The following is a 56,134-nucleotide window of genomic DNA, read 5'->3' on the forward strand; positions in this document are numbered from 1 at the left end:
CTTGCAGGCATGAAAGACAGCAAGATCATCGTCGCCATCAACAAAGACGAAGAGGCCCCCATCTTCCAAGTCGCAGACTACGGCCTCGTCGCAGACCTCTTCGAAGCAGTCCCAGAACTCACAGAAAAGCTGGGCTAAACCGCCACTGCGATAGAGATAGAAAAGGCCCGCCGGTTTGGCGGGCCTTTTTCGTTTGGATCACGCGGCCCACCGCACGGATACAAGCGGCATCAGGGCATCGGCGACCTCATCGTGCACCGCAACACCGGGCAGGCCTGAGGCGGCGGGGGCCTCCATCGGATCAAAGATCATGCCGCGTGTCCCGACCTGTAAGGCGGCCTCGCTAGGCTCAACGGTCACAACATTGCCGAAGCTGCCCGCGACCTGCTCGATCATCTCTGCGCTGATAAACAAGGGTTCCTGCCCCAATCCCGCCGCGTCCATTCCACCACGCAGGTGCAACAGAATGCTGTGCTCGGGCAGTTGATTGGCCAATAGCTTCATCCGCGCGACCCATGCGGTTTTCAACTCATCCTCGACCATCTGATAGCGATCCGGTGCCAAGACGCGCAGACGGCTGAGCATATGGCGGGTAAAGCTGAATTCGGTGAAATCAACGTCGTGAAACACCGCTTTCATCGTGGCTGAGGCACGGATAAATCGATCATTGCGCCGCGGATGCACCGAGTAGAATCGGTTGCTCATATTCTGGGCCCCCATCGCCTGTACAATCACGACTTCGGCTTTTTGGCACAGATCAAGAAGCGTCGGGTCATGCAAAAATGCATCAATCCCCGCGCCCGGACAGCCAAGGTTGATCACCTGCTGCGCGATTCGCTCTTCCAGACGCTTTGGATAGGGAATTTCGACGAACTTGCCGTATGTTTCCGTGCCACCGATCACGGCGCAATATTGTTTCGCTGGCCGTCGTTTTGGTCCCCGTAACAGCAGTTTCGACGCACCATACCGACATGGAAAGTAATCAAGTGCACCCGCACCTGTTCTCTGAAACATGGTCTCACCCACTCTATTTCGATTCACCCAAGGCCAGAGTGGGGCGGGGAGCCTTATCAAAATGCTAAACCGCAATTTTTATGAAATTGCGTCGTAGGGTTCTATCTTGCACCAAAGTCGGCATCGGACCTAAGGTCACCCCACACGAGGGTAAGGAAGAACCATGGATATCAAATCAATCGGTGTGATCGGCGCAGGTCAGATGGGGAACGGCATCGCCCATGTGATGGCCTTGGCCGGATATGACGTGATGTTGAACGATATCTCACAGGATAGCCTGAACAACGCTGTGGCCCTGATCGGCAAGAACCTTGAGCGCCAAGTCTCGCGCGACAAGATCACCGCCGAGGCCAAGGCGGACGCCCTTGCCCGCATCAAGACAACCCTGCAACTGCCCGAGCTGGGTCAAACCGATCTGATCATTGAAGCCGCGACCGAGCGTGAAACCGTCAAGGCCGCGATCTTTGAAGACCTACTGCCGCATCTGAAACCGACGACGATCCTGACCTCGAACACCTCGTCGATTTCCATCACCCGTCTGGCCAGCCGCACCGACCGGCCCGAGAAATTTATGGGCTTTCATTTCATGAACCCCGTGCCGGTGATGCAACTGGTCGAACTGATCCGCGGGATTGCGACGGATGAAGAAACCTTTGCCGCCTGTCACAAGGTGGTGGCGAACCTTGGGAAAACCGCGGCCAGCGCCGAGGATTTTCCGGCCTTTATCGTGAACCGGATCCTGATGCCGATGATCAACGAGGCGGTGTACACCCTGTATGAGGGCGTCGGGAATGTCGAAAGCATCGACCGGTCCATGCGCCTTGGCGCGAACCATCCGATGGGTCCGCTAGAGCTTGCCGATTTTATCGGGTTGGACACCTGTTTGGCGATCATGAACGTGCTGCACGACGGTCTGGCGGATACGAAATACCGCCCCTGCCCCTTGCTGACCAAGTATGTCGAGGCCGGTTGGCTGGGCCGCAAAACCCAGCGGGGCTTCTATGATTATCGCGGCGAAACGCCGGTCCCAACCCGCTAAAGCGACAGGGTCTTTTCCCGCAGCCACGCCATAAACCCTCGCGAATTCGTGGACCAGCTTTCGATCTCGTCGCGCCCGATTACGGGGCCGACGATCGGGGCCTGTGGTTTATGGCGGGCATGCACGACCTCATGGATCAACAGCCCCTGACGCAGGGTCGCGGACAGCTTGTTCGCGATCAAATACGCGCGGGAATTCTGACCGGGAAATCGGACCGGCACCACCACCGCGCCCGAACGTTGGATCATCTTGGCGGTGAACGGGTTCCACTCGGCCTCTTCGGCGGGGCCGAAAAACGTCTCGCTATTGGCGACTGCGCCCGACGGGAAAATAACCACGACACCGCCGCCCTTTAGGTGCGACATCGCGCGTTTGCGCATCTCTAGGTTCCGTTCGCGCGCATCCGCCTCATGCGGAAAGGGGACGGGAATAACGAACGGGTCAACCTCATCCGCGCCAGTCAGGATCGCGCGGGTCAGGATTTTGTAATCCGTACGGACACGCCCCACCAGTTCGGCCAGAACCATGCCATCGACCAAGCCGTGCGGATGATTGGCCACAATAACAACGGGGCCGGTTTTCGGAATTTGCGCGATTTGCTCATCCGGCGTTGTCAGAGGGATGTCCAGCAATTCAAGCGCACGGCCCCAGAACGCCTGTCCCAGTGTCCGCTCACCCCGTTCATATTCTCGGATCAGACGCAGCAAGGTGATCTTGCCGGTCAGCCATTCCATCGTACGGATGATCGTCGCCTGAACCGGATTCTCAAACGTGTTGGCGTAGGACAGGCGACGCTTGTCATAGGGCTCGACCTCTGTCTGGTCGATCGGGGCGTTGTCCGCAGTCTTGGCCAAAACGTCTCTCATCCGGTCCGAGTGATCGGATCAATATTCTTCGCCGAAACGGTCCGCGACAAGCACCCGAAGGGCATTCGCCAACTGATCCGCATCATTTCCCGATGTCGTGACCTCAATCTGGGTGCCTTTTGATGCAGCCAGCATCAATAAACCCATGATTGAATCACCTGACGCACTCATCCCGTCTCTGGCGACCTCGGCGCGGGCATCAAACGATTCGACCGTTTCCACGAATTTGGCCGAGGCCCGCGCGTGCAGGCCCTTTTCGTTGATGATGTCCAAAACCATGTCTGCCATGTGCTTAACCCGGATGCCCGTCGAAACTGTTGATATATTTGCGCCCCGCAACCAGCGCCTGTTGCACCGCGTCATCGACGCTCAGGCCGCGCGATTTGGCCAGCTTGATCAGCATGGGCAAATTCGCACCGTACAGGATTTTGCGATTATCTTGATCACAGGCCCTCAGCGACAGGTTCGAGGGCGAGCCGCCAAACATATCGGTGACAACAACCACGCCGTCGCCCTGATCCACGTCATCGGCGGCCTGCGCGATTTCGGTCTGTTTCACCGACCTGTCATGATCGGCCTCTATAGTGATGGCACGAATACCCGTCTGGCGGCCCACAACGTGTTCCACCGCAGATAGATATTCTCTGGCGAGACCGCCATGCGCTACGATCACAATGCCGATCACGCAGTTTTCCCCATTTGGTTGGCCCCGCTTTGCGACGCCTGCCGTTCTAATTCCCGATGCCTTTTAGACACCCGCCAACCGGCATCTGCAAGCGCAACACACAGTTTTTCCGCAACAGTGACGGAACGGTGTTGCCCGCCGGTGCACCCAAAGGCGATTGAAAGGTGCGATTTACCCTCATCAAGGTAGGCAGGTAACAGCAGCAGCGTCAAATCCAGAACTTTATCAAAGAACGGATCGAATCGCGGGTCCTCGCCCACATAGGTGGCTACGCGCGCGTCCTGCCCGTTCAGGCGGCGCAAATCGGGCTGCCAATAGGGGTTACGCAGGAACCGGCAATCAAACACCATGTCCGCCCCTCGCGGCACCCCGCGCTTGTAGGAAAAGGAATGCACCGACACAGCGAGCTGTGGCCCCTCTTCACGGGAATAAAGGCGTTTCACCTCGGCCTTGAGGTCGTGAATGGTCAGATCGCTGGTATCGATCAGGCAATCGGCCAGTGGTTTCACCGTGCCAAGGATATCCAGTTCGCGCGCAATGCCGTCTGACGGGCTCTCCGCCGGTGCCAGAGGGTGGCGGCGGCGGGTTTCGGAATACCGGCGCACCAGGACGTCGCTGGCACAATCCAGATACAGAACCTCGACCGCCAGATCGGCCCGCGCGCGCAGTTGCGCGATCAGATCGAACATTGCAACGGCGCTGAACTCGCGGTTCCGCGTATCAAGGCCAAGCGCCATGGGCGGGCCACTGATCCCTTCGGCAAACAAGCGTGGGACCAGAGAGAACGGCAGGTTATCGATCGTCTCGTACCCCAGATCCTCAAACGTATGCAGGGCGGTTGAGCGCCCCGCGCCCGACGGTCCCGTCACGAGGACAAGACGATATGGCGCGGTCCGGTCACTCATGCAAATCGCCCCTGTTTGACGCGCTGCAAAATCGCCGCGGCAAAGGCAGGCGTGTCGACATGGCGTTGAAGAGGTACGGAAATATCCAAGATCGTCGTCTCACAGGGATCGGGCAAACGCTCGACCTCAGGTTGGTTCAGATCGACGACCAGATCAACCGCGACTTTGGGCAACGTGGTCGCATGCAACAGACCCACGCCACGCGCCTCAATCACGCCACGGATCGTCGGAGGACAGGTAGCCCACAGCGTGCCATCGCGCACGGTCAGAGTGGTCCGATCATCGGCGACCAGAACCGCGCCATAGGCCATCAATTGCAGCGCAAGCGAGGACTTCCCCGCCCCCGCATCCCCGAGGATTAGAACACCGCGCCCAGCGACCGCGACACAGCTTGCATGGAGGGTCTCACTCGGGGCCATGATGTCCGGCATCGCCCCGTCCCGCGCTTAGATCGGCAGACCGACGACAAACCGCGCGCCCAGCGGATCGGACGTCACATCGGCGTCGGTGGGACGGATGTTTTCGGCCCAGATCACGCCGCCATGCGCCTCAACGATCTGCTTCGAGATCGCCAGACCAAGGCCCGAGTGATTGCCGAACTGCCCCACGGGACGTTCGGAATAGAAGCGGTTGAAAATCTTGTTCAGCGCCTGTTCGGGAATGCCCGGACCGGTGTCTTCGACCACGACCAGAACGCGGTTATCGCGGCGCCGCGCCCAAATGCGCACCGCATCGCCGTCCTCACAAAAGGATACCGCGTTGGTGATCAGGTTCACGAACACCTGTGCCAAACGCGCCTCAAGCCCATGAATTTGAATGGGATCGGCGGGCAGGTCAGAGATGAAATCGACACCTTTCGACCGCGCCTCATTGCCCAGATATTCCGACAGGTTCGACACCAGCTTGATCAGATCAAAGGATTCTTCTTCTTCCTTGACCAGTTCGCTGTCCAGACGCGAGGCGTTCGAGATGTCGCTGACCAGACGGTCCAGACGACGCACGTCATGTTCGATCACATCCAGCAGTTTCTTGCGCTGTTCATCGGTTTTCGCCAGATGCAGCGTTCCCACAGCCGAGCGCAGCGACGCCAGCGGGTTCTTGATTTCATGCGCGACATCGGCGGCGAATTGTTCGTTCGCGTCGATCCGGTCGTAAAGGGCCGTCACCATCCCGCGCAGTGCCCCCGACAGGCGGCCAATCTCATCCGGGCGGCCCGATAGATCGGGAATGCGAACGCGGCTGGGGCTGAGTTTGCGTGCGTTCTTTTCGCGCCCCACCTCGGCGGCGGTGGCCAAATCGGAGAGCGGGTTCGCAATCGTGCTTGCCAGAACCAAAGACAGGCCCACCGACACCAGAATGGCGACCACGAACATCTGATAGACCTGTTCACGTTCGGCGCGGATGATCTCATCAACCTCACCTGCGGCCGAAATCAAACCGACCGCACCGGCGAAGGTCCCGTTCACTTCGACCGGCGTGACGACCGTAAAGACGTTCTTGCCATTGCCATCCGCACCCGAGCGCAGGATCGTCCCCTCACGCGCAACAACGTTGGCCAGTTCCTTGACGTTCGCCACGGTTCCGGCGGTGTTCCCGTCCGTTTGGCGGCGCGCGCTTGTGCTTAGGACGCCCTCAACCACGGTGTTCAAGAAATCGGTGATAATCGTCGAACGCTCGGCCCCATTTTCGGGCAGGATCACGCGCGGAACCAGACCTTCGGACGTCGCGACCAGTTCACCGTTTGCCGAGAACAGAACCACCTGCAAACCTTGAGGCAAATCCAGACCGCTCATCGTCTGGCTGGCGTCGTCGGCCTGATCGGCGGACAGGGTGGGCGCGCCCGTCGCGGACAGGCGGGCCTCAAACACATCGGCGATCAATTCAGCCTGACTGACAAAGGCAGAGGCGCGTTGCCGCAGCATGCTGTCCCGCCCCGGATCAAGGTACAGAACCCCCGCCAACAGAACAAAAAGCCCGACCAGATTGAAGGTGATGATCTTGCGGGCCAACGGCGAGCGGTTCAGGGAAATCCAGCCCCGTTTCTTGCGTTGATCAAGCAACGCGCGGTCGGCCTGTGCGGGAACGACCCAGTCGTCCCCCAATACCACAACGCCACCACGTTCCTGTCCGGTGTCCCGCATATGTTTATCCTGCTTCGAGCCCAACGCGTCGCGGCTTATTCTTCGTTATAGCGATAGCCGATCCCATAGAGGGTCTCGATCGCCGAAAAATCACCGTCGGCCTGACGCATCTTTTTGCGCAGACGTTTGATGTGACTGTCGATGGTGCGGTCGTCGACATAGACCTGATCGTCATAGGCCACATCCATCAACTGATCGCGGCTTTTGACAAAGCCGGGACGTTGGGCAAGTGCCTGTAGCAAAAGGAATTCTGTCACGGTCAGGGACACATCCTTGCCCTTCCACGTCACGCTGTGGCGCAGGGGATCCATGACCAGATCACCACGTTCAAGGACCTTGGTCTCTTCGGTGACCGGACCGACATCGCCCGAGATCACCTCTTGGCGGCGCAACAGCGCGCGGATGCGTTCGACCAGCAGACGTTGGGAGAACGGTTTTTTGACGTAGTCATCCGCGCCCATCCGCAGGCCCAGAACCTCATCAATCTCGTCATCCTTGGAGGTCAGGAAAATCACCGGCATCGAGGTTTTCTGGCGCAACCGCTGCAACAGATCCATGCCGTCCATGCGCGGCATCTTGATGTCCAGTACGGCCATATCGGGCAGGCGCTTGTTAAAAGCGTCCAGCGCAGATTGGCCGTCATTATATGTTTCGACTTCGAAGCCCTCTGCCTCAAGCGTCATAGAGACCGAGGTCAAAATATTCCGATCGTCATCGACAAGTGCGATCCGTGACATGGGAGAAATCCCTTTATACTGCTCAATGCCCAATTTTTGCCTCATTGTCCCGACTTTCACCAAACGAATCAACCGATAACTGCGAATCACCTGTCGCATCTGACGGCAATTCCGTCGAATTTTGGTTACCAGGTCACAAATTCGATCCTGCGACGGACTCCGGTTGCGCTAAACCACGGCAGGTTAGCGCAAACGTACTGCTAGGGTCCTATTTCTTCTTTCGGTCCGCATGATAATAGGCAGCACCCGCCCTCCGGCGGGTAGCGGCGTTAGAGGTGCCGCTAGCCTAAATCCATAATCGGCCGCATAAGGCGGACGGCGACAGGAGCAAACAATATGACAACTGGACGGGTAAACCCCTCGCAGCGCTTGGAAGATCAGGGAATCGCAGGGCTGGGCCAGGTCTATTATAACCTCATGGAGCCCGCCTTGGTTGAGGCGGCCCTGAAACGCGAAGAAGGCACTTTGGGTCAGGGGGGCACGTTCCTCGTTTCCACCGGTGAGCACACCGGTCGTTCGCCCAAGGACAAGTTTGTTGTTCGCACCTCCTCTGTCGAAGACAGCATCTGGTGGGAAAACAACAAACCGATGGAGCCCGCCGCGTTTGACCAGCTGTATGACGACATGCTGGAGCACATGAAGGGCCGTGATTATTTCGTTCAGGACCTGTTTGGCGGCGCTGACCCCGAACACCGTCTGGACGTGCGTATGGTGACCGAACTGGCATGGCATGGTCTGTTCATCCGTCACCTGCTGCGCCGTCCCTCGCGCGAAGAGCTGGACACGTTTGCCCCCGAGTTCACCATCATCAACTGCCCCAGCTTCAAGGCCGACCCTGAAAAACACGGCTGTCGTTCGGGCACGGTGATCGCGCTGAACTTTGATAAAAAGGTCATCCTGATCGGCGGCACCGAATACGCAGGTGAGAACAAGAAATCGGTCTTTACCCTGCTGAACTACATCCTGCCGGGCAAAGGCGTGATGGCGATGCACTGCTCGGCCAACCACGCAATCGGCAACCCCGTCGATACGGCTGTGTTCTTTGGCCTGTCGGGCACCGGTAAAACCACCCTGTCCGCCGATCCCGAGCGCGTTCTGATCGGTGATGACGAGCACGGTTGGTCGGATCGTGGCACCTTCAACTTCGAAGGTGGCTGCTATGCCAAAACCATCAACCTGTCCGCCGAGGCCGAGCCGGAAATCTATGCCACCACGCAGAAATTCGGCACCGTCATCGAGAACATGGTGTTCGACCCCGAGACCAAAGAACTGGACTTCGAGGACGACAGCCTGACCGCAAACATGCGTTGCGCCTACCCGCTGGACTATATCTCCAACGCGTCGGACACCTCGCTGGGTGGTCACCCGAAAAACATCATCATGCTGACCTGTGACGCGTTTGGCGTTCTGCCTCCGATCGCGCGTCTGACGCCGGCGCAGGCGATGTATCACTTCCTGTCGGGCTTTACCTCCAAGGTCGCTGGCACCGAAAAAGGCGTGACCGAGCCCGAGCCCACCTTCAGCACCTGCTTTGGCGCACCGTTCATGCCGCGTCGCCCCGAGGCCTATGGCAACCTGCTGCGCGAAAAGATCGCCAAGCACGGCGCGACCTGCTGGCTGGTGAACACCGGTTGGACCGGTGGCGCATATGGCACCGGCTCGCGTATGCCGATCAAGGCAACCCGCGCGCTGCTGCACGCGGCTCTGGACGGTTCGCTGAACAGCGCGACCTTCCGCAAGGATCCGAACTTTGGCTTTGACGTACCGGTCAAGGTCGACGGCGTTGCCGAGGTTCTGCTGGACCCGCGCCGCACGTGGGACGATCAGGCCGCCTATGACGTTCAGGCCAAGAAACTGGTCGAAATGTTCGCTGATAACTTTGCGCAATACGTGCCGTTTATCGACGAAGACGTCAAAGCCGCCGCAATCGGCTAAGTTTTATCCACTCACGAACATGGATCAGGCGGCCCTAGTGGCCGCCTTTTTCGTTACCCCATGATCCCCTTGCGCAGCAGGTTCACCCCCGCAATCAGCAACACAATCAGGGTCAGCTTGCGAAACAAGATAAGGTTGATCCGGTCCTGAATGCGAAAGCCGACCCACAGCCCCGCAAAGGCCGGCGCGATCATCACAACGGCAAGCGGCAGGGTCGCCGCGTTCAGCACACCCGACCCGAAATGCGACGCGGTCAGGATCACGCCGCCGATCAGGAATACCACCCCCTGCACCAAAATCATCTCGCGCTTTTCGGTGTTATAGGTCAGCAGGTAGGCCACCAACGGCGGACCCCACACGCCCGACACGCCACCAAAGAACCCCGCCACCGCGCCAATGATCACCTCATGCCGGTTGCGGTTTTCGGACGGGCGCACCAAGGGACGACCTGTCAGTTGGCTGAGGACAAACACCACGATGCCGCCGCCGATGATCAGGTACATCAGCCAATAGGGCAGATCGGGCACCAACGGCGCCGAGACCGCGATCATCACCATCATCGCCCCGATAAACCGCCAGTATTTGCGCACCATCTGCACCGCAACATCCGGCCCAAGGCGCAGCGCCTGCGCCAGATTGGTCAGAACCGTTGCCAGAATCAGTGTCGCCAGCGCGGTCGGCGCGGGCAAAAACGTCGACAAGCCGGAAATCATGATCATAGGCATAGCGAATCCCACTACCCCTTTGACCAGCCCCGCAACAAAGGTCACCATCACTGCAAGCCCGAAAAGCGCGGGGGATAGTCCGAAAGTCTCATGAATCATGGGTGGTCCGCCTTTTTCCCGAGCTATATCGCACTTTTACGGTGCTGCACCGCAATAAATAGCCGCGACAGATTGCTTCAATTGGCATGTTTCATTTGAATTATTGTTGCGCTGCACCTGCAAAGAGACTACATCCGTGTGAACCGCAGAAAAGGAGCCACCGATGCCCCACGATGGACAGGATATGCCCCGCGCTATGACCGAAAACGCTGTACTGACCGATCTTGTTGCGCTGACTGCTGCCGCTGTTGCGCCGACCGAAACCGTACTGAACACCGCAATCGAACGCCTGCGCGCGATCGTCACCGTCGATGGCCGCGTCTCGGGCGGCAAGGTCGAGGAAAACCAGCACGCCGCACACGGTCTGGCATGGCTGGCGACCTATGTTGAATCGCTGCGCCAGATGAACAAATGGGCCGCGAAACTGTCCGGTGAAGGCAAGTTCGGCGAGATCGAACAGCTGCTGCTGCAAATCGCGTTCGGCGAATATCTGGCCCAGATCCGTGGCGGCATCATGATGAGCCAGAACGAGATCGTGCGCCTGTCCGACATCGGTCTGGACGCCGCCGATCAGGCCGTTCTGGACACGCCCGAGATCAACACCCTGATCGCAAGCGGCAACACCCAAGCCGCCCGTGGCCGTCTGGTTGACCTGATGCAGGACAACTCGTTCGCGACCGTCGGGGCCAGCGGTCTGGACGAAGAGCTTGAGATGATCCGCGAACAGTTCCGCCGCTTTGCCGACGAACGCGTGGTTCCTCATGCCCACGAATGGCACCTCAAAGACGAACTGATCCCGATGGAAATCATCGAGGAACTGGCCGAAATGGGCGTGTTCGGCCTGACCATCCCCGAGGAATTCGGCGGCTTTGGCCTGAGCAAGGCGTCGATGGTTGTTGTGTCCGAAGAACTGTCGCGCGGTTACATTGGCGTTGGCAGTCTTGGCACCCGCTCCGAGATCGCCGCCGAACTGATCCTGTGCGGCGGCACGGACGAGCAGAAGAACAACTGGCTGCCGAAACTGGCCAGCGCGGAAATCCTGCCCACCGCCGTCTTTACCGAGCCGAACACCGGTTCCGACCTCGGCAGCCTGCGCACCCGCGCGGTTAAAACCGAGGACGGCGATTATGAGATCACTGGCAACAAAACGTGGATCACCCACGCCGCCCGCACCCACGTGATGACCCTGTTGGCGCGCACCGACCCGAACACCGACAACTACAAGGGTCTGTCGATGTTCCTCGCCGAGAAAACCCCCGGCACGGATGAGGACCCGTTCCCCACGCCGAACATGACCGGTGGCGAGATTGAGGTTCTGGGCTATCGCGGCATGAAGGAATACGAGCTGGGCTTTGACGGGTTCAAGGTCAAAGGCGAGAACCTGCTGGGTGGCGAAGAGGGTCAGGGCTTTAAACAGCTGATGCAGACCTTTGAAAGCGCCCGCATCCAGACCGCCGCACGCGCCATCGGCGTTGCGCAAAGCGCGCTGGAAACCGGCATGCAATATGCCATCGACCGCAAGCAATTCGGTCAGTCCCTGATCAACTTCCCCCGTGTGGCGGGCAAGTTGGCGATGATGGCGGTGGAAATCATGATCGCGCGTCAGCTGACCTATTTCAGCGCGTGGGAAAAAGACAACGACCGTCGCTGTGACGTTGAGGCGGGTATGGCCAAACTGTTGGGCGCCCGTGTCGCATGGGCCAGCGCCGATAACGCGCTGCAAATTCACGGTGGCAACGGCTTTGCATTGGAATATCAGATCAGCCGCATCCTGTGTGACGCGCGTATCCTGAACATCTTTGAAGGTGCTGCCGAAATTCAGGCACAGGTCATCGCGCGCCGCCTGCTGGGCTAGGCGTCACTCATATCGCGCCAAGGCGTCGATCAGACGCTGGCGCGCTTCTGGTAACGGCTTGTCCCCCAATGCGGGGGCAAGCCGATTTTCGATGAAATAGCCCGTCATGCTCAGGCCATCGCGGATGTCCTTGGCCGTCACCGCCCCCTGCCCCAACAGACATTGCGGCAAGGGCAGCAATCGCGGCGCCCAGTCGCCCGCGGCATCACGGCTAACGGCGCGCCCCGATTTCGGGGACACATAGGCCAGATCATCCCGCGACCCCGTCACCGCGCATTTGTTCAGCTCAAGCCCAAAGCCAAGCTGGTCCAGCAACTCAACCTCCCACCGGAGATAGGCCAACGGCCATGCGTCCCCGTGGGTCAACAGATCGAACAGGGTCTCGGTCTGGGCATAAAATGCGGGGTACGGTTCGCGTTCGGGCAGGGCAAAGGACAACAACGACGTCAGCGCGTTCAGCCCCGCAAGACCAAGGCGATCGTTCAGGATATCCGCACGCTGGCGGATCGGTTCCACGGTGAAACTGCCGATATGATCTTCAAGCCGCGCGCGCCACGTAACGGACACTTGTCCCCCTGGTTGCAGGATCGGCGCGAACCGACGCGATGCGCCTCCGCGCACGACACCCATGTGCCGCCCATGCGCGGGCGTGAACAGATCAACAATGGCCGAGGTTTCGCCATGGCGGCGTGCGCTTAGAATTATGCCCTCATCGCGCCATTCCACCGCTGTCGCCCCCTATGCCAAACCGTCCTGATCCAACAAATGCCGCCCCTGCCGGTCCTCGACCTCAATCACCCAGAGGTCCGGATCATTGGCGCGCTGGCGGGTGATGGTCTGATCGACGTCGCCCTCGGGGCCACTGATGACACAGTCCCATACGCGATCCCCGCTCATCAGATCAAACCGGCGTTCATAGAGGGCCGCCTGCCCGTCCAGCGTGGATTGCTTGACCAGAACACTACCGGCAACGTCATCCCCGCGCGCCACGACAAAGGCCGGAATATCCACCAACCGCAACCGCGCCAGATAGGCCTGAACCCAGAATTCTGCGGCCAGTCGGGCCATCGGACCCCCTAGTTCCCGTCGCGGAAATCCAGCCCCATTTCGGAATAGCGCTCAGACTCCTCAAGCCAGTTCGGACGCACTTTGACCTGCAAAAACAGGTGCACTTTGCGATCCAGAAATGTCTCAAGCTCTTCGCGCGCGGCCTTGGACACGGCCTTGATCGTCTCACCCTTGTTGCCCAGAACGATGCCCTTATGCCCATCTCTGGCGACATAAATGATCTGATCAATGCGGGCCGAGCCGTCTTTGCGCTCTTCCCATTTCTCGGTCTCGACGGTCAACTGATAGGGCAGTTCCTGATGCAAACGCAGGGTCAGCTTTTCGCGCGTCATCTCGGCCGCGATCATACGCATCGGCAGATCGGCGATCTGATCCTCGGGATAGAGCCACGGCCCCTCGGGCAGACGCTCGGCCAGCCATTCCCGCAGGTCATCCACGCCATAGCCACGTTCGGCCGAGATCATAAAGGTCTGCGCGAACGGATAGGCCTCGTTCAGCTTGGCCGACAGATCCAACAGAACCTCGGCCTTGACGCGGTCGATCTTGTTGATGGCCAAGGCGACCGTCTGGTTCGGCGTCACCCGTTCGTTCAGCGCGTCGATGATCGCGTTGACCCCGTCGGTGATGCCGCGATGGGCCTCGATCAACAGAACCACGATATCGGCGTCGGCGGCCCCACCCCATGCGGCGGCGACCATCGCGCGGTCCAGACGGCGGCGCGGACGGAACAGACCGGGCGTGTCGACAAACACGATCTGGGAATCCCCTTCCAACGCCACGCCACGGATGCGGGCGCGGGTCGTTTGCACCTTATGCGTCACGATGGACACTTTGGCACCGACCATGCGGTTGGTCAGGGTGGATTTGCCGGCGTTCGGCTCACCAATCAGGGCGACAAAGCCCGCGCGAGTGTCAGCCATCCTTGGCCTCCAGTTTGCTCAGCAGGACCTCGGCGGCGGCCTGTTCGGCCTTGCGCTTGGATCCGGCGGTGGCTTGGGCGGACTGGCCGCTGTCCAAGGTCACCTCAATTGTGAAATTCGGGGCATGATCGGGACCCGAACGCGATACCTCGCCATAGCGGGGCGGTTTTTGTTTGCGGGCCTGCGCCCATTCCTGCAGCACGGTCTTGGGGTCGCGCGCGTCATCCTCGACATTGTGGACCCGTTCGCCCCACAAACGCAAAACCAATTCCTTGGCCGTTTCAAACCCTGCGTCCAGATAGACGGCGGCAATCACCGCCTCCATCGCGTCGCCAAGCAACGCCTGTTTGCGCCGCCCGCCCGACATCATTTCCGAACGACCCAGTTTCAGCACCGCGCCAAGATCAATCTCGCGCGCGACTTCGGCACAGGTTTCCTTGCGCACGAGGGCGTTGAACCGCGGGGCAAGCTGCCCTTCGCTTGCCGTTTTATCGGCGGCGAACAAGGCGTCGGCCATCGACAGGCCAAGAACGCGGTCACCGAGAAATTCCAGACGTTGGTTATCAGGACGGCTTGGCCCCGAAATCGACGGATGCGTCAGGGCACGGATCAGCAATTCCGGCTGGGCGAAATCATGGCCCAACCGGTCAGAGAATGCTTTGAGTTCCGCAGATAGTTTCACTCGACCGCCTTAAAGAAACGATCGCTGCGCCACGTCCAAAAGAAGAACAAGGACCGGCCAGCAGACGAGAACATGATGCGGTCCGCACGACCGATCAGATATTCGCCGGGCAACATGCCAACCCCACCAGCCAGTTGCGAAACACGGCTATCTTGGCTGTTGTCGCGGTTGTCACCCATAAAGAAATAATGGCCTTCGGGCACGGTAAACAGGTCCGTGTTGTCCGTGAACTGACGCTCACGTATGTCCAGGACGCTGTAGCTGACGCCGTTGGGCAGGGTTTCGACATAGCGGTCCTTGACGCAATCGCCACCGTCGCCAACCGGAGCCTTGCACTCGGGCTCACGGCCCACGGGACCTTGCTTCGCGTAGGTCTCAATGAACTGCCCATCCGGCACTTGGGGCACGGGGGTGCCATTCAGGATGATCTGGCCATTCACGATTTGGATCGTGTCACCCGGCAGGCCGATCAGGCGTTTGATATAATCGGTGCCATTGGTCGGGTGACGGAATACGACGACATCCCCGCGCTCGGGCTCGGACGCGAACAGGCGACCCTCAATCGGGCACATGGAGAACGGGCAGGAATATTGCGAATAGCCATAGGCCATTTTGTTGACGAACAGGAAATCGCCAATCAACAGCGTGTCTTTCATCGACCCCGACGGGATCCAGAAGGGCTGAAAGAACAGGGTGCGGAACACACCCGCAATCAACAAGGCATAGACAATTGTCTTGATGGTTTCGACGATACCGCCGTCGTTATTTGCTTTCGCCGCCATAATCTTTCCTGCCACTAAAGGTGTTTGTTTCTTGGGCATCCGGCCCCGCAGAGTCAAGCCAAAGGCCGCGCCTCAATCACGACAAAGGCCTGAGCCCACGGATGATCGTCGGTCAATGTGACATGGATGATCGCCTCATGACCATCGGGGGTCATTTTCGCCAGCCGTTCTTTGGCCCAGCCGGTCACATGCATCACGGGCTGGCCGGTCTCTAGGTTGGCGACAGCCATGTCTTTCCACGAGATGCCCATGGCCAAACCGGTGCCAAGCGCCTTGGAACACGCCTCTTTCGCGGCCCAGCGTTTGGCATAGGTCCCCGCCTGATCGCGGCGGCGGTTCGCCTTGGCCTGTTCGACCTCGGTGAAAACGCGGTTTTTAAACCGGTCGCCATGCCGGTCCAGCACCCGCTGAATCCGTTCGATATTCGCCAGATCGCTGCCGATACCAAGGATCATACGCGCGCGTCATCCATCAGGCGGCGCATTTCGCCAATCGCCGTGGGAAGGCCTGTGAAAATCGCCTCACCGATCAGGAAATGCCCGATGTTCAGCTCCATCACCTGCGGAATTGCGGCGATGGGGGCGACGGTGTCGTAGGTCAGACCATGACCGGCGTGCACCTCTAGGCCCAACTCATGCGCATAGGCGGCCATTTCGGTCAGGCGGACCAGTTCGGCGTCGCGCTCGTCAAACTTACCCTCGGCGTGCAGATCGCAATAGGCGCCGGTGTGCAATTCGATCACGGCGGCCCCGATGCGCGCCGCGGCCTCGATCTGGGCCTGATCGGCGGCGATAAAGATCGACACGCGGCAACCCGCCTCGCGCAGGGGCGCGATGAAATGGGCCAGACTGTTTTCTTCGCGGGCAACCTCAAGCCCGCCCTCGGTTGTGCGTTCTTCGCGTTTTTCGGGGACGATACAGACCGCATGCGGTTTATGGCGCAGGGCAATCGCCTGCATCTCGGCCGTCGCAGCCATCTCAAAGTTCAGAGGCAGGGTCAGTTCCGCCATCAGACCCTCAATATCGGCGTCCGAGATGTGGCGGCGATCCTCACGCAGGTGGGCGGTGATGCCGTCGGCACCGGATTGCTCGGCAATCTTGGCGGCGCGGATCGGGTCGGGATAGGCACTGCCCCGCGCGTTGCGCACAGTCGCCACGTGATCAATGTTCACGCCCAAACGCAGCTTGCCCAGAGGGGTGTTCGCGGTCTCTGACATCTTCGCACTCTTTCCTTGCGCGGGCACGCGGCCCTAGGGTTTCTTGGTCGGCTTGCCTTCTGCGGCGGCGGCGCGGCGGGCCAGAAACTTTTTGCGCAGGCGCGCCGCGCGGTGTTTCTGATAGGCCGAGACCACCGGCAGGCTGAGGTAATAGCACGCCAGACCGGCAACGATCCCCGGCAAAATACCCCCAACAAGATAGGGAAGGAACACCTCGTCAAAGAACCGCGACAGATTTTCCCAATGCGCGTCGGCATCCGTGAAGAGGGCAAAGAAGTTCCGCCACAGATCATTCGCCGCGCTGGTGAATTTCTCGATCAGCGACGCCTCGACATCCCCATGCGGGCGCGATCCCAAAATGAAATGCCCGACCTTGAGGGACACAACCCCAATCGGCAGGTAGGTCAGCGGATTGCCAAAAAATGTCCCCGCCAGAGCGGCCCAGACATTGCCCTTGACCGCGCGGGCGACCAAGGCCGCCAAAAGGAAATGCGCGCCGTAAAACGGGGTGAACGCGGTAAACACGCCCGCAAAGATGCCGCGCGAAATACGATGGGGACTGTCGGGCAAACGCCGTACACGGTGACGCAGGTAATGGAACGCGCGGCTCCAGCCGCCCTTGGGATAGATGAAATCCGCCGCACGCTTTAACAGAGATCGTTTTTCGCGGCGTTTAAAGACCAAGGTCTGCGTCCTCTGGCATTACGGTTGGCGTGTCACATCGCGAAAGCGGTCAATCGCGGCCACATCGGTATCGGCCTCAAGCGCGGTCATCACCATATGCAGGTGTTCAACGTCGCGCATGTCGATATCGATCAACAGCCGGAAGAAATCGGACTTTCGATCAGCGAAATGCATGTCTGAGATATTGGCCTTCTGCTCACCGATCAAGGTGCAGATCCGCCCCAAAACCCCTGCATCGTTCCGGATCGTCACATTGACGGTCACATTATAGATGGCGGGGTGTTTGCCCGAGTGCCAGTGCACGTCGATCCAGCGGTCCGTCTCGTCCTCAAGCTCGGCCAAGGCGGGGCAATCAATGGCGTGCACCATGACCCCGCGACCAGGATAGGTGATGCCGACGATACGCTCGCCCGGAACCGGCTGACAGCATTGGGCGCGGTTGGCCTGCTTGTCGCTGTCGAGACCGACGACAGCACGTTCGGCGGTGATTTCATCCCCTTGGGACGTGGCCAGATCGGGATAAAGCGCCTCAACCACCTGCGCGGCGCGCAGCTCGGCACTGCCCAAACGGGCAAGGACCTCGGTCCCGCTGGACAGGCCAAGGGTTTTGGCCGCCGTGCGCAGGGCCTTATCGGTGGCCTTTTTGCCGACGTGCTCAAACGCCACACGGGCCAATTCGCGGCCTAGCTTGATGAACCGTTCGCGGTCCTCTTCGCGCAGGGACCGGCGGATCGCGGCCTTGGCGCGGCCCGTGACAACGATGTCCAGCCACGTGGGCTGCGGGCGCTGACCCTCGGCGGTGATGATCTCGATCGACTGGCCGTTTTTCAGACGCGTCCACAGGGGCACTCGGATGCCGTCGACCTTGGCGCCCACACAGCTGTCGCCGATGCGGGTGTGGATCGAATAGGCATAGTCCAACGGCGTCGCACCCTTGGGCAACTTGATCACATCGCCCTTGGGGGTAAAGCAGAACACCTGATCCGAATACATCTCAAGCTTGACGTGCTCGAGGAATTCATCGTGATCCTCGGCGTTTGCAAAGCTCTCGTTCAGGGTCGCCAGCCATTTCGCCGGATCAACCGCGAACGGGTTTTCCGCGCGCACACCATCGCGATAGGACCAGTGCGCGGCGACGCCCGCCTCGGCGACCTCATGCATTTGGCGGGTGCGGATCTGCACCTCAACCCGCTTACCATCGCGCCCCGACACCGTGGTGTGGATCGAGCGATAGCCGTTGGTTTTGGGCTGGCTGATATAGTCTTTGAACCGGCCAGGTACAGCGCGCCACCGGCTGTGGATCGCCCCCAGCACGCGGTAGCAATCGCTCTCGTTCTTGGTGATAACGCGAAAACCGTAGATATCGGACAGACGGGAAAAGCCCTGCTGCTTTTCACGCATCTTACGCCAGATGCCATAGGGCTTTTTCGCGCGGCCAAAGACGTCGGCGTCGATTTCCGCCTCTTCAAGCTCGTGGCGAATGTCCTGCGTGATCTTGCCGACCACATCGCCCGTCTCTTTTTGCAGGTTGATGAACCGACGGATAATCGAATTGCGCCCCTCGGGGTTCAATACGCGGAACGCCAGATCCTCAAGCTCTTCGCGCATCCACTGCATCCCCATGCGACCGGCAAGGGGGGCGTAGATATCCATGGTCTCGCGGGCCTTTTGGGCCTGCTTTTCGGCGCGCATGGATTTGATCGTGCGCATATTGTGCAGACGGTCGGCCAGCTTGACCAAGATCACCCGCAGGTCCTTGGACATCGCCATGAACAGCTTGCGAAAGTTCTCGGCCTGTTTGGTCTCGGTCGAGGACAGCTGAAGGTTGGTCAGCTTGGTCACCCCATCGACCAGTTCCGCGACGTCCTTGCCGAACAGATCCACCAATTCCCCATAGGTGGATTTGGTGTCCTCGATCGTGTCGTGCAGCAACGCGGTGATGATCGTCGCATCATCCAGACGCATCTCGGTCAGGATGGCGGCAACCGCAACGGGATGGGTGAAATAAGGCTCCCCAGACTGACGGAACTGACCATCGTGCATCCGCTCGCCATAATCATAGGCAAGACGGATCAGGTCTTCGTTTGTCTTGGGGTTATAATTGCGGACCAGAGAGATCAGGTCTTCGACATCGATCTTCGGCATCCGGTCCGCATCCAGTAACGGGGGCGCCCGTGCGGCACCCCGCGTGGTTCAATTACTTCTGACCCTGTGCTTCCATCAGGGCGCGCAGCATCTTCTCTTCGGACATATCATCGTCCGCAGGCTTGTCTGCCTCGCCACCCATCAACAGGGCCATGGCGTCCTCTTCGGGCTCGTCAACCTCGATCTGGGTCTGGTTGCTCTCGATCATGCGCTCACGCAGATCAGCCGCCGATTGGGTTTCATCCGCAATCTCGCGCAGGGCAACAACGGGGTTTTTGTCGTTGTCACGATCCACGGTCAGTTCGGCACCCGACGACACCTCACGCGCCCGATGGGCAGCAAGCATCACCAGTTCGAACCGGTTCGGAACCTTGTCAACGCAATCTTCGACCGTCACGCGGGCCATTGTGCACTCCAATCCAACAGGGAAGTAGAAACCGCTTTCTATGCCTTCTGATTTATATTGACAAGGCCGGAATCCAACCCGAACCGCCTAAATCGCCTGTATTTCAGCCTTTTGAGCGTCGGGTAGACCGTCAAGCATCTGCTGAACAGAGCGCCCGAGAATCGGATGAACCCAGTCAGGCGCAACATCCGCCATCGGAACCAGAACGAAACCGCGCTCGTGCAACCGAGGGTGCGGCAGAATCAATTGATCCGGCGCCTCCTCCAACTGTCGCCTAGGCGACAGTTCCATCCAGTTTTTCAGGACAATTTCGTCGGGTAAAATGCGGCTTGCGACAGCCAGCAGATCCAGATCCAACGTTCTGGCGCCCCATCGCGACACTCTTTCCCGTCCAAAACGGGCCTCAATTTCGTGCAAGTGACGCAAAACTGCATCGGGTTCGCCCTGAAAGGCTAAGGTCGCGGCAGCATTGACAAAATCCGGTCCTGCACCTTTCGGGAAACAGGGCGTCTGGTAAAAACGGCTTACTTTCAACAACTTGAATGGCGCGCGATCTAACTCATCCACGGCCGCTTGCACCGTTTGACGCGGACCGCCATAGGTCGAGGTCACATTAGAGCCAATTGCCACAATTAGGTGATCGTCAAATTGTTGACACGACGAGGGTTGCGACACCTTCTTACATCCCTTAATCCGAATACTTGTTCCGCAATATATATATTAAGCTTTTTGCGCCACCACTCACTCTGTAGCGGAACTATTTGTAGGAAGGATTTTCAATGTTCTACCGGGACGAACGTCTGGCATTGTTTATCGACGGCTCGAATTTGTATGCTGCTGCCAAGGCGTTAGGGTTCGACGTAGACTATAAACTGCTCCGCCAAGAGTTCATGCGTCGCGGTAAACTGTTGCGCGCCTTCTACTACACCGCGCTTCTGGAGAACGACGAATATTCGCCCATTCGACCGCTTGTCGACTGGTTGCACTACAACGGCTTTACCATGGTGACCAAGCCCGCCAAGGAATACACCGACGCGCAGGGCCGCCGCAAAGTCAAAGGAAATATGGACATCGAGCTGACCGTCGATGCGATGGAGCTAGCTCCGCATCTGGATCACATCGTGCTGTTCTCGGGCGACGGCGACTTCCGCCCGCTGGTCGAAAGCCTTCAGCGCAAGGGCGTGCGCGTCTCGGTCGTCTCAACCATCCGCAGTCAACCGCCGATGATCGCGGATGAGTTGCGCCGTCAGGCCGACAACTTCATCGAACTGTATGAACTCAAGGACGTGGTAGGCCGCCCGCCGCGTGAACCGCGTCCGGACGACAGTGACGACTAATTTAGAACCAAATGGTTAAAAATGGGCCTGCAGTTTTATTTGGAAACTGCGGGTCTTTTTATTTCGAATAATATGCGTTCCCAATTCTGTTGATGCCGCGAATTCTTTTGCGACCCAATTCCGGCCATCGCGACATTTCTCCCGAGGCCCCGGCCAGCACTGGCCAAACCGCGCGCCAAGGCCTATTTAGCAGCTAGACGACCATTCAAACGGATTCAGGCGCTGCGATGACCAAACCCGCATTGACATTACTGCTTGCCGCCCCACGCGGCTTCTGTGCGGGCGTCGACCGCGCCATCAAAATCGTAGAGATGGCCTTGGAAAAATGGGGGGCACCGGTCTATGTGCGCCACGAGATCGTCCACAACAAATTCGTCGTCGACGGCCTGCGCGACAAGGGCGCGGTGTTTGTCGAGGAACTGACCGAATGCCCCGACGACCGACCGGTGATCTTCTCGGCCCACGGCGTCCCGAAATCGGTCCCGGCCGAGGCCGAAAGCCGCCAGATGATCTATGTCGACGCCACCTGCCCCTTGGTCAGCAAGGTTCATATCGAGGCCGAGCGTCACAATGAGAACGGCCTGCAAATCGTGATGATCGGCCACAAGGGTCATCCTGAAACCATCGGCACAATGGGCCAACTGCCCGCCAATCGCGTGCTGCTGGTCGAGACGGTGAACGACGTCCAAGCGCTGGATGTGGCCGACCCTGACCGCCTTGCGTTTGTGACCCAAACGACCCTTTCGGTTGATGACACCAAGGACATCGTCGCAGCCCTGCAAACACGGTTTCCCAACATCGTCGGCCCGCATAAGGAAGACATCTGTTACGCAACAACCAACCGCCAGCACGCGGTCAAGGCCATCGCGCCGAAATGCGATGCCCTTTTGGTCGTGGGTGCGCCCAATTCGTCCAATTCCAAACGTCTGGTCGAGGTCGCGGCGAACAACGGCTGTGCCTACGCGCAACTGGTGCAACGGGCGACCGACATCGACTGGCGCGCTCTAGATGGCATCAAAACCATCGGCCTCACCGCCGGTGCATCCGCCCCCGATGTCCTGATCAACGAGGTCATCACCGCCTTTGCCGACCGGTTCGATCTAACCGTGGAACAGGTCGAAACAGCACAGGAAAACGTTGAGTTCAAGGTGCCGCGCGTTCTGCGGGAACCCGCATGATCCGCCGCATTCCGACAACGCCGTTCCTCCTCGGCCTCGCGGGACTGATCCCGTTTGTCTGGGGCGCTCTGACGCTTTATTGGGATGACGCGGCGGCCCTCGGCAATCACCTTTTCGGTGCGCGTTTCATCGGCCCCTTCATCCAAATCTATTACGGCTCGATTATCCTGTCGTTCATGTCCGGCGTCATCTGGGGCTTTGCCGCACGGGGCACCGGCCCTGTGGCAACCATGGGCTATGTCCTCTCCGTGATCCCCGCGCTCTGGGTCTTTTTCATGGTCGGCGGTGGCCCAATCAGCGCGATGACCTACCTCGCCTTCGGCTTTGCGGGCCTCCTTGGCATTGACTGGCTGATGTGGAAAAACGACCTGACCCCGCCGTGGTGGATGTCGCTGCGCATTCTGCTGACCTCCATCGTCCTTGCGTCCCTCATCGCCGGAATTCTCTAATGCCCGACCTTCACGCCTATACCGATGGCGCCTGCTCTGGAAACCCCGGCCCCGGCGGATGGGGTGTGCTACTGCGCGCCACCCAAGGCGATGAAATCCTGAAGGAAAAGGAACTCAGCGGCGGCGAACCCAACACCACAAACAACCAGATGGAACTGATGGCGGCCATCTCGGCGCTTGAGAGCCTGACCCGCCCCAGCCAGATCACCATCGTCACCGATAGCACCTATGTGAAAAACGGCGTGACCCAATGGATTCACGGCTGGAAGCGCAACGGCTGGAAAACCGCCGCGAAAAAGCCGGTGAAAAACGCCGACCTCTGGCAACGCCTAGACGCCGCGCAATCACGCCATTCGGTCACTTGGGAATGGGTCAAAGGCCACGCCGGACACCCCGAAAACGAACGCGCCGACGAACTGGCGCGCGCGGGCATGGCCCCTTTCAAATCCTGATTTCATCTTGGCATAAATACTCATGCCGCAGGCGCGGTTTCCCCGAAACCGCCCCTAGCCCAGCACGTCGGGCAATTCCATCCCGCGCAGGATCTCGCCCGCCGGCATCGCCTTTTTCCCCGACCGTTGGGCGCTCAGGACCTCAATTGCGCCGTCGCCACAGGCCACGGTGAACCCACCCAACACTTGCCCGGGTGTGCCCGAACCATCGACCACGCGCGAGGCCAATAGCTTGACCCGTTCACCCTCGATCTCGCACCACGCGCCAGGAAAGGGCGACAGGCCGCGTATCAATCGATCCACCTCGGCTGCTGGCTTACTCCAATCAATCCGCGCCTCGGCCTTGTCGATCTTGGCGGCATAGGTCACGCCATCCTCCGGCTGAATCTCGGGCGACAGATCCTCCAGTTGGGCCAAGGCATCCACAATCGCCGCTGCGCCCAGCGCGGACAGACGGTCGTGCAAGGCACCGGTGGTTTCCTCGTCCCCGATGCGCACCGCATGGCGCAGCAACACGGGACCCGTGTCCAGGCCGGCCTCCATCTGCATGATGCAGACACCGGTTTGTGCGTCCCCCGCCATGATCGCGCGATGGATCGGCGCCGCCCCGCGCCAGCGCGGCAGCAACGACGCGTGAATGTTCAGACAACCGCGCGCGGGCGCGTCCAAAATCGCTTGGGGCAGGATCAGACCATAGGCCACGACCACGGCCACATCCGCGTTCAACGCGGCAAAGGCCTCGCGCTCGGCCGCGTCTTTAAAGTTCAACGGATGGCGCACCGGCAGGCCCAGTTCTTCGGCACGGGCGTGGACGGGCGTCGGGCGCTCTTTCTTGCCACGACCGGCAGGACGGGGCGGTTGGGAATAGACACAGGCAATGTCATGGCCCGCCGCAACCAAGGCGTCCAGAACCGGAACCGAAAAATCGGGCGTGCCCATGAACACAACGCGCATCAGGTGATCCCCAGCTTGGCCGCCCGTTTCAACAGACGCTCGCGTTTCAGACGGGACAGGTTGTCGAAATACATCTTACCGTTCAAATGGTCGATCTGATGCTGAACCGAGGTGGCCCAGAGATTGACGAAATCCTGTTCGACCACTTCGCCCGCCTCATTAATAAACCGCACCGTCACCGCGCGGGGACGTTCGATCACCGCCGACAGGCCGGGTAGGTTCGGGCTGGCCTCTTCGTGCTCGCGCAGCTTGGCCGAGGCGTGCAGGATCTCGGGATTCGCCATGCGCACGGCCTGTCCCCGTTCGTCCGAGCAATCGACGACCGCCAGACGCTGCATCACGCCGATCTGTGGACCGGCAAGACCATAGCCCGGCATCGCGTCCATGGTTTCGACCATATCGTCCCAGATCGCGCGGATCTCATCCGTGATCGCCTCAACCGGTGCGGCGACGGTTTTCAGCCGCTTGTCCGGATAGGGAACAAAGGGGCGGACCGTCACGAGCGCGCCCGTTCGCGTTTCAGTTTCTGCATTTTGCGCGTGATCATCTGACGTTTCAGCGGTTTCAGATAATCAATGAACAGCTTGCCGTCCAAATGGTCGATCTCGTGCTGAACACAGGTGGCCCAGAGGCCCTTGAAATGCTCGGACTGCTGCGCGCCATCGCGGTCCAGCCACGTGACCTCAACCTCGGCGGGGCGGTCGACCTCGGCGTATTGCTCGGGGATCGAAAGACAGCCCTCTTCGTAGGTGCTCAGGTCTTCGGACGCCCATGTGATTTCGGGGTTGATCAGGACCAGCGGACGAGGCTCTTCGCCCTCTTCCTTGACGCAATCCATGACGATGATCCGCTCCATCACACCGATTTGAGGCGCGGCAAGCCCGATACCGGGTGCGTCATACATCGTTTCCAGCATATCGTCGGCCAGCTTGCGCAGACGATCGTTCACGTCTGTCACGGGCTCGGCCACCTTTTTCAGGCGGGGATCGGGATGGATCAGGATCGGTAAAATGCTCATGGCTATGCATTTAGGACAAGGGCGCGCGCGACGCAATCCGCTTGCGCATAGGGTCTGAGCGGCTAGTCTGCCCGAAAAAAGGAGACCACCATGAATTTCGACGAGGTCATTAATCGCTTTGGCACCCATTCGGTAAAATGGGACATGATGGAGCGCCTTTTTGGCGTCCCTGCCGAGGATGGCCTGTCGATGTGGGTGGCCGACATGGATTTCCGTCCGCCCGCCTGTGTGAGCGACGCGCTGCAGGGCATGGTTGATCACGGGGTGTTTGGCTATTTCGGCGATGATACGGCGTATAAGGACGCCATCGTCTGGTGGATGCAAACGCGCCACAACTGGACGGTCGATCCGAACTGGATTTTCACGACACATGGCTTGGTAAACGGCACCGGCATGTGCGTGGATGCCTATACCAATCCGGGCGACGGGGTGATTTTGACGACGCCGGTTTATCACGCCTTTGCCCGCGTGATCAAAGCTGCCGGTCGCCAGGTCGTGGAATGCGAACTGGCCCTTCAGGACGGGATGTACGCGTTGGATATCGACGCGTGGGACACCCAGATGACGGGCAACGAACGGATGTTCATCCTGTGCTCGCCCCACAACCCCGGTGGTCGTGTGTGGACACAGGACGAGTTGAAACAGATCGCGGATTTCTGTGTGCGTCACGACCTGATCTTGGTCAGCGACGAAATCCACCACGATCTGGTGTTTGCGGGGACAACGCATGTCCCGATGACCCTTGCCGCGCCCGAAATCATGGATCGTCTGGTGATGATGACCGCGACGACCAAGACCTTCAACATCGCGGGCAGCCATATCGGCAACGTCATCATCCCCGATGACAAGCTGCGCGCGGCATTCGGCGCACGGATGGGCGCACTGGGTCTGTCGCCGAATTCGTTCGGGCTGTTCATGGCCACGGCGGCCTATTCGCCGGGTGGCGCGGAATGGCTGGACGCGCTGATCCCTTATCTGGATCGCAACCGTCAGACATTCGATGCGGGAATTGCCGAAATCCCCGGCCTGCGGTCAATGCCGCTACAGGCGACCTATCTGTCGTGGGTGGATTTCACCGACACCGGCATGGCACCGGCCGAATTCAAGAAACGCGTGGAACAAGGCGCGCGCATCGCGGCAAACCACGGGGATTCGTTTGGCAAGGGCGGCGAGGATTTCCTGCGGTTCAACATCGCCATGCCCCACAGCCAGATCGAACAGGCCGTTCAGCGCCTGCAAGAGGCGTTCAGCGATCTGCAATAACGGCGGGCCCTACTGTTTCGGCAATAGGGCGACCGGCTCATCCGAACGACGTTCAAAATCGACTGGCGGGCGGTCGTTGGCCATTGTGCTGCGTTTGAATTCAAATACGACCTCATGCCCCTCTTGGGATGAGGCGACGATCAACGCCTGATACAGGTGCTTGCCGCCGTCATAGAGATCGACCAAGCCACGCAGGTTCGGCGCGGCCTCGGCATCCATCGCGAATCCGCTGTCCCATGAGCGCAGAATGGCAAAGCTTTCCTCGCCTACGCGGACGCGCAAACGGCTCTTCTTTTTCTGGGCCAGCTTGTGTGCGCGTTCCAATCCCTCGCGCACCTCTTTGGGCAAGTATTCAGACATGGCGTGCTCCTCTTGGCGTGTATTCCAAGCGCAAATCTTGGGCCAAGTCACCCGCCCAATTGAAAACGAACACTTTTTTGCGCCGTGCGTGACCGCATAGATACTGCGCGGGATTTTAGAATTCGAAAACCGGCACCTTGGCATTAGGTCTGTTGGCAACCAAAGGAGAGCACGATGGGCCAACTGATCGATGGAAAGTGGGACACCGCATGGTACGACACCAAGTCGACCGGTGGTAAATTCAAACGGACAACTGCGGGATTTCGCAACTGGATCACCCCTGACGGTGAACCGGGTTCAAGCGGGACGGGCGGCTTTCCCGCCGAAAGCGGCCGCTATCATCTCTATGTTTCCTATGCTTGTCCGTGGGCGCACCGCACCCTGATTTTCCGCGCGCTCAAGGGGCTAGAGGACCACATCACCGTGTCCGTCGTGCACCCCGACATGTTGGACGACGGGTGGACGTTCGAGACCGATTTCGCGGGCACAACCGGCGATGATCTGTTCGGCAAACCGTTCCTGCGCGACATCTACACACAGGCGCAACCGGACGTATCGGGCCGCGTCACCGTGCCGATCCTGTGGGACAAAAAGACCGGCCAGATCGTGTCGAATGAATCCTCGGAGATCATCCGCATGTTCAACTCGGCCTTTAACGACCTGACGGGCAATGACACGGACTATTATCCCGAAGACCTGCGCGAACAGATCGATGCGATCAACGCCCGCGTCTATGACGAGGTGAACAACGGCGTCTACAAATCGGGCTTTGCTACCACGCAAGAGGCCTATGATGAGGCGGTCGTGACCCTGTTCGATGCGCTGGATTGGCTAGAGGGCATCCTGTCCGAAAACCGCTATCTGACTGGTGATCGTTTGACCGAGGCTGATTGGCGCCTGTTCACCACGCTAGTGCGGTTCGACTTGGTCTATCACCTGCATTTCAAATGTAACCGCAAGCGGATCATCGACTATCCGAACCTATGGGCGTACACGCGCGAATTGTACCAAGTGGCAGGCGTTGCGAACACTGTTCACTTTGATCATATCGTGCGCCACTACCACTATAGCCACGACACGATTAACCCCAACCGGATCATCCCGATCAATCCGGTTCTGGATTGGGACGAACCGCACGGACGTGATTGAGGGCGCGCGCCATCCGGCTTGTCACACGGGCGACAGGTGATACTGTCGCCCCAGATTGATCCGGAGGTTTGTTATGCGGTCTGCTCTTGCGTTGGTGTTTTCCCTTTCCCTGTCCCTACCCGCCGCGGCGGCCACATGCGGCGGCTCGTTCAGCGGGTTTGTTAAGGACCTAAAGCAAGAGGCGATCACCAAGGGCCATGCCAAAGGCACGGTCGACAAGTTTTTTGCCAGTGTCGCGCAGGACAACGCGACCCTGCGCGCGGACCGCTCCCAAGGTGTGTTTCAGCTGGATTTCATCACCTTTTCGCGCCGCGTTATCAGCCAGAACCGCATCGACAACGGTCGCCGCAACGCCCAGAAATGGGATGCGGTGTTTGACCGGATCGAACGGGAATACGGCGTATCGCGCGGGGTTCTGTTGGCGTTCTGGGCACTGGAGACCGATTACGGCGCGGTTCAGGGTGACTTTAACACGCTGAATTCACTGGTGACTTTGTCCCATGATTGTCGCCGCCCAGAATTGTTCCGACCACAGGTTTTCGCCGCGCTAGAGCTCTACGAAAAGGGCGATTTCGATCCTGCGCGCACAACGGGTGCCTGGGCTGGTGAAATCGGCATGGTTCAAATGCTGCCCGGTGACATCCTTGAAAACGGGGTCGACGGCGACGGTGATGGCCATATCAGCCTCAAGACCTCACCCGCTGATGCGCTGGTGTCCGGTGCGAATATGCTGCGCGAACTCGGCTGGCGCGCGAACGAACCGTGGCTGCAGGAAATCGCGGTTCCGGCCGATCTGGACTGGTCTGAAACGGGACTGGATCACCAGAAAACCGTCGGTGAATGGGCCAAACTGGGCGTCAAGCCGCGCGCGGGAAGCCTTGGGAAGTCGAACCTGAAGGCCTCTGTCCTGTTGCCGATGGGGCGCAACGGTCCCGCGTTTCTGGCCTATCCGAATTTCGACGTCTATTTCGAGTGGAACAAAAGCTTTGTCTACGTGACCACCGCCGCCTATTTCGCGACCCGCCTTGAGGGCGGTCCGGTCTACACGGCGGGCAATCCGACACCGGGCCTGAGCGGCGATCAGATGAAGGCGCTGCAATCCAAACTACAGGCACGCGGTCATGACGTCGGTGGGGTCGACGGCATCCTTGGCGCCAAAACCCGAGAGGCCGTTCAAAAAGAACAGCTGCGTCTCGGCCTGCCCGCCGACGCGTGGCCGACCACCGAATTGCTGTCCAAACTGTGAGCCATCCCACCGGCGCATCCATGGCCGATCTCTTGGCCGTCGTTCCGGATATCCTGAACGCACCCAAGTCGGATGCGCCGATTTCGACCCTTTGCTATCGTGAGACCTTTGGCGCACGGACCTTTGTGGATGAGTTGTTGCTCAACGAAATGAACGGCGTTCACATGGATCGTTGGCAAGAACACGCGTGGTTGCGCCGTGACGATGGTACGCCCGATCCGCGAATTCAGGTGTCGATCCTGCCGCGCCGGACCTTTGACGCCGTGGTCGGTCGGCATGATGCCAGCGATCTGCACCCCGGTGACACGATCATTGCCGATATGAACATGACCGAGGCGAACCTGCCCACCGGTGCCTTGATCGGGGCGGGGACGGCGGTGTTGCGCGTCAGTGACGTGTTCAACGACGGCTGCGTGAAATGGCGCGCGCGATATGGCGATACGACCAAGGATTGGATCAATCTACCCGATCACATTCCCCTGCGCCTACGCGGTGTTCTTTGTGAGATCGTTCAAAGCGGCGCGGTCAAAATCACCGACCGGTTGGTCAAGCTGCCCGCCTAGGCGACCAACTGCTCTGCCTTCTTCAAGTCGACAGACACAAGCTGGCTAACCCCTTGTTCCTGCATGGTTACACCGAACAGGCGGTCCATGCGGCTCATCGTAACGGCGTGGTGCGTGATGATCAGGAACCGCGTATCGGCGCGCCGCGTCATCTCATCCAGCAGGTCACAAAACCGCGTCACGTTCGCATCGTCCAAGGGCGCATCGACCTCGTCCAGAACACAGATCGGCGCGGGGTTGGCCAAGAACACCGCAAAGATCAGGGCCAGCGCCGTCAGGGTCTGTTCCCCCCCCGACAGCAGGCTGAGCGTGGCCAGCTTTTTGCCCGGCGGTTGGCACATGATTTCCAAACCGGCCTCCAGCGGGTCGTCGGACTCCACCAGGACCAGCTTGGCCTCACCCCCGCCGAACAGGTGCGTGAACAGCAGGGAAAAGTTGCTGTTCACCTGTTCAAATGCGGTCAGCAGGCGCTCCCGCCCTTCGCGGTTCAGGCTGGCGATACCGGTGCGCAGGGCCTTGATCGCCTCCTCAAGGTCCTCTTTTTCCGACACCAATGAATCATGTTCAGTCTGAACCTCTTTCGCGTCTTCTTCGGCGCGCAGGTTGACCGCGCCGAGGGCGTCGCGCTGTCGTTTCAGGCGGTTCACATCGTTTTCAATCGTGTCGGACGGCGGCATGTCGTCGGGCGTCACACCCAACTGTTCCAACAGGGCCTCAGGTTTGGTCTCAAGGTCCTCGGCAATCCGTTCCGCAGCTGCTGCAACGGTTTCACGGGCCGCCTCGACGCGCGCCTCGGCGCGCGCGCGGGCCTCACGGGCCTCGGACGCATTGCGTTCCAGATCACGCTCAGACTGTTCAATGGTGCGCAGGTGCGTTTCCGCCTCGGCCAGTTTATCTGCGGCCGCACGGCGACGGGTTTCGGCTGTCTCAATCGCCTCGGCCAGTTCTTCGCGTTTTTCGGCGATCTCGGCAGGGCGCTCCATCGCGTCGCGCAATTCTTCTTGGGATTGCTCGCGGCGTTCTGACAGCTCACCAATCCGCTTGCCTGCCGTGTCCAACCGGTGGCGCCAACCGCTCAGTTCCTTGATCACTTCTTGGCGGCGGCGGGTGCGGGCATCGCCCTCACGGCGCAACTCATCATGGGCCGAGCGTTTCGCCATCATGGTCATGCGCGCGGCCTCAACCGTCATGCGCACATCCTCTACCCGCGCGCGGGCCCCTTCGAGGTCATCAAGGTCTTCAATCGCCTCTCGCGCCTCGGAAAGACGTTCGCGGGCCAACATCGCCTCGTCCTCATGACGTTTGACGGCCAAATCCGCGCTCTCCAACTTGCTTGCCGCGATGGATTTCTCGGCCTCGGCGCGGGACAGGGCGCGACCCGCATCGGCCACCAAACGATCCGCGTCCCGCCGCGCCTGACGGGCAAGGCGATCGGCCTCGGTCAAATCGGCTAGACGCTGTTTCAGCATCTCATGCGCTTTGGCGGCCCCTTGGGCGCGCGCGTTCGCCTGTTCCAGATCCTGTTTCAGCTCCCCCAAGCGGTTCAACTGTTGCAGGCGCAGGGCGGCGGCGGACGGCGCATCCTCGGCCCCCGTGCGATACCCGTCCCAGCGCCACAAATCCCCGTCCAGCGAGACCAACCGCTGACCTGGTTTCAACTGGGACTGCAGGGCGTTGCCATCGGCGGCGGACACCACGCCGATCTGATTCATACGGCGGTTCATCAACACCGTGCCAGACACATGATCGGACAGGGGTTCCGCCCCTGCGGGCAGGTCATAGCTTTCGTTATAACGCGCCAGATTGACCCAACCGGACGCCTCGACGCCATCGACCTCGGGCGCGCGCAGATCATCACCCAGCGCCGCGCCCAGCGCCTTTTCATACCCCGGATGGACGTGCAGATCGTCCAGAACCTGACCGTCTTCAACCGTGTCACGTTCAACCAGACGGGCAAGCGCGCCCGCCTCGGCGCGCAGGGCGCTGGCCTCTCCTTCGGCCTCGGAATGTTCGGCGCGGGCGTCTGATTCACGCTGTTGCGCCTCGGCGCGGGCATCATCGGCGGCGGCCAATGCCTCTTCGGCGGACTCGGCGGTGGCCGATGCGGTCTCCAGCTCTTCCTGAGCGACCTCAAGCGTCTCCGCCGCCTCTTCCAACGCCTCACGCGCGGCCGCCACAGCGTTGCGGGCGACCTCGGCCTCGGCGTCATGTTTGGCCACGGTTTTCGCCGCGTCCTCCATCATCCGGTTCGCAGATTGGTGCCGCGCGGCCAGACGGGCCACATCCTCGGTCAGTTGCGACAGAGCGGATTCGCGGTCTTGCAACACGGCGGCAGCATCCTGTGCGGCCTCCAACGCGGCCTCAAGCGAGTCGTCGAACCCGTCGCCCGCCTTGGACAGCTGATCCTGCTCCCACTCCAGACGTTCGATCGTTTCACCCGCATCGCGGTTCAGGCCGGATTCTCGGTCGATATCGAGGCCCAGTTGTTCGATCCGTGCATTCAGCGTCTGGATTGCCGCGCGCGCCTGTTCCTCTTGGTCGGACAGGGCGTCACGCTCGACGATCAGGCGTTGCAGGATCGCGGCGGCAATCGCTTCTTCTTCACGCAAGGGGGGCAGGATCGTTTCGGCCTCGGTCCGCGCCTCGGCGGCCTTGCGGGCATTCGCCTCGGCCTGCGCGGCGGTTTTCACCTGTTCCGTCAGGTCCTGTTCGGTCTTAAGACGCGTCTCATCCGCCTCTTTCCAACGGCGATACAGCAGCATGCCCTCGGACTGGCGCAGGTCCTCGCCAATCTGGCGATAACGTGCGGCCTGACGGGCCTGACGGGCCAGTTGCGACAGCTGGCTGGCCAGTTGTTCGATGACATCATCCACGCGGGCAAGGTTCGTCTCGGCGCCCTTCAGCTTGAGCTCGGCCTCATGGCGACGCTGATACAGGCCCGAGATACCGGCGGCCTCTTCCAGAATGCGGCGGCGCGCCTTGGGCTTGGCGTTGATCAGTTCCGAAATCTGACCCTGCCGCACCAGCGCGGGTGAATGCGCACCGGTCGAGGCATCCGCGAACAGCATCTGGATATCGCGCGCCCGCACATCCCGCGTGTTCGCCTTATAGGCCGATCCCGCATCCCGCGTGATCCGGCGCACGATTTCCAACATGTCCTGATCGTTGAACCCCGGCGGCGCGACGCGGTCGGTGTTATCGATGGTCAAACAGACCTCGGCGAAGTTCCGCGCCGGACGGCTTGACGCGCCGGCAAAGATCACGTCCTCCATCCCGCTGCCGCGCATGGCGGTCGGGCGGTTTTCCCCCATGACCCAGCGCAGCGCCTCAAGCAGGTTGGATTTCCCACAGCCATTCGGCCCCACCACCCCGGTCAGGCCATCGGCAATGATCAGCTCTGTCGGATCGACAAAGCTTTTAAAGCCATTGAGTCTGAGGCGATTGAAACGCAAATCTGGGTCCTGTTTGATTCCTGTGGTGATAAATCCTTTGGCCGAACGGATAGTGAGTCAAGCACGCACCACCCGATGTGGCCCAAATAGGCGACTTATCCACAAGATATTGGTTCGCGCCGCAATATCACGGGGGCGATTGATTGACTTTGGCCCCCGATCACAGGCCAATTCCAGTGAAAGGAATCGACCGTGACCACCGAAATCACCCTAGAAAGCCCCGTTTCCCACAGTTCCCGCGCCCTGATTGACGGCAGCGAGGCCGCCCTGCGTGCCGTGTTTTCCGAAGACGAATGTTTCACCTTTTCGCCCGAGGAACTGGACAATGCGGACACCGATTTTTTGGTGGCGCGGCTGGATGGGCAACCGGTCGGCTGTGTGGCGTTGGTCGATATGGGCGGCTATGGTGAGGTTAAGCGCATGTTCGTCGACCCAGCCGCCCGTGGCCAAGGGATCGCGCAGGCCCTGATGGCCGCGCTTGAGACCCGCGCACGGGAGCGCGGCCTGAGCGATATCAAACTAGAAAGCGGCCCGCCCTTGGTCGCGGCATTGGCCCTTTACCGGTCGCTTGGATACGCGGAATGCGGCCCCTTTGGCGGGTATGAGGCGATTGAGGCCAGCGTGTTCATGCAGAAATCCCTGACCGCCTAGGCCCGCGCGTCTAGGTCGGGCAATGTACCTTGGCCGTGAGCAAGGCCGGATCGCCATCCAAACTGCCCGGAACGACCTCACAGCCCGTCGCAAGGGGAATCGCGGCAATCGCCCGCGCCATGATGCCCTTTGCATCACGGCCATATTCGATATTCGTGCGAATAACCTCGACCCGATCGCCCAATTGATAGACCGAAAACGTGCTTTGCTCGACCTGAACAACCGTTTTCGTTGCGCCCGCCATTGTGATGCTTGGGCTATCACAGGCCGCGCAAACCATTGCCAAAGTTAGAAAAAGATATCGCATGACGCCCCTGTTCGTTTTCGCACAGGGTCCCGCGCGGGGGTTAAGGTTCGGTTAATAGTTGTATTCATAATTTTGCATATGTATATGTATTCACATTGATGAATGTATGAGGTTCGATATGTCTCACTCCCCCGCACAGACACCCCGCCAATACGCGCCCCTGTATTTTCTGGCTTCGGTCGGTTCCGGGGGCTTGGTCGTTACCTTTTTCATGTACCTGATGTTCTGGGTGAAACACCCCGGTCAGCCCGTTCCGGTGTTCGAGGACATCCTGCGGGCGCTGAATGGTGGTTCGCCTTGGCAGACCGCCGCGATCATCGCCGCCTATGCCGGCATCGCGTTCTTTGGGTTTCAAAACCTGAAATCCCTGTTCTGGAACATCGGGCAATACCGCGCGTTCCGTCAGACAGCCGCCTATGACCAACTGCGTCAAACCAACGCCGAAACCCAACTTCTGGCGATGCCTCTGGCGCTTGCCATGGGGATCAACGTGGCCTTCATCATCGGGTTGGTCTTCGTGCCGCAGCTGTGGCTGATCGTGGAATACATGTTCCCCGTTGCGATGATTGCCTTCCTGATCGTTGGCGCGATGGCGTTCCGGTTGATCGGCGATTTCCTTGGCCGCGTTCTGACCAAGGGGGGCGTGTTCGACATGACTGCGCATAACTCGTTTGCCCAGCTGTTGCCCGCCTTTGCCCTGTCCATGGTGGCCGTTGGCCTTGCCGCCCCCGCCGCGATGAGCACCACGCCCCAAGTCGTCGCGATCAGCATCCTGCTGTCGACCTTCTTTGGGATTGCGGCGCTGGTCTATGCGGTAGTTGCTGCGATCACCGGTTTTGCCTCGATGCTGCAACACGGGACCGCACGTGAATCCGGCCCGACCCTGATGATCGTTATCCCGATCCTGACGGTTCTGTCGATCATGGTCCTGCGTCAGGATCACGGCATGCACACCACGTTCGACGGCCATTCGACCCCGATCGACACGCTGATGTTCCTGACCAAGGTTCTGAGCATTCAGTTGGTTTTCCTCGGGCTGGGCCTGCTGGTTCTGGGCCGCCAAGGCTATAGCGCACAGTACATCAGCGGCCCCGATAAATCGGCCGGCTCCTACGCCCTGATCTGTCCCGGTGTGGCCCTGTCGGTTCTGCTGCACTTTTGGATCAACAAGGGTCTGGTGGCCACCGGTACAATCGCGAAATTCGGCGTCGCCTATTGGGGCCTCAGCGCCCTCGCCTTGATCGCCCAATTCGCGATGATCGTTCTGGTCCTGCGCCTGAACCGCAAACACTTTGGGTCCACGCCCGCCCCCCATTCGGTTCCGGCCGAATAACCCCCTGCCCCGGCCCCAATCCCGAAAGGGGCAGGATCCCCGCGCGGTCACCATCAGGTGGCCGCGCATTTTTCAGGGCGTTTACGTCTCATGAATTGCCAAAGGTGGATAAGGCCTTGCCATCAGAAAAGAAGAGGCTAATCATTACCTTATATGAACCCACTACGCGTCAAAGACCCATACGACTGGTCAGCCCTCCTTCGGCTGATACGGACATCTTTTGCGTATATGGATGGGCGTATTGATCCCCCCAGTTCGATGCACCAACTGACGGTTGAAACCCTGAGGCAGACCGCAACCGAATGCGAGATTTGGGTGATCGAGGATCGCCGCACACCTGTCGCCTGTGTGTTTCTGACGCCCAAGGACAATATCCTGTATCTCGGCAAACTCGCCGTCGCCAGCACGCATCGCGGCCGTGGCTATGCCCGCGCCCTGATCGCCAAGGCCGAAGAGCGCGCCGCCAATCTGGGCCTGTCCGAGGTCGAATTGCACACCCGTGTGGAGCTATTCGAGAACCACACGACCTTTGCCGCGATGGGGTTCCTGCAGTGTGATGAGTTCACCCACGACGGGTTCGATCACCCGACCAGCATCGTTTTTCGCAAGAAGATCCCCGCCTAGGCGCGGTTGACGCCGGCAACCCTGACCATACATCACAATAGAACAACTATTGGACAAACGATGTCAGAGTCATTTTTGCTTGGAATTTCGGGCTCTTTGCGGGCCGGATCCTTTAACACGAAACTGGTGCATGAGGCGAAACGCCAATTCAACCCCGACCGGTTCGAATTCGCGAACCTGCGCCTGCCGCTTTATGATGGCGATCTGGAAGAGGCCGAGGGCATCCCGCCCGAGGTTCAGACCCTTGCCGATCAAATCGCTGCCGCTGATGCGGTGGTAATTTCGGGGCCCGAGTACAACAAATCCGTATCGGGCGTTCTAAAAAACGCGCTGGATTGGGTCAGCCGGACCGAGGGCAACCCGTGGGCCTCTAAACCCGTGGCGATTATGTCCGCCACGGGTGGCCGCGCGGGGGGTGAACGGACGCAATTTGCCCTGCGCCATTGTATGACGCCGTTCCGCCCGCATCTTTTGTACGGGCCCGAAGTTCTGGTCGGTCAGACCAGCCAGCAGTTCGATGAGGACGGCAACCTGACCAATGAGATCAACATGAAGGCGCTGAAATCCCTGATGACCGACCTGCGCAAGGCCGCGGGTCTACCGGTCTAGACGTTCAGAAATTCGCCTCGACCCGAAACGGGTCGGGGATCGTGTCATTGTCGTTCAGGATCAGATCGGCCATGACCGCCGCCACCTTGGGCGCCATGCCAAACCCGATCTTGAACCCGCCATTTGCGATGAACTGTCCCGGCTTGCCCGGATAGGGGCCGATCATGGGCGCACGGCTGCGCGCGCGGGGGCGGACACCGGCCCATGTGCGGATCACCTTGGCGTCGCGCAGGTCCGGCACCGCCGCACGGGCCCGCGCGATCAGATCCTCTACCAGTGCATCATTGCCCGTCGGATCAGTGAACTCGCGTTCCGACGTCGACCCGATGGCCAGCGTCCCATCGTAATGCGGGATGAAATGCAACGTGTCGGCAAACAGTTGCGGCATATCCCGTCGGTCAAACGCCAACAGGGCCGCCTGTCCCTTGACCCCTGCGCCCATCGAACGGGTGTGATTGGCGCTCAGATGCTCTAACCCCTCATACCCCGTGGCCCAAACTACCGCCGATCCCGGTGCCGCATCATGATCCCCGATCACAATCTCACCGCCCAGCGCACGGATCGCCGCCGCCAGTGCCGCACAGGCCCGCGCGGGGTAAAGACGCGCGCTCAGCGTGTCGTGGATCACCTTGCCCGTGGGGCTTGGCGGGGCCCAGTCCATATCCGCCGCATCCACCACGTGCCATTCCGCCAGCCCCTGCCACAGGGTGCGGGCGTTTTCGGCACGTTCCATCGCAAGGGTTAGGGCGTGCTCGTCTGCAATCGGCTGAACCCGCCCCGACCGTGCATAGCCTGCCGTTTCCCCGCCGATGCGTTCTACAGCGGCCCAGAAATCGGCCGCCATAATCAGGCTGTCGAATTGAAACGCCTTTTTCGGGTTCCAGTTTTCGGGCGTATGCGGGGCAAGCGCGCCGACGATCCCGCCGCTGGACCCTGCCCCCACGGCGCGGCGTTCGATCACGCGCACCTTGGCCCCGCGTCGCGCGCATTCAAACGCCACCGACAGGCCAAATGCCCCCGCCCCGAAAACCGTGATGTCCGCCATTGCCAATCCATTCTGTCGGGCGCATTGTCGCCCTGATCCACACATCGGTTTAGGACATCAGATGCCGAACGACCAGCACGCAAATCTGGACTGGCGGGATGAGGTTATCCCCGTATCGCGTCAGTTCGACGATCCGTATTTCTCGCTGGATAACGGGTTGGCGGAAACGCGGCATGTGTTTCTGGATGGCAATGATTTACGCACGCGCCTGCAGGACGGGTTTCACATCGCCGAACTGGGGTTTGGCACGGGTCTGAACATGCTGGCGACCGCGTTGCTGTGGGCCGAAATGGGCGCGCCGGGCACGGTGCATTTTACCAGCTTTGAGGCCTTTCCGATGCAGGCACCGGAAATCGAACGTGCCTTGCGCGCCTTTCCCGAGGCACAGGCGATTGCCGCGCCCTATCTGGACCAATGGGCGTCTGGCGCGCGGGAATTCGATTTTGCGGGGCTGCACGTGACCGTCGTGATTGGAGATGCGCGCGATACGCTACCTGCGCAGAACCTACAGGCGGATGCGTGGTTTCTGGACGGGTTTTCGCCCGCCAAAAACCCCGAGTTGTGGTCGCCCGAATTGATGGCCGCCGTCGGGGCCGCGACCGCGACGAATGGCACCTGCGCCACCTATACCGCCGCAGGGCATGTGCGCCGGTCCCTTACCGACGCGGGGTTTGAGATCACCCGCATCCCCGGCTTTGGCCGCAAACGTCACATGACCGTCGGAAAGAAACCCGCATGACCGATCAGAACACGCGCCTTGGCATCCTGTTGATGATCGGCACGACCTTTGTGTTTGCCATGCAGGACGGGTTATCGCGCCACCTTGCGGGGGCCTATAACGTGCAGATGGTGGTGATGGTGCGCTATTGGTTTTTTGCGGCCTTTGTCATCTTTGTGGGTGCGCGCAAGGCCGGCGGCATCCGCGCCGCCGCCGCGACGAAGCAACCGGTGTTACAGGCGTTTCGCGGGCTGCTGCTGGCGTTCGAGATTTGCGTGATGATCGCGGCCTTTGTCCTGCTCGGTCTGGTCGAGAGCCACGCGGTATTCGCCTGTTACCCCCTGATCATTGCCGCCCTATCGGGCCCCGTGTTGGGTGAACGGGTCGGCTGGCGACGCTGGGTCGCGATCGGGATCGGATTTATTGGCGTTCTGGTCATCCTGAACCCCGGCCACACGGTGTTTTCACCCGCCGCCCTTGTCCCGTTGTTGGCGGCGTCGATGTTCGCGCTCTATGGTCTGTTGACCCGCTATGTCGCGCGCCAAGACACCTCCGCGACCAGCTTTTTCTGGACCGGCACGATGGGCGCGGTAGCCTTGACCTGTATCGGTGTCTGGTATTGGGAACCGATGAGCGGCCAAGACTGGGCCCTGATGGGGGTTCTGTGCGTCACCGGCGCGTTGGGTCACTATATGCTGATCCGGTGCTATGAAGTCGCCGAGGCCAGCGCGGTCCAACCCTTTGCCTATCTGCAACTGGTGTTTGCCTCGGCCCTTGGCCTGACGGTGTTTGGCGAAACCCTGCGTCCCAATGTGGCCATCGGGGCGGCGATTGTGATTGGCGCGGGCCTGTTCACCCTGTTCCGTGAACGCAGACGCGCCTGATCACCGGCTGGTCAGATCGCCAAGGATGTCGAAATCCACCGGTTCCTGCGCCAGACGCGCGCGGTAAATGGCCAATGATTCCGACACACGCATCACATAGGTGCGGGTTTCCTCGAACGGGATCATTTCGACCCAATCTACAATATCGGTGCCCGCACTGCGCGGATCGCCATAATCCTCAATCCAACGCCGCGCCCGCGACGGCCCCGCGTTATAGGCGGCGGGGACAAGGGCGTAGTTCTCGCCAAATTCGTCGATCAGATCGGCCAGATAGCGCGCGCCCAGGCGGGCGTTATAGCGCGGATCGCTCAACAGCGCGGCGCCGGAATAGGCAATGTCCAGACTATTGGCGACGTCCTGCGCCGTGCCCGGCATCAATTGCATCAACCCGCGCGCCCCTGCGGGACTGGTGACATCATGGTCAAACTCGCTCTCTCGGCGCGCGATGGACAGGACAAGCGCGTCCGGCGCGGGATGCTCGGGGTCGATGATGTCGGTCACAGGGAAATAGGCCCGCGGCAGGATCGTACCGTTTGACGCCGCGATCTTGGCAATGCGCAGGGCGATATGTGGTTCGTTCAACTGAAACGCCAAACCAGCCAATTGCGCCTGACCGGTGGCATCAGCGCCCTCGGCCAGATGGGTCATGAACCATTCGGCAAGGTTCTGTTCGCCCGCTTGTAGGAAATAAAGGGCCGCGCGCAACACCGATCCCCCCGCGAAATCCGCACCGGTCCAATCCGGATAGACCTCGGTCCCGATAAGGGCGGGGTCCATCGGCACGCCCGCGCGTTGTGCGGCGAGTTGCCCGTAATAGGCCGTCTGATGCTCTGCCGCGCGGCGGTACGTGGCTAGGGCGGTGTCCTCGTCCCCTGCGGCCTCCTGCGCGCGGGCCTGCCAATAGAGGGCGCGCGAGGTGCTGATCGGGGTAGTGACCGCCGCCTCGACATTCTGGAAATGGGTCAGGGCGCGGGCGGGATCGTCCAGCTTGCGCAGGGCGATGAACCCCGACAGCCACTCCAGATCGGCATAGGTCGCGCCAGAGGTCATGAAATGGTTCGACGCCAGATCATAGGCCGCCTGCGCCTGATCATCGCGCAGCAACCGGCGGGCAAAAATCGTGCGCCACCGCCCCCAGCGCGCGGGCCGGCCCAGTGCCTCGGCGCTGGTGCTGCGTTCCTGCATGAGGGCCATCGCCTCATCCCCTCGGTCCTTTTGGATGCGCCAATTGAACCGCTCCCACGCCAGACCGCCGTCGTTTTGCAGGGCGGGCGGGATCGCCTCAATCAATGCGTCTACTCCGGGACCCTGTTTGCGCAACTCATGGCGCGCAACGGCAAGGGCACGGATGTCGTCCGGCACCAGATCGAACATCAGATCAATGGACTCAGCCGCCCCCTGCCACAGCATTTCGTCCATCCGCGTGACATGGTGATTGGCCAGAACGTGACCGAACCGGTCCATCAGGAACCCGTGGCCTGCGGAATCGAGCGGCAGGCTCATCCATGTCAGGACCGCCTGTGCCTCGGCCGCGTCGTTCTGACCGCTGGCCAATAGGGCCTGCACCAAATGCACCGCGCCATTTCCGGTTTCGGGCGGCGTGCCGTTGAACAGGGCCAGCACCGTCGCAGGTGAGGTATCAGCAGCTAGCGCGCCCTCGGCCCGTACGCGCACGCGGTCCATGCCCGGCCAATCGCCATTGCGCCCGATGAAATCGAGGTATTCCGACAGATCCCCCACACCCGCACGCAGGGCCCGCCATGTGACAATATCCTGAATGACCTGATCCTGTGTGGATGCCAGCGCCCGCGCCGTATTCCAGTCATCGGCGCGCACGGATTCCATGATGTCCACCAACAGCGGACGATCCTGCGCCATGGCCGGCTGAATGGCCAAAAACACACATAAAACGGGGTGTAGTAAGAATCGCATAGCGGTTTTCAAATCTCTGTTTGCCAAAAGACTAGCGCCCCCTTATCAGCCTGCAACACACGAACTTGGCAACGCAGACAGGGCCGTATAGGTTCCCGTCGCTTACCACGGGCGAGTCGTGCCCGATTATCGAACCATGAAGGAGGAAGCGTGTCATGATCAAAGGATCTCTGCCAGCACTGGTGACACCGTTTAAAGACGGTGCAGTGGATCGCGACGCGCTTAAGGCTCTGGTCGCGTGGCACATCGAGGAGGGCAGCCACGGCTTGGTCCCCGTCGGCACCACGGGCGAAAGCCCAACCCTAAGCCATGCCGAACACGAAATGGTCGTCGAAGAGGTCGTGCGCGCCGCCGATGGCCGCATTCCCGTCGTGGCCGGTGCGGGGTCGAACAACACGGTCGAAACCATCCGGTTCATGCAGCACGCCGAAAAGGTCGGTGCCGCCGCCGCACTGGTCGTGACGCCCTATTACAACAAACCGACGCAGGCCGGTCTGATCGCACATTTCACCGCTGCGCATGATTGCTGTGAGCTGCCGATCATCATCTACAACATCCCAGGCCGTTCGGCCGTGGACATGACGCCCGCCACCATGGGCGAACTGGCCAAACTGCCGCGCATCATCGGGGTCAAGGACGCCACCGGCGACCTTAGCCGCGTTCCGCAACAGCGGATCACCTGCGGCACGGATTTCCTACAGATCTCGGGCGAAGACGCTACTGCACTGGGCTATAACGCGCACGGCGGTGTCGGCTGTATCTCGGTCACCGCGAACGTCGCGCCGCGCCTTTGTGCGCAATTCCAAGAGGCGACCCTTGCCGGGGATTACAAAACCGCGCTGGAACTGTCGGACAAGCTGATGCCGCTGCATATGGCGATCTTCCTCGAACCGGGTGTAGCCGGAGCCAAATACGCCCTGTCCCGTCTGGGCAAATGTGGCGAAGAGGTCCGCTCGCCCCTGACCAACGTCACGCAAGCCACACGCGACCAGATCGACGCCGCGCTGCGCCACGCTGGTCTGCTCAATTAACAAACGGTAACGGGCGGGGCGCGGAAATCGCGCCCTTTCCCTTTCGGCCCGACCCAATCGGCCCTATATTCCCAGAACTATGGCAAAACCCAAATCCGACCCGAACTATAAGGTGATCGCCGAAAACCGGCGTGCCCGCTATGATTACGCAATTGAGGAAGACCTCGAATGCGGGATCATTCTGCAAGGGTCCGAAGTCAAATCCCTGCGGGACAACCCGTCCAACATCGCCGAGAGCTATGCCTCGGTCGAGGATGGTGAACTGTGGCTGATCAACAGCTATATCGCGCCCTATGAACAGGCGAAAACATGGGGCCACGAGGAACGGCGTAAGCGCAAGCTGTTGGTCTCGCGCAAGGAACTGGCGCGCCTGTGGGCCGATACGCAACGCAAAGGCATGACCCTTGTCCCGCTGGTTCTGTACTTCAACCACAAGGGCATCGCGAAACTGAAAATCGGGATCGCCAAGGGCAAAAAGGTCGCCGACAAGCGCGCAACCGAGGCCAAGCGCGACTGGAACCGCCAGAAACAGCGACTGCTGCGTCACAACAGCTGACCCTTGCCTGATCGCCCCTGCCGTTTTATCCAAGTCACAGCAAAACCGCAGGAGATTTTGATGAGCACGGACGACCCCAAAACCTTGGTCTCGACCCAATGGCTGGCAGATCACCTGCAGAACCCCGACCTGCGCGTTCTGGACGCCTCGTGGTACATGCCCGACAGCGGTCGTAACCCGCGCGCGGAATACGACGCCGCGCACATCCCCGGCGCGCGGTTCTTTGATATCGACGATATTTCCGACCACCGCTCGGACCTGCCGCATATGGCACCGCCCGTCGAAAAATTCATGAGCCGCATGCGCGCCATGGGCGTCGGCGACGGCCATCAGGTTGTGGTCTACGACGGTGCGGGCCTGTTTTCCGCCGCCCGCGTGTGGTGGATGTTCCGCCTGATGGGCAAATTTGACGTGGCCGTTCTGGACGGCGGGTTCCCGAAATGGCAGGCCGAGGGTCGCCCGATCGAGGACCTTCCGCCCGTCGTCCGCGACCGCCACATGACGGTTCAACGTCAGAACCAGATGGTCAAGGACGTGACCCAAGTCGCCGCCGCATCCAAACTGCTGGATTATGAAATCATCGACGCCCGCGCCCCCGCTCGGTTCAAAGGCGAGGTCGAGGAACCCCGCCCCGGCCTGCGCTCGGGCCATATTCCGAATTCGAAAAACGTCCCCTTTGGCACCCTGCTGAACAAGGACGGCACGATGAAGTCCGAGGCCGACCTGCGCGCCGTATTCGACGCCGCCGGTGTGGACCTCGGCAAACCCGCCATCACCTCCTGCGGGTCGGGCGTGACCGCGGCAATCATCAACCTTGCCCTCGAACGTCTGGGCCGCGACAACCACGCGCTCTATGACGGGTCGTGGTCGGAATGGGGCATGTATGACGACCTCAAGGTCGCCAAGGGATGACACCCCTCTTTGACCGGCTGCAGGATCAGCCCGCAGATGCCATCATCGGGCTGATGCGGGCCTATGCCGCTGATCCGCGCCCAAGCAAAATCGACCTCGGCGTCGGCGTTTTCAAAACGCCCGAGGGCCTGACACCCATCCCCCGTGCCATCGCTGCGGCAGAACGGCGGGTCATGGACGCCCAGACCACCAAAACCTACACGGACCTCGCCGGCGACATTACCTTCCGTCGCGCCATGTCCGATCTGGTACTGGGCGCGGACTACGGCGAAACACCCGCCATCGGCACAGTCGGCGGAACGGGGGCGATGACGCTCGCGCTCGACCTCATCCGCGGTGCGGTGCCGACCGCCACGATTTGGGTGCCGACACCCACATGGCCCAACCACCTCGCGATCATCCGCCACCGTGGTCTGCCGCTGCGCCCCTACCGCTATGCCGAGAACGGCGTGCTGGACCTCGACGGGATGCTGGCGGACCTCTCCGAGATGAAAGAGGGCGACGCGATCATCCTGCACGGATGCTGTCACAATCCAACCGGCATCGACCCGACGCCGGAGGACTGGCGCACCATCGCCACCCTGATCGCCGAACGCGGCGCGACACCCGTTATTGACCTCGCGTATCAGGGGTTTGGCACCGACCTCGACACCGACGCCGCCGCAACGCGCCTGATTGCCAAAACCTGCCCCAACACTCTGATCGCGGCCAGTTGTTCCAAAAACTTCGGCCTGTATCGCGAACGCGCTGGCACTCTGATCGCCACCTGCCACGACACCACCACGCATGACCGCGTCCAAGGCACCCTGACCGCGCTCAATCGCCTGACCTATTCGTTTCCGCCCGATCACGGCGCACGTCTGGTCAGCACGGTCCTAACTAACCCCGACCTGCGCGCCGACTGGATCGCGGAACTGTCCGACATGCGCACGACGATCAACGACCTGCGCACTGCCCTCGCGGATGCCCTGCGTCTGGCCACCAATTCCGACCGGTTCGACGCCATCGCCACGCAAAGAGGTATGTTCTCGCGCCTTGGCCTCACACCAGACGACGTCGTCACCCTGCGCGAGCATCACGGCATTTATATGGTCGGCGACAGCCGGATCAACATCGCGGGCCTGACCCACGACACGATCCCCACCTGCGCCGCGGCGATCGCGAAAACCCTCCGCTGATCTTCATCTTGGCCTAAATACTCATGCCCCGCCGTCCACCCTTGGACCGCGGGGCATTTTCGTGTCCATCGATACCACAAACAAAAAGCCCGGGCGCGAACGCCCGGGCAAGTCATCTCAGACTAACTGGAAGGAATGTTAGCCTTTCGAAAACTCGGGATATGCTTCCATACCCAGCTCAGCCATATCCAGACCGTTGATCTCTTCCTCTTCGCTGACACGGATGCCCATGACCGCTTTCAGGATGAACCAAACGATGGCCGACGAAACCGATACAAAGATACCGACAACCATGATCGAGTACAGCTGCGTGCCCAGCGATGCGTCACCGTTGGTGAAGACAACCGCGATGGTGCCCCAGATGCCGCAGATCAGGTGAACCGGGATCGCACCAACAACGTCGTCGATCTTCAGTTTGTCCAGCAGCGGAACCGAGAAGACAACCAGAGCACCACCGATACCACCGATGATCGTAGCAGCGCCCAGCGACGGGGTCAGCGGCTCAGCGGTGATCGATACCAGACCGGCCAGTGCGCCGTTCAGGATCATGGTGAGGTCAGGTTTCTTGTACAGAACTTGGGTCAGGATCAGAGCAACGATCGAACCGCCAGCAGCCGCAGCGTTGGTGTTCGAGAAGATGCGCGATACGTCAGCAACGTCACCCAGCGAACCCATAGCCAGCTGCGAACCGCCGTTAAAGCCGAACCAACCCAGCCACAGGATGAACGTACCCAGGGTTGCCAGGGTCAGGTTCGAACCGGGCATCGGCACAGTGCGGCCATCTTTGTATTTACCGATACGCGGACCCAGGATCAGCGCGCCAACCAGAGCGGCCCAGCCACCAACCGAGTGCACAACGGTCGAACCAGCGAAGTCCAGGAAGCCTTTTGCGTCCAAGAAGCCACCGCCCCATTTCCACGACGCTTGCAGCGGGTAGATGATCGAGGTCAGGATGACGGTAAAGATCAGGAACGGCCACAGTTTGATACGCTCGGCCAGAGTACCCGAAACGATCGACGCGGTTGCCGCACAGAACATCAGCTGGAAGAAGAAGTCCGAACCGGTTGCTGCATAGGCGTAGTCGTCAACACCAGCGGCATCAACACCAACAGCTTCCAGAACAGCAACTTGCGGGAACAGAGCCGAGAAGACGCCGTCGATACCCCAGTCACCCAGCGGGTACATCAGGTTATAGCCGATCAGGTAGTAAAAGATCGACGCCAGCGAGAACAGCGCAACGTTTTTCGTCAGCTGCATGGTAACGTTTTTGGAGCGGACCAAACCGGCTTCCAGCATGGCAAAACCGGCAGCCATCCAGAACACCAGGAAACCACCAACCAGGAACAGCACCGAGTTCAGGATCCAGACCACATCGGTCGGCACAGCGGCAGGGACCTCTGCCTCTTGCGCCAGACCCAGCGACGGGAGGGCCACTGCGGCCGCCGCGATGGGAAGAAGCTTATGCATTTTCATATTCACTTGTCCTTTGTCGAGGATATGCGCGGCGCTTACAGCGCGTCGTCGTTCGTTTCGCCGGTGCGCACACGCACGGCTTGGTTAACGTCAAGAACAAAGATCTTGCCGTCGCCGATTTTGTCGGTTTTCGCGGTGGTTGAGATGGTTTCAACAACCTGATCGGCCATGGCCGCGCTTACCACGATTTCCAGTTTAACTTTGGGGACAAAGTTCACAGCGTATTCTGCACCGCGATAGATTTCGGTGTGACCGGACTGCGAGCCAAAGCCCTTGATTTCTGTTACCATCATGCCGCGAACGCCGATGGCGGTCAGGGCTTCCCGGACCTCCTCCAGCTTGAACGGCTTGATTGCTGCAATGATCAACTTCACGTCATTACCCTTCCGTTTGGCAGGTTTCCCTGCGGGTTCCACGACGGCATAAGGGGCGTGACTCTGCGTATTTCTCAAGCAGTTCTGGGGTGGCCTACGACGGCAAATCGGGCAAAGTTGCACATTTTTTGCACAATTTGTGCATCTTGATTATTTTTTAATCACATTAAAAACCACATACCCCCTTTTCGGTAGGTCCTGACATTCCTATGTGCGCAGGCTATTCTACGTTTAATTAGTAAACTCCTGAGGACAGGATGAGCAGTAGTAGTGGTAAAAACGGGCGCAAGCCCCCATTGGTTGCGGATCGTCGCCAGACGCGTAAACCCCCGACACCAAAGAAAAAAGCGCCGTCCAAACCCAAGGCCGCAGCGCGAAAAACCGTATCCAAGCGCAAAGCACCGGTACGCAAAGGGCCTGTCGGCTGGCTGACAGGACTGGTGCGATGGGTCATCGGACTGATCTGGCGGGTGACATGGCGCTTGGGATTCGTTACCGCCTCGATCATCGGGCTGGCGGTTCTGTATTTCACCACAACACTGCCTGATCATACGGCACTTTTGGACGCACGGACCCGTGGTTCGGTCACGTTGCTGGACCGCGAGGGCAAAATCTTTGCATGGCGCGGGGATCAGTTCGGCGGCCAGATCACCGCTGACACGGTTGCCCCTGCCCTGCGCGACGCCGTTGTCGCGACCGAGGACAAGCGGTTCCGCTGGCACCCTGGCATCGACCCTAAAGGTATCGCCAGCGCCATCCGCATCAACCTGCGCGAAGGCCGTGGCCCCCTGTCCGGTCACGGTGGTTCAACCATCACCCAGCAGACCGCGAAGTTGCTGTGTCTCGGGGTCGAATATGACGCCACCCAATGGAAGACCGAGGCCGAGTATGAGGCCGACTGTCGCCGCACCACGATTGGTCGCAAGATCAAAGAGGCGATCTTTGCCATGGCGATGGAGGTCAAGTTCACCAAGGACGAGATCCTGACCATCTACTTGAACCGCGCATATCTGGGTGCCGGTGCCCGCGGGTTTGAGGCGGCAAGCGAGCGCTATTTCGGCAAATCCGCCAATTCCGTGAACGTGGCCGAGGCCGCGATGCTGGCCGGCCTGCTCAAGGCACCGTCGACCTATGCGCCCACCAGCAACCTTGAACGCGCCCAGAACCGCGCCGCCTTGGTGGTCAGCCTGATGGAGGATCAGGGCTATATCACCACGGCCGAGGCCCAGAACGCCATCACCAACCCCGCCACCCTGTCCGAGGCGGCTGCGGCGCGCGCAGGTGGCTATTACGCCGACTGGGTGATGGAAACGGGCCCCAAGTTCTTGACCCGCGACACCACCGAGGACGTGGTGATCCGCACCACGTTCGATCAGCGTCTACAAACCGCCGCCGAAGAGGCGATGAAGGAAATCTTTGCCACCAAGGTCCGCGAAGGGTCCGAGGCGCAAGCGGCCATCGTCGTCATGTCCGCCGACGGGGCCGTGCGCGCCATGGTGGGCGGGCGCAAAACCAAGGTCAGCGGCGCGTTCAACCGTGCCACAATGGCGTGGCGTCAGCCCGGCTCGGCGTTCAAACCCTTTGTCTATGCGGCGGCGATGGATCTGGGCTTTACCCCCTATGCCACCGTCGTGGACGAACCCATCACCATCGACGTCCCCGGATCAGGCCCCTACACGCCGAAAAACTATACCAACGACTTTAAGGGTCGGGTGACGCTGGTTGAGGCGTTGAAGGATTCGTTGAACATTCCCGCGATCCGCGTGTCTGAATCAGTGGGGCGTGACGCGGTGCGCGACATCGCGGCGGGATTCGGCATTGAGAGCGACATCGCCCAAGGCCCCGCCATCGCACTGGGGTCGTCTGAAACCACACTGCTTGAAATCACCGGCGCCTATGCGGGCATCTTGAACGGCGGGACAAGCGTGAAACCCTATGGCCTGATGGAACTGCGCCTACAGGGCGACGACACGCCCCTGATCGGTCAAACCGGCGGTCTGGGCGAACGCGTGATTTCCGAAGACGCCGCACGCAACCTGATCTTTATGATGAGCCGCGTGGTTGAGGAGGGCAGCGGCCGCCGCGCCAAACTACCCGACCGCGAGGCCGCCGGCAAAACCGGCACGACCCAAGCGGCGCGCGACGCGTGGTTCATCGGGTTCACCGCCGATTATGTGGCGGGCGTCTGGATGGGCTATGACAACAACACGCCCCTGACCGGTGTGACGGGCGGTGGCCTGCCCGCTGAGATCTGGCACGAAACCATGGTCCGCGTGCACGAAGGCCTACCCGCACGGCCCCTACCCATGGCCCACCCCGTGCCCCCCGCAAACACACCCAAGGCCCCGAACGCACAACCGCGCACCAAAAAGCAAAAGGAAAAAGAGCGCGAGCAACTGCTGCTGAATGTCCTGCGGTCAATTTTTGACTGAGTAAATTTAGCCCAAAGCTATGGAACGGCTTTGGGTCGCATTTTAATCGCGGGTGCTACCTAATGTCGAAAACCTTAGGTCCGCTTTTGGACCCCCAATCACCGCAGGCGATTGCCATCGTTCTATCCCGCGGGGGCTTTTTGCGCGAACTGGTGATTTCAGTTGCATTCGGGCTGACCTTACCAATGTCCATCCTCGGAGCCACCTATCTGGCTGCGGGGCTCAACTTGGATAAACCCGTCGCGGTCGGGGTAATTTCGGTCACCATATCCGCGATTTTTGCCATGCCCATAATGTTTTACGCAATGCTGCGTCTGAACGCGGCCGTTCTTGCGCGAGAACGCGCATATCTGCGTGAACAAAACCAGACAATTCACGCGGCACAGCAGGGACCGATATGGCTACGCCGTTCTTTTGTGGCGGGGTCTGTCAAATCGCGAATACTCTCCGCACTTCCGGGTTTTGTCGGGTTTGGATTTATATTCGTATGGCCCGCAAGTATGCTCAACTCCCCGTTCACTGGATTGCACTTGGTTGTCTCGCTTTTACTGGTCGTACAAGGCCTCGTCGCCATTGGCCTGCTGCGCTAATCACGCTTGCCTCAAAAGCGAAACCGCCTCGGACACTCGGTCCGAGGCGGCTCTAGCAAGTCCAAATGAGGCGGATCAGCCGGCTTTTTTGATGTCTTCGATCAGCTTGCCCAGATCGCCACCGCGGCGGTCCAGCATGGCGCCGATTTCGGTGCGTTCGGTGGCCAACATGTTCACGCCTTCGATGTACATGTTGAAGAACAGGTCGCGACCGCTCTTGTCCGAGACAAGGAAGATCACCTCGAACGGGGCCTCGCCCTTGATAAAGGCGGTTGTTTTGACCTCATAAAACGACTTCACGGCCTTGGCGGATTTCACTTCGATCCGGCCACCCACGAACTCGCGGAAGCGTTTGCCGTACTTGCGCGCGATATAGCCGCTGAACGCATCGGTAAAGGCGTTCAGTTCCGATGCGCTTGCCGAACGGGCGGTGACCCCAAGGGCCGATTGCGCGATGATGCGCACATCCGCGTATTTCGCAAAGATGCGTTCAAAGGTGCGGTACAATTGGGCGTCGGACGAGCCTGCGTTGATCGCGCTGTTGATCTCTTCGACCAACCCTTGGATCAGGCGGCTGGCTTGATCGGTGCTCAACGCCAGCGCCGACAAGGGGCGCATCACCGCGGCGCCGGCTGCGGCGGCCAATACGGTACGGCGGGAAAGTTTACTCTGCATAAAGGTCCTCATACGGGTCCAGATACTCGGGTTCTTCACCAGCGTTCAGCTCAAACCGACGGTTCTGGAGGTACAGAAGGCGCGCTTGGGCATAGCTGTCTGCACTCTCATATAGGACTTCGTCGACCAAATCCGAATATTCATAGCGATCACCAACCTGTGCGCCGATATCCGCCGCCGTGTTCGCGGCACCCAGATCACCGGTGGCAAGCACCCGCGTCGGGTTCATCGCGAAATCGACAACCGTGCCCACCAGATCACGTTCGGTGGACGGGCCCAGCACGGGCACCTCAAGATAGGCACCTTCGCCCACACCCCAGACATGCAGGGTTTCACCGAAATCGGTGTCGCGCGCATAGAGGTCAATCGACGCGGCAGGATCGAAAATACCGGCCAGACCGATCGTGCTGTTGAACAGGAACCGGCCCGAGTTCACGAAGGCGTCTTCCAGTTTCAATTGCAGCAGGTCGTTCACAACCATCCGCGGCAGATCAAGGTTCTCGGCAAAGTTGCTGACGCCTTTGCGGACCGGTTCGGGTACAGCCGTGCCATACCCTTGGGACACGGGGCGCACCAGATGGGTGTCCAGCGACTTGTTCCCTGCGTGCACTTCGCGGTTATGCGCCTCATAGGGGTCATTGAATTCGGACCCAGCGGGCGCAGTACTACAGGCCGCCAACACCGCCAAAGATGCCGTCAGTGTCAGAGTCTTTACTGTTTGTGTCCTATTAAACAATCGCATTACCGTAGATTCGAACCTAAGATCGCTGCACCATAGGTTACATAGCGCAGAAGCCCAGAGCCACAAGGCGTGTGGCGGTCGGGATGTGGCCTATCAGCGACAGAGGCACCCAAGTGCCAGATAATTGAACGAAGAGGGCAAACAGTGGCCAAAAAATCGCGGCCGACCCCCGCAGGCAAACCCGAGTTGCGCCAGGCATGGCGTCAGGGAAACGCGCTGTTTTTCAGCATCCTGGTCTTTAGTGTGTTTGTGAACCTGCTGATGCTGACGGGGCCGTTGTTCATGCTGCAGGTCTATGACCGCGTGCTGGGTAGCGGGTCCGAGGAAACCCTTGTGGCGCTCTCGGCGCTGGTGGCGTTTCTGTTCGTGATGATGGGCACGCTGGACTATGTGCGGGGCCGTGTGGCCGCCCGCGCCGCCAATAAATTCCAGAGCCTCCTGGACCTGCGCGTGTTCGACGCCGTTTTGCGCAGTGCCGCCGACCCCAAACGCCCGCCCTCAACCGGCATTCGCGACCTAGAGGCGGTTCAGCGCGCGGTCTCGACCCCTGTCTTCATGGCGATTTTCGACATCCCGTGGACGCCCTTTTTCCTGTTCGGGATTTTCATGTTCCATCCGTGGCTGGGCATCGCCGCGATGATCGGGGGCGGCATCCTGATCCTTGTGGCGCTGACGAACCAAATGCGGTCCCGCGGACCAAGCGCCGAGGCCAGCGCGGCCCATGCCAAGTCCGAGACCCTGACCGGACAATTGCGCAACGAAAGCGAGACCATTCAGGCACTCGGCATGCGCGGCGCGACCTTTTCGCGCTGGGGTGAGGCACGGGTGAACGCCCAACGCGCCCAATTGCACGCCGCCGATACCTCGGGTCTGTTCACCATTCTGACCAAGACGTTTCGCCAGTTTTTGCAATCCGCGATGCTGGCGCTAGGTGCCTATTTGGTGTTGCAGGGATCTGTGACGGGCGGGGCGATGATCGCCTCCTCGATCCTGCTGGGCCGTGCGCTTGCGCCGATTGAACAGGCCGTAGGGCAATGGTCAAACGTTCAGGCGGCCTTTCGCGGCTGGCGCAACCTTGGCACATTGCTTGAGGATTTTCCGACCCAACCGCCCCGCACCGCCCTGCCACGACCCAGTGCGAAACTGGATGTTCAACAATTGACCATCATCCCGCCGGGACAGAAAACCGCCGCACTCAAACTGTTGAACTTTTCACTTGAGCCCGGTCAGGCCATCGGCGTGATTGGCGCATCGGGCGCGGGGAAATCGACCCTCGCGCGCGCATTGACCGGCATTTGGCGCCCCGCAGGGGGCAGCATCCGGTTGGATGGCGCGTCGCTGGACCAGTTCGAACCCGATGTCTTGGGCAGTTATGTGGGATACCTGCCCCAACGCGTCGTGTTGTTTGAGGGCACGATCGCCGAAAACATCGCCAAAATGGCCCGCGAACCAGACGCGGAAAAGGTCGTCGCCGCCGCGAAAAAAGCCGCCGCGCATGACATGATCGTCTCCCTGCCCCAAGGTTACGACACCCGCGTCACCGCCAATGGTGGCAACCTGTCCGGCGGGCAATTGCAACGCATCGGCCTTGCCCGTGCTCTCTATGACGAACCGGTCATTCTGGTGCTGGATGAGCCGAACTCGAACCTCGACAATGAGGGGTCGATGGCCCTGAACACCGCCATCCGTCAGGCCAAAGAGGCGGGCAGCGCGGTGTTGATCATGGCCCACCGCCCCGCTGCCATTCAGGAATGCGACCTGTTGTTGGTGATTGAGGGCGGCACGCGCAAGGCGTTCGGCCCCCGCGACGAAATCCTGCGCGACAACGTCAAAAACCACGCCCAAATCTCGCGCACCCAAGGCACCGGAGGCGTTTCATGAGCCCGCAAGACACACCCAAATGGTCCGCACGTGGCCCGATCCTGACGGGGCTGGTTGCGCTGCTGCTGCTTGTCGGCGGGTTCGGGACGTGGTCCGTCATGGCCAATATTTCCGGCGCGATTATCGCAAGCGGCCGCGTCAAGGTCGAACAGAACCGCCAAGTGGTCCAGCACCCCGACGGCGGCGTGGTCGACACGATTGAAGTCAAGGAAGGCGACATCGTTGCCGCCGGTGACGTGCTGATCCGTCTGGACGCGTCCGAATTGCGCACCGAACTGGCGATTGTCGAGGGGCAGTTGTTCGAACTGATGGCGCGGCGCGGACGGCTTGAGGCCGAACAGGACAACGCCGAGACGATCACCTTTGACGCGGATTTGATCGAGATCGCCAAGACCCGCCCCGAGGTTCAGGATCTGTTGGACGGGCAGGAACGCCTGTTCACCGCGCGCCTTGTGACCGGCGCCCAAGCGGTCGAACAATTGGACAAGCGCAGCGCCCAGATCGTCGATCAGGTGCAAGGCATCGAGGCGCAACAAGAGGCGCTCAGCCGTCAGCTTGACCTGATCAGGATGGAGCTGGACGACCAGCAATCCCTGCTGGACAAGGGTCTGGCACAGGCATCCCGCGTGCTGGCCCTGCAACGGGAGGCCGCCGCGCTTGAGGGTCAGGTCGGCGAACTGACCGCCTCGGCCGCACAGGCCCAAGGGCGTATCACCGAGATCGAGCTGGAAAAGCTACAACTACAGACCGGCAAGCGCGAAGAGGCGATCACCCGTCTGCGCGACCTGCAATTTCGCGAACTGGAGCTGGTCGAACGACGCCTGTCCCTGCTGGCGCAATTGGACCGTCTGGAAATTCGCGCGCCGGTGGGCGGGATCGTCTATGGCATGACCGTGTTCGCGTCGCGCGCCGTGGTGCAACAGGCCGACCCGCTGCTCTATATCGTGCCGCAAGACCGGCCGCTGGTAATTGATGCCCGCGTCGAACCGATCCACCGCGATGAGGTGTTCGTGGGCCAACCCGTGACGATGAAATTCTCGGCCTTTGATCAACGCACGACCCCCGATCTGGTCGGGCAGGTCATTCAGGTGTCCGCCGACACGTTCGAGGATGAGGCGACCCGCGCCAATTATTACGGTGTCGAGATCATTCTGGATGAGGGTCAGGCGGAACTTTTGGGCGATAAACGCATCGTGCCCGGCATGCCGGTCGAGAGCTATATTCGCACCGCCGATCGCTCCCCTCTGGCCTATCTGATCAAGCCTCTGGCGGATTACTTTAACCGCGCCTTCCGCGAAACCTGATTTCGGGGGTTTTCACCGCCCGACGGCGCGGCTAGCGTGCCGCCAAACCCGTATCTGGAGAGACTGAAAATGAGCGGAACCTTCGAACAAAAGCTGGCCAAAATGGGCATCACCCTGCCCGAGGCACCGGCCCCAGCCGCGAACTATGTGCCCTTCGTCGTCAGTGGCAATCTGGTCCACGTCTCGGGTCAGGTCGCAAGCAAGGACGGCGCGTTGACCGTTGGCAAACTGGGCAACACTATGTCGGTCGAGGACGGTATGAAAGCCGCCGAAACCTGCGCGATTGCCCTGCTGGCACAGGTCAAAGCCGCCTGTGGCGGCGATCTGGACCGCCTGAAACGCGTGGTCAAACTGACCGGTTTTGTGAACTCGACACCCGATTTCGGCGATCAGCCCAAGGTCATCAACGGCGCCTCCAACCTGCTGGCCGAAGCTCTGGGCGACGCGGGCAAGCACGCGCGCTCGGCCGTTAGTGCGGCGTCCCTGCCCTTTGGCGTGGCGGTCGAAATCGACGGTATCTTCGAGATCGACTAACGCGCCATGCTGCCGGAATCGTTTCTCTGCGTCCCGATCGCGCATCGGGCCCTGCATGACATCACCAAAGGCCATCCGGAAAACAGCCGGGCGGCCATCAAGGCGGCCATCGCTCTGGGTTTCGGGATCGAAATCGACATCCAACGCTCCGCCGACGGCGAGGCGATGGTGTTTCACGACTATGACCTTGGGCGGCTGACGGATGAAACCGGCCCCGTTGCCACGCGCACGGCGGCGGAATTGTCCGCCATCCACCTGCGCCACGGGGATGAGGGCATCCCGACCTTGGCCGAGGTTCTGGAACTGGTGAACGGTCAGGTACCCCTGCTGATTGAGATTAAGGATCAGGACGGCGCGCTTGGCCCCAACATTGGCCCGCTAGAGGCGCGGATTGGCGAGGTGCTGCGCGGCTATTCCGGTCCCGTGGCGGTCATGTCGTTCAACCCGCATTCGGTCGCCGCCATGGCCGAACACGCGCCCGATGTGCCCCGAGGCCTGACGACCTGCGCGTTTGAGGGCGGCGATTGGCCCTTGATCCCCGAGGCGCGCCGCATGGAATTGCGCCGCATTCCCGATTTTGAGCGCGTCGATGCCTGTTTCATCAGCCACGATGTAAATAACCTGAGCGCGAAACCGGTGATGGACTTGCATGCGGACGGTCATCCGATCCTATGCTGGACTGTCCGGTCGAGCGAAATTGAACAGACCGCGCGCCAAGTGGCCGATAACATCACGTTTGAGGGATACCTGCCCACCACTTGACCCTGCGCGGGCGGGCACCACATGTCAAAAAACGCCCGAGAGCAGATGCCAAACGCAGATACCCACGCCCAAGCCGAAGTCAGCATTGAGGTTGTTCGCAGCCTCAGTGCCATTTCCCAACCCGAATGGGACGCCTGCGCCTGTCCCGAGGCGGCGGAGGGCGGCGCGCCTTTGGACCCGTTCACGACCTACCGGTTTCTGGACGCGCTGGAGCAAAGCGGATCGGTTGGCGACGGCACGGGGTGGTATCCCCATTACATCA

Annotated in this window: 60 protein-coding genes and 1 pseudogene (1 of these 61 cut by a window edge); 29 read left to right on the plus strand and 32 right to left on the minus strand. The window is 60.3% G+C overall.

Annotated elements, in window-relative coordinates:
- Positions 1-138, plus strand: a pseudogene (locus tag R1W00_RS11700) (electron transfer flavoprotein subunit alpha/FixB family protein); the annotation flags it as partial.
- 60 nt (positions 139-198) lie between these two features.
- Here the strand turns inward: R1W00_RS11700 and R1W00_RS11705 are convergent.
- Entirely contained in the window at positions 199-1,014 is an 816-nt protein-coding gene (locus tag R1W00_RS11705) for a DUF6473 family protein (protein WP_317262931.1), read from the minus strand.
- Between the two features lie 163 nt (positions 1,015-1,177).
- Between R1W00_RS11705 and R1W00_RS11710 the strand changes: the two genes are divergently transcribed.
- A complete protein-coding gene (locus tag R1W00_RS11710) occupies positions 1,178-2,053 on the plus strand; it encodes a 3-hydroxybutyryl-CoA dehydrogenase (RefSeq protein ID WP_317262932.1) in 876 nt (291 codons plus the stop codon).
- Here R1W00_RS11710 and R1W00_RS11715 read toward each other — a convergent pair.
- Genes R1W00_RS11715 through R1W00_RS11745 form a run of 7 tightly spaced genes read right to left on the minus strand, consistent with a single transcriptional unit; the run spans position 2,050 to position 7,387 of the window.
- Positions 2,050-2,919, minus strand: coding sequence for a lysophospholipid acyltransferase family protein (locus R1W00_RS11715; RefSeq protein WP_410901551.1), 870 nt, complete (start codon positions 2,917-2,919; stop codon positions 2,050-2,052). The two genes, R1W00_RS11710 and R1W00_RS11715, sit on opposite strands and share 4 nt — an antisense overlap.
- 18 nt (positions 2,920-2,937) lie before the next feature.
- Positions 2,938-3,207 carry an HPr family phosphocarrier protein gene (locus R1W00_RS11720; protein WP_317262934.1) on the minus strand — a complete coding sequence of 90 codons (270 nt, stop codon included), beginning with the start codon at positions 3,205-3,207 and terminating at the stop codon, positions 2,938-2,940.
- A 4-nt stretch (positions 3,208-3,211) separates the two neighbouring features.
- Positions 3,212-3,604, minus strand: a complete 393-nt coding sequence (locus tag R1W00_RS11725; protein WP_317262935.1) for a PTS fructose transporter subunit IIA — start codon at positions 3,602-3,604, stop codon at positions 3,212-3,214.
- On the minus strand, positions 3,601-4,509 hold the full coding sequence (gene rapZ, locus R1W00_RS11730; RefSeq protein ID WP_317262936.1) for an RNase adapter RapZ: 909 nt from the start codon (positions 4,507-4,509) through the stop codon (positions 3,601-3,603). Before rapZ ends, R1W00_RS11725 begins: the two co-directional genes overlap by 4 nt.
- On the minus strand, positions 4,506-4,940 hold the full coding sequence (locus R1W00_RS11735) for an HPr kinase/phosphatase C-terminal domain-containing protein (RefSeq protein WP_317262937.1): 435 nt from the start codon (positions 4,938-4,940) through the stop codon (positions 4,506-4,508). Before R1W00_RS11735 ends, rapZ begins: the two co-directional genes overlap by 4 nt.
- 15 nt (positions 4,941-4,955) lie before the next feature.
- Positions 4,956-6,650 carry a sensor histidine kinase gene (locus R1W00_RS11740; RefSeq protein WP_317262938.1) on the minus strand — a complete coding sequence of 565 codons (1,695 nt, stop codon included), beginning with the start codon at positions 6,648-6,650 and terminating at the stop codon, positions 4,956-4,958.
- 35 nt (positions 6,651-6,685) lie between these two features.
- Positions 6,686-7,387 (minus strand): response regulator transcription factor, encoded by a 702-nt coding sequence (locus R1W00_RS11745; RefSeq protein ID WP_317262939.1) that lies wholly within the window; start codon positions 7,385-7,387, stop codon positions 6,686-6,688.
- Positions 7,388-7,723: 336 nt separating this feature from the next.
- Here R1W00_RS11745 and R1W00_RS11750 point away from each other — a divergent pair, with 336 nt between their 5' ends.
- The gene (locus R1W00_RS11750) at positions 7,724-9,322 is read left to right on the plus strand and encodes a phosphoenolpyruvate carboxykinase (protein ID WP_317262940.1); all 1,599 of its coding nucleotides are present in this window, start codon (positions 7,724-7,726) and stop codon (positions 9,320-9,322) included.
- A gap of 53 nt (positions 9,323-9,375) precedes the next feature.
- Here R1W00_RS11750 and R1W00_RS11755 read toward each other — a convergent pair whose 3' ends face one another.
- Positions 9,376-10,146 carry a sulfite exporter TauE/SafE family protein gene (locus R1W00_RS11755; RefSeq protein WP_317262941.1) on the minus strand — a complete coding sequence of 257 codons (771 nt, stop codon included), beginning with the start codon at positions 10,144-10,146 and terminating at the stop codon, positions 9,376-9,378.
- 163 nt (positions 10,147-10,309) lie between these two features.
- Between R1W00_RS11755 and R1W00_RS11760 the strand changes: the two genes are divergently transcribed.
- On the plus strand, positions 10,310-12,001 hold the full coding sequence (locus R1W00_RS11760; protein ID WP_317262942.1) for an acyl-CoA dehydrogenase family protein: 1,692 nt from the start codon (positions 10,310-10,312) through the stop codon (positions 11,999-12,001).
- Between the two features lie 3 nt (positions 12,002-12,004).
- Here the strand turns inward: R1W00_RS11760 and recO are convergent, their stop codons facing one another.
- The 11 genes from recO to folK all read right to left on the minus strand — a co-directional run bounded on the left by recO (position 12,005) and on the right by folK (position 20,579).
- Entirely contained in the window at positions 12,005-12,727 is a 723-nt protein-coding gene (gene recO, locus R1W00_RS11765) for a DNA repair protein RecO (protein WP_317262943.1), read from the minus strand.
- A 12-nt stretch (positions 12,728-12,739) separates the two neighbouring features.
- Positions 12,740-13,069 (minus strand): DUF1491 family protein, encoded by a 330-nt coding sequence (locus R1W00_RS11770; protein ID WP_317262944.1) that lies wholly within the window; start codon positions 13,067-13,069, stop codon positions 12,740-12,742.
- A gap of 8 nt (positions 13,070-13,077) precedes the next feature.
- Entirely contained in the window at positions 13,078-13,989 is a 912-nt protein-coding gene (gene era, locus R1W00_RS11775; RefSeq protein ID WP_317262945.1) for a GTPase Era, read from the minus strand.
- Positions 13,982-14,671, minus strand: coding sequence for a ribonuclease III (rnc, locus tag R1W00_RS11780; protein WP_317262946.1), 690 nt, complete (start codon positions 14,669-14,671; stop codon positions 13,982-13,984). Before rnc ends, era begins: the two co-directional genes overlap by 8 nt.
- Entirely contained in the window at positions 14,668-15,453 is a 786-nt protein-coding gene (gene lepB, locus R1W00_RS11785; protein WP_317262947.1) for a signal peptidase I, read from the minus strand. Before lepB ends, rnc begins: the two co-directional genes overlap by 4 nt.
- Before the next feature lie 53 nt (positions 15,454-15,506).
- Positions 15,507-15,908: a holo-ACP synthase gene (gene acpS, locus R1W00_RS11790; RefSeq protein WP_317262948.1), complete on the minus strand. Its 402-nt coding sequence runs from the start codon at positions 15,906-15,908 to the stop codon at positions 15,507-15,509.
- On the minus strand, positions 15,905-16,669 hold the full coding sequence (locus R1W00_RS11795) for a pyridoxine 5'-phosphate synthase (RefSeq protein WP_317262949.1): 765 nt from the start codon (positions 16,667-16,669) through the stop codon (positions 15,905-15,907). Before R1W00_RS11795 ends, acpS begins: the two co-directional genes overlap by 4 nt.
- 33 nt (positions 16,670-16,702) lie before the next feature.
- Positions 16,703-17,353, minus strand: coding sequence for a DUF2062 domain-containing protein (locus tag R1W00_RS11800; RefSeq protein ID WP_317262950.1), 651 nt, complete (start codon positions 17,351-17,353; stop codon positions 16,703-16,705).
- Between the two features lie 18 nt (positions 17,354-17,371).
- Positions 17,372-19,498, minus strand: a complete 2,127-nt coding sequence (locus tag R1W00_RS11805) for a bifunctional (p)ppGpp synthetase/guanosine-3',5'-bis(diphosphate) 3'-pyrophosphohydrolase (protein ID WP_317262951.1) — start codon at positions 19,496-19,498, stop codon at positions 17,372-17,374.
- A gap of 52 nt (positions 19,499-19,550) precedes the next feature.
- The gene (rpoZ, locus tag R1W00_RS11810) at positions 19,551-19,904 is read right to left on the minus strand and encodes a DNA-directed RNA polymerase subunit omega (protein ID WP_317262952.1); all 354 of its coding nucleotides are present in this window, start codon (positions 19,902-19,904) and stop codon (positions 19,551-19,553) included.
- A gap of 87 nt (positions 19,905-19,991) precedes the next feature.
- Positions 19,992-20,579, minus strand: a complete 588-nt coding sequence (gene folK, locus R1W00_RS11815; protein WP_317262953.1) for a 2-amino-4-hydroxy-6-hydroxymethyldihydropteridine diphosphokinase — start codon at positions 20,577-20,579, stop codon at positions 19,992-19,994.
- Positions 20,580-20,683: 104 nt separating this feature from the next.
- Here folK and R1W00_RS11820 point away from each other — a divergent pair, with 104 nt between their 5' ends.
- The 4 genes from R1W00_RS11820 to rnhA all read left to right on the plus strand — a co-directional run bounded on the left by R1W00_RS11820 (position 20,684) and on the right by rnhA (position 23,320).
- The gene (locus R1W00_RS11820; RefSeq protein ID WP_317262954.1) at positions 20,684-21,241 is read left to right on the plus strand and encodes an NYN domain-containing protein; all 558 of its coding nucleotides are present in this window, start codon (positions 20,684-20,686) and stop codon (positions 21,239-21,241) included.
- 227 nt (positions 21,242-21,468) lie between these two features.
- On the plus strand, positions 21,469-22,419 hold the full coding sequence (gene ispH, locus R1W00_RS11825; RefSeq protein ID WP_317262955.1) for a 4-hydroxy-3-methylbut-2-enyl diphosphate reductase: 951 nt from the start codon (positions 21,469-21,471) through the stop codon (positions 22,417-22,419).
- Positions 22,416-22,868 (plus strand): DUF3429 domain-containing protein, encoded by a 453-nt coding sequence (locus tag R1W00_RS11830; RefSeq protein WP_317262956.1) that lies wholly within the window; start codon positions 22,416-22,418, stop codon positions 22,866-22,868. Before ispH ends, R1W00_RS11830 begins: the two co-directional genes overlap by 4 nt.
- Positions 22,868-23,320 (plus strand): ribonuclease HI, encoded by a 453-nt coding sequence (gene rnhA / locus R1W00_RS11835; protein ID WP_317262957.1) that lies wholly within the window; start codon positions 22,868-22,870, stop codon positions 23,318-23,320. Before R1W00_RS11830 ends, rnhA begins: the two co-directional genes overlap by 1 nt.
- Positions 23,321-23,374: 54 nt before the next feature.
- Here rnhA and fmt read toward each other — a convergent pair whose 3' ends face one another.
- Genes fmt through def (R1W00_RS11850) form a run of 3 tightly spaced genes read right to left on the minus strand, consistent with a single transcriptional unit; the run spans position 23,375 to position 25,292 of the window.
- Positions 23,375-24,274 (minus strand): methionyl-tRNA formyltransferase, encoded by a 900-nt coding sequence (gene fmt, locus R1W00_RS11840; protein WP_317262958.1) that lies wholly within the window; start codon positions 24,272-24,274, stop codon positions 23,375-23,377.
- Complete coding sequence (gene def / locus R1W00_RS11845; RefSeq protein ID WP_317262959.1) at positions 24,274-24,774, minus strand: peptide deformylase; 501 nt, start codon at positions 24,772-24,774, stop codon at positions 24,274-24,276. The genes fmt and def (R1W00_RS11845) overlap by 1 nt, the downstream gene beginning before the upstream one ends.
- Positions 24,771-25,292, minus strand: coding sequence for a peptide deformylase (gene def / locus R1W00_RS11850; RefSeq protein WP_317262960.1), 522 nt, complete (start codon positions 25,290-25,292; stop codon positions 24,771-24,773). Before def (R1W00_RS11850) ends, def (R1W00_RS11845) begins: the two co-directional genes overlap by 4 nt.
- A 90-nt stretch (positions 25,293-25,382) precedes the next feature.
- On the opposite strand from def (R1W00_RS11850), the gene R1W00_RS11855 reads away from it, so the two are divergent.
- On the plus strand, positions 25,383-26,555 hold the full coding sequence (locus tag R1W00_RS11855; RefSeq protein ID WP_317262961.1) for a MalY/PatB family protein: 1,173 nt from the start codon (positions 25,383-25,385) through the stop codon (positions 26,553-26,555).
- Positions 26,556-26,564: 9 nt separating this feature from the next.
- Here the strand turns inward: R1W00_RS11855 and R1W00_RS11860 are convergent, their stop codons facing one another.
- Complete coding sequence (locus R1W00_RS11860; RefSeq protein ID WP_317262962.1) at positions 26,565-26,915, minus strand: hypothetical protein; 351 nt, start codon at positions 26,913-26,915, stop codon at positions 26,565-26,567.
- Between the two features lie 174 nt (positions 26,916-27,089).
- Here R1W00_RS11860 and R1W00_RS11865 point away from each other — a divergent pair, with 174 nt between their 5' ends.
- The 3 genes from R1W00_RS11865 (at position 27,090) to R1W00_RS11875 (ending at position 29,873) form a co-directional block, all read left to right on the plus strand.
- Positions 27,090-28,064, plus strand: coding sequence for a glutathione S-transferase family protein (locus R1W00_RS11865; RefSeq protein WP_317262963.1), 975 nt, complete (start codon positions 27,090-27,092; stop codon positions 28,062-28,064).
- 73 nt (positions 28,065-28,137) lie between these two features.
- Complete coding sequence (locus R1W00_RS11870) at positions 28,138-29,310, plus strand: lytic murein transglycosylase (protein ID WP_317262964.1); 1,173 nt, start codon at positions 28,138-28,140, stop codon at positions 29,308-29,310.
- Positions 29,307-29,873, plus strand: a complete 567-nt coding sequence (locus tag R1W00_RS11875; RefSeq protein ID WP_317262965.1) for a hypothetical protein — start codon at positions 29,307-29,309, stop codon at positions 29,871-29,873. The genes R1W00_RS11870 and R1W00_RS11875 overlap by 4 nt, the downstream gene beginning before the upstream one ends.
- Here the strand turns inward: R1W00_RS11875 and smc are convergent.
- The gene (smc, locus tag R1W00_RS11880) at positions 29,870-33,325 is read right to left on the minus strand and encodes a chromosome segregation protein SMC (protein WP_317262966.1); all 3,456 of its coding nucleotides are present in this window, start codon (positions 33,323-33,325) and stop codon (positions 29,870-29,872) included. The genes R1W00_RS11875 and smc overlap by 4 nt on opposite strands.
- Before the next feature lie 192 nt (positions 33,326-33,517).
- Between smc and R1W00_RS11885 the strand changes: the two genes are divergently transcribed.
- Positions 33,518-33,976, plus strand: a complete 459-nt coding sequence (locus R1W00_RS11885; protein ID WP_317262967.1) for a GNAT family N-acetyltransferase — start codon at positions 33,518-33,520, stop codon at positions 33,974-33,976.
- A gap of 10 nt (positions 33,977-33,986) precedes the next feature.
- Here the strand turns inward: R1W00_RS11885 and R1W00_RS11890 are convergent, their stop codons facing one another.
- Positions 33,987-34,283: a hypothetical protein gene (locus tag R1W00_RS11890; protein ID WP_317262968.1), complete on the minus strand. Its 297-nt coding sequence runs from the start codon at positions 34,281-34,283 to the stop codon at positions 33,987-33,989.
- Positions 34,284-34,401: 118 nt separating this feature from the next.
- On the opposite strand from R1W00_RS11890, the gene R1W00_RS11895 reads away from it, so the two are divergent.
- The 3 genes from R1W00_RS11895 (at position 34,402) to R1W00_RS11905 (ending at position 36,849) form a co-directional block, all read left to right on the plus strand.
- Positions 34,402-35,616: a TsoY family (seleno)protein gene (locus tag R1W00_RS11895; protein WP_317262969.1), complete on the plus strand. Its 1,215-nt coding sequence runs from the start codon at positions 34,402-34,404 to the stop codon at positions 35,614-35,616.
- Positions 35,617-35,844: 228 nt separating this feature from the next.
- On the plus strand, positions 35,845-36,240 hold the full coding sequence (locus R1W00_RS11900; protein WP_317262970.1) for a GNAT family N-acetyltransferase: 396 nt from the start codon (positions 35,845-35,847) through the stop codon (positions 36,238-36,240).
- 60 nt (positions 36,241-36,300) lie between these two features.
- Complete coding sequence (locus tag R1W00_RS11905) at positions 36,301-36,849, plus strand: NAD(P)H-dependent oxidoreductase (protein WP_317262971.1); 549 nt, start codon at positions 36,301-36,303, stop codon at positions 36,847-36,849.
- Positions 36,850-36,853: 4 nt separating this feature from the next.
- Here R1W00_RS11905 and R1W00_RS11910 read toward each other — a convergent pair whose 3' ends face one another.
- Positions 36,854-37,894 (minus strand): FAD-binding oxidoreductase, encoded by a 1,041-nt coding sequence (locus R1W00_RS11910; RefSeq protein WP_317262972.1) that lies wholly within the window; start codon positions 37,892-37,894, stop codon positions 36,854-36,856.
- 61 nt (positions 37,895-37,955) lie between these two features.
- Between R1W00_RS11910 and mnmD the strand changes: the two genes are divergently transcribed.
- On the plus strand, positions 37,956-38,633 hold the full coding sequence (gene mnmD / locus R1W00_RS11915; protein ID WP_317262973.1) for a tRNA (5-methylaminomethyl-2-thiouridine)(34)-methyltransferase MnmD: 678 nt from the start codon (positions 37,956-37,958) through the stop codon (positions 38,631-38,633).
- Complete coding sequence (locus R1W00_RS11920; protein WP_317262974.1) at positions 38,630-39,496, plus strand: DMT family transporter; 867 nt, start codon at positions 38,630-38,632, stop codon at positions 39,494-39,496. Before mnmD ends, R1W00_RS11920 begins: the two co-directional genes overlap by 4 nt.
- Here R1W00_RS11920 and R1W00_RS11925 read toward each other — a convergent pair whose 3' ends face one another.
- Positions 39,497-41,428: a lytic transglycosylase domain-containing protein gene (locus R1W00_RS11925; RefSeq protein WP_317262975.1), complete on the minus strand. Its 1,932-nt coding sequence runs from the start codon at positions 41,426-41,428 to the stop codon at positions 39,497-39,499.
- A gap of 155 nt (positions 41,429-41,583) precedes the next feature.
- Here R1W00_RS11925 and dapA point away from each other — a divergent pair, with 155 nt between their 5' ends.
- The 4 genes from dapA to R1W00_RS11945 all read left to right on the plus strand — a co-directional run bounded on the left by dapA (position 41,584) and on the right by R1W00_RS11945 (position 45,105).
- Positions 41,584-42,459, plus strand: coding sequence for a 4-hydroxy-tetrahydrodipicolinate synthase (gene dapA, locus R1W00_RS11930; RefSeq protein WP_317262976.1), 876 nt, complete (start codon positions 41,584-41,586; stop codon positions 42,457-42,459).
- Positions 42,460-42,538: 79 nt separating this feature from the next.
- Complete coding sequence (gene smpB, locus R1W00_RS11935; protein WP_317262977.1) at positions 42,539-43,015, plus strand: SsrA-binding protein SmpB; 477 nt, start codon at positions 42,539-42,541, stop codon at positions 43,013-43,015.
- A 60-nt stretch (positions 43,016-43,075) separates the two neighbouring features.
- A complete protein-coding gene (gene sseA / locus R1W00_RS11940) occupies positions 43,076-43,927 on the plus strand; it encodes a 3-mercaptopyruvate sulfurtransferase (protein ID WP_317262978.1) in 852 nt (283 codons plus the stop codon).
- Positions 43,924-45,105 (plus strand): amino acid aminotransferase, encoded by a 1,182-nt coding sequence (locus tag R1W00_RS11945; protein WP_317262979.1) that lies wholly within the window; start codon positions 43,924-43,926, stop codon positions 45,103-45,105. The genes sseA and R1W00_RS11945 overlap by 4 nt, the downstream gene beginning before the upstream one ends.
- Before the next feature lie 138 nt (positions 45,106-45,243).
- Here R1W00_RS11945 and R1W00_RS11950 read toward each other — a convergent pair whose 3' ends face one another.
- Positions 45,244-46,578, minus strand: coding sequence for an ammonium transporter (locus R1W00_RS11950; RefSeq protein ID WP_317262980.1), 1,335 nt, complete (start codon positions 46,576-46,578; stop codon positions 45,244-45,246).
- Positions 46,579-46,613: 35 nt separating this feature from the next.
- Positions 46,614-46,952, minus strand: coding sequence for a P-II family nitrogen regulator (locus R1W00_RS11955; RefSeq protein WP_317262981.1), 339 nt, complete (start codon positions 46,950-46,952; stop codon positions 46,614-46,616).
- A 257-nt stretch (positions 46,953-47,209) separates the two neighbouring features.
- Between R1W00_RS11955 and R1W00_RS11960 the strand changes: the two genes are divergently transcribed.
- Both R1W00_RS11960 and R1W00_RS11965 read left to right on the plus strand, forming a co-directional pair.
- The gene (locus R1W00_RS11960; protein WP_317262982.1) at positions 47,210-49,384 is read left to right on the plus strand and encodes a PBP1A family penicillin-binding protein; all 2,175 of its coding nucleotides are present in this window, start codon (positions 47,210-47,212) and stop codon (positions 49,382-49,384) included.
- 62 nt (positions 49,385-49,446) lie between these two features.
- Positions 49,447-49,974, plus strand: coding sequence for a hypothetical protein (locus R1W00_RS11965; RefSeq protein ID WP_317262983.1), 528 nt, complete (start codon positions 49,447-49,449; stop codon positions 49,972-49,974).
- A gap of 75 nt (positions 49,975-50,049) precedes the next feature.
- Here R1W00_RS11965 and R1W00_RS11970 read toward each other — a convergent pair whose 3' ends face one another.
- Together R1W00_RS11970 and R1W00_RS11975 are read right to left on the minus strand one after the other, a co-directional pair.
- A complete protein-coding gene (locus R1W00_RS11970) occupies positions 50,050-50,649 on the minus strand; it encodes an ABC transporter substrate-binding protein (protein WP_317262984.1) in 600 nt (199 codons plus the stop codon).
- On the minus strand, positions 50,639-51,331 hold the full coding sequence (locus tag R1W00_RS11975) for a VacJ family lipoprotein (protein ID WP_317263360.1): 693 nt from the start codon (positions 51,329-51,331) through the stop codon (positions 50,639-50,641). The genes R1W00_RS11970 and R1W00_RS11975 overlap by 11 nt, the downstream gene beginning before the upstream one ends.
- Positions 51,332-51,535: 204 nt before the next feature.
- On the opposite strand from R1W00_RS11975, the gene R1W00_RS11980 reads away from it, so the two are divergent.
- The 5 genes from R1W00_RS11980 to R1W00_RS12000 all read left to right on the plus strand — a co-directional run.
- Positions 51,536-53,272, plus strand: a complete 1,737-nt coding sequence (locus R1W00_RS11980; protein WP_317262985.1) for a type I secretion system permease/ATPase — start codon at positions 51,536-51,538, stop codon at positions 53,270-53,272.
- Positions 53,269-54,576, plus strand: a complete 1,308-nt coding sequence (locus R1W00_RS11985) for an HlyD family type I secretion periplasmic adaptor subunit (RefSeq protein ID WP_317262986.1) — start codon at positions 53,269-53,271, stop codon at positions 54,574-54,576. The genes R1W00_RS11980 and R1W00_RS11985 overlap by 4 nt, the downstream gene beginning before the upstream one ends.
- A 69-nt stretch (positions 54,577-54,645) precedes the next feature.
- On the plus strand, positions 54,646-55,110 hold the full coding sequence (locus R1W00_RS11990; protein ID WP_317262987.1) for a RidA family protein: 465 nt from the start codon (positions 54,646-54,648) through the stop codon (positions 55,108-55,110).
- 6 nt (positions 55,111-55,116) lie between these two features.
- Positions 55,117-55,872, plus strand: coding sequence for a glycerophosphodiester phosphodiesterase family protein (locus R1W00_RS11995; protein WP_317262988.1), 756 nt, complete (start codon positions 55,117-55,119; stop codon positions 55,870-55,872).
- Positions 55,873-55,917: 45 nt separating this feature from the next.
- On the plus strand, positions 55,918-56,134 hold the beginning of the coding sequence (locus tag R1W00_RS12000; protein WP_317262989.1) for a GNAT family N-acetyltransferase. It continues 989 nt past the right edge of the window; the window shows 217 of its 1,206 coding nt (coding positions 1-217); its start codon is at positions 55,918-55,920; the stop codon falls past the right edge of the window.

It is taken from the genome of Rhodovulum sp. FJ3, assembly GCF_032918305.1.
Lineage (GTDB): Bacteria > Pseudomonadota > Alphaproteobacteria > Rhodobacterales > Rhodobacteraceae > SAT37.

Bases quoted from the DNA above. Each gene is read 5' to 3' on its own strand.
- R1W00_RS11705 (WP_317262931.1), bottom strand. From the start codon at position 1,014: ATGTTTCAGAGAACAGGTGCGGGTGCACTTGATTACTTTCCATGTCGG.
- R1W00_RS11710 (WP_317262932.1), top strand. From the start codon at position 1,178: ATGGATATCAAATCAATCGGTGTGATCGGCGCAGGTCAGATGGGGAAC.
- R1W00_RS11715 (WP_410901551.1), bottom strand. From the start codon at position 2,919: ATGAGAGACGTTTTGGCCAAGACTGCGGACAACGCCCCGATCGACCAG.
- R1W00_RS11720 (WP_317262934.1), bottom strand. From the start codon at position 3,207: ATGGCAGACATGGTTTTGGACATCATCAACGAAAAGGGCCTGCACGCG.
- rapZ (WP_317262936.1), bottom strand. From the start codon at position 4,509: ATGAGTGACCGGACCGCGCCATATCGTCTTGTCCTCGTGACGGGACCG.
- R1W00_RS11735 (WP_317262937.1), bottom strand. From the start codon at position 4,940: ATGCCGGACATCATGGCCCCGAGTGAGACCCTCCATGCAAGCTGTGTC.
- R1W00_RS11740 (WP_317262938.1), bottom strand. From the start codon at position 6,650: ATGCGGGACACCGGACAGGAACGTGGTGGCGTTGTGGTATTGGGGGAC.
- R1W00_RS11745 (WP_317262939.1), bottom strand. From the start codon at position 7,387: ATGTCACGGATCGCACTTGTCGATGACGATCGGAATATTTTGACCTCG.
- R1W00_RS11750 (WP_317262940.1), top strand. From the start codon at position 7,724: ATGACAACTGGACGGGTAAACCCCTCGCAGCGCTTGGAAGATCAGGGA.
- R1W00_RS11755 (WP_317262941.1), bottom strand. From the start codon at position 10,146: ATGATTCATGAGACTTTCGGACTATCCCCCGCGCTTTTCGGGCTTGCA.
- R1W00_RS11760 (WP_317262942.1), top strand. From the start codon at position 10,310: ATGCCCCACGATGGACAGGATATGCCCCGCGCTATGACCGAAAACGCT.
- R1W00_RS11770 (WP_317262944.1), bottom strand. From the start codon at position 13,069: ATGGCCCGACTGGCCGCAGAATTCTGGGTTCAGGCCTATCTGGCGCGG.
- era (WP_317262945.1), bottom strand. From the start codon at position 13,989: ATGGCTGACACTCGCGCGGGCTTTGTCGCCCTGATTGGTGAGCCGAAC.
- lepB (WP_317262947.1), bottom strand. From the start codon at position 15,453: ATGGCGGCGAAAGCAAATAACGACGGCGGTATCGTCGAAACCATCAAG.
- acpS (WP_317262948.1), bottom strand. From the start codon at position 15,908: ATGATCCTTGGTATCGGCAGCGATCTGGCGAATATCGAACGGATTCAG.
- R1W00_RS11795 (WP_317262949.1), bottom strand. From the start codon at position 16,669: ATGTCAGAGACCGCGAACACCCCTCTGGGCAAGCTGCGTTTGGGCGTG.
- R1W00_RS11805 (WP_317262951.1), bottom strand. From the start codon at position 19,498: ATGCCGAAGATCGATGTCGAAGACCTGATCTCTCTGGTCCGCAATTAT.
- rpoZ (WP_317262952.1), bottom strand. From the start codon at position 19,904: ATGGCCCGCGTGACGGTCGAAGATTGCGTTGACAAGGTTCCGAACCGG.
- R1W00_RS11820 (WP_317262954.1), top strand. From the start codon at position 20,684: ATGTTCTACCGGGACGAACGTCTGGCATTGTTTATCGACGGCTCGAAT.
- ispH (WP_317262955.1), top strand. From the start codon at position 21,469: ATGACCAAACCCGCATTGACATTACTGCTTGCCGCCCCACGCGGCTTC.
- R1W00_RS11830 (WP_317262956.1), top strand. From the start codon at position 22,416: ATGATCCGCCGCATTCCGACAACGCCGTTCCTCCTCGGCCTCGCGGGA.
- rnhA (WP_317262957.1), top strand. From the start codon at position 22,868: ATGCCCGACCTTCACGCCTATACCGATGGCGCCTGCTCTGGAAACCCC.
- fmt (WP_317262958.1), bottom strand. From the start codon at position 24,274: ATGCGCGTTGTGTTCATGGGCACGCCCGATTTTTCGGTTCCGGTTCTG.
- def (WP_317262960.1), bottom strand. From the start codon at position 25,292: ATGAGCATTTTACCGATCCTGATCCATCCCGATCCCCGCCTGAAAAAG.
- R1W00_RS11855 (WP_317262961.1), top strand. From the start codon at position 25,383: ATGAATTTCGACGAGGTCATTAATCGCTTTGGCACCCATTCGGTAAAA.
- R1W00_RS11860 (WP_317262962.1), bottom strand. From the start codon at position 26,915: ATGTCTGAATACTTGCCCAAAGAGGTGCGCGAGGGATTGGAACGCGCA.
- R1W00_RS11865 (WP_317262963.1), top strand. From the start codon at position 27,090: ATGGGCCAACTGATCGATGGAAAGTGGGACACCGCATGGTACGACACC.
- R1W00_RS11870 (WP_317262964.1), top strand. From the start codon at position 28,138: ATGCGGTCTGCTCTTGCGTTGGTGTTTTCCCTTTCCCTGTCCCTACCC.
- R1W00_RS11890 (WP_317262968.1), bottom strand. From the start codon at position 34,283: ATGCGATATCTTTTTCTAACTTTGGCAATGGTTTGCGCGGCCTGTGAT.
- R1W00_RS11895 (WP_317262969.1), top strand. From the start codon at position 34,402: ATGTCTCACTCCCCCGCACAGACACCCCGCCAATACGCGCCCCTGTAT.
- R1W00_RS11900 (WP_317262970.1), top strand. From the start codon at position 35,845: ATGGATGGGCGTATTGATCCCCCCAGTTCGATGCACCAACTGACGGTT.
- R1W00_RS11905 (WP_317262971.1), top strand. From the start codon at position 36,301: ATGTCAGAGTCATTTTTGCTTGGAATTTCGGGCTCTTTGCGGGCCGGA.
- R1W00_RS11910 (WP_317262972.1), bottom strand. From the start codon at position 37,894: ATGGCGGACATCACGGTTTTCGGGGCGGGGGCATTTGGCCTGTCGGTG.
- mnmD (WP_317262973.1), top strand. From the start codon at position 37,956: ATGCCGAACGACCAGCACGCAAATCTGGACTGGCGGGATGAGGTTATC.
- R1W00_RS11920 (WP_317262974.1), top strand. From the start codon at position 38,630: ATGACCGATCAGAACACGCGCCTTGGCATCCTGTTGATGATCGGCACG.
- R1W00_RS11925 (WP_317262975.1), bottom strand. From the start codon at position 41,428: ATGCGATTCTTACTACACCCCGTTTTATGTGTGTTTTTGGCCATTCAG.
- dapA (WP_317262976.1), top strand. From the start codon at position 41,584: ATGATCAAAGGATCTCTGCCAGCACTGGTGACACCGTTTAAAGACGGT.
- smpB (WP_317262977.1), top strand. From the start codon at position 42,539: ATGGCAAAACCCAAATCCGACCCGAACTATAAGGTGATCGCCGAAAAC.
- sseA (WP_317262978.1), top strand. From the start codon at position 43,076: ATGAGCACGGACGACCCCAAAACCTTGGTCTCGACCCAATGGCTGGCA.
- R1W00_RS11945 (WP_317262979.1), top strand. From the start codon at position 43,924: ATGACACCCCTCTTTGACCGGCTGCAGGATCAGCCCGCAGATGCCATC.
- R1W00_RS11950 (WP_317262980.1), bottom strand. From the start codon at position 46,578: ATGAAAATGCATAAGCTTCTTCCCATCGCGGCGGCCGCAGTGGCCCTC.
- R1W00_RS11960 (WP_317262982.1), top strand. From the start codon at position 47,210: ATGAGCAGTAGTAGTGGTAAAAACGGGCGCAAGCCCCCATTGGTTGCG.
- R1W00_RS11965 (WP_317262983.1), top strand. From the start codon at position 49,447: ATGTCGAAAACCTTAGGTCCGCTTTTGGACCCCCAATCACCGCAGGCG.
- R1W00_RS11970 (WP_317262984.1), bottom strand. From the start codon at position 50,649: ATGCAGAGTAAACTTTCCCGCCGTACCGTATTGGCCGCCGCAGCCGGC.
- R1W00_RS11985 (WP_317262986.1), top strand. From the start codon at position 53,269: ATGAGCCCGCAAGACACACCCAAATGGTCCGCACGTGGCCCGATCCTG.
- R1W00_RS11990 (WP_317262987.1), top strand. From the start codon at position 54,646: ATGAGCGGAACCTTCGAACAAAAGCTGGCCAAAATGGGCATCACCCTG.
- R1W00_RS11995 (WP_317262988.1), top strand. From the start codon at position 55,117: ATGCTGCCGGAATCGTTTCTCTGCGTCCCGATCGCGCATCGGGCCCTG.